Raw genomic sequence first — 57,671 nt, 5'->3', positions numbered from 1 at the left:
GTGGTGACGCGCCGCGCGACGAGACGGCGGCGACCGGGCCGCTCAGCGTCTATGGCCGCACCAAGCTGGAGGGAGAGCAGCTGATCGCAGCATCCGGCGCTACTCACCTCATCCTGCGCACCAGCTGGGTCTATGCCGCGCGCGGCGGCAACTTCGCGAAGACCATGCTGAAGCTGGCGAAGGAGCGCGAACGGCTCACCGTGATCGCCGACCAGTTCGGCGCGCCGACCGGCGCCGAACTGCTGGCCGACGTCAGCGCGCACGCTGCGCGCATGCTGCGCGCCCGGCCCGAACTGAGCGGGCTCTACCACTGCGTCGCCGCCGGCGAAACGTCTTGGTACGGCTACGCCACACACGTGATCGAGCGCGCGCGCGCGGCGGGTCACGCGATCAAGGTCGCACCGGATGCCATCCTGCCCATCCCGACCACCGATTACCCCACACCGGCCACGCGTCCGCTCAATTCGCGGCTCGATACCCGTCGCCTGCGCGAGGTCTTCGGTCTCGTGCTGCCGCCCTGGCAGCAGGGCGTGGACCGGATGCTGGCCGAAATCCTCTGAACAGAATCAGGAGCACCCACATGACACGCAAGGGCATCGTACTGGCCGGTGGATCCGGCACGCGCCTGCACCCGGTGACGATCGCGGTATCGAAGCAGCTGATGCCGGTCTACGACAAGCCGATGATCTACTACCCGCTGTCGACGCTGATGCTGGCGGGCATACGCGACGTACTGGTGATTTCGACGCCGCAGGACACGCCGCGCTTCCAGTCCCTGCTGGGCGACGGTTCGGCCTGGGGCATGAAGATCGAATACGCGGTGCAGCCCAGCCCGGACGGTTTGGCGCAGGCCTTCATCATCGGCGATGACTTCATCGGCGGCGGGCCGTCGGCGCTCGTGCTCGGCGACAACCTTTTCTACGGCCACGAATTCGCGCATGACCTGAAGTCGGCCAGCGCACGGGAGGCAGGGGCTACGGTATTCGCCTACGGCGTCACCGACCCGGAGCGCTACGGCGTGGTCGAGTTCGACGGCAACGGACGCGCGATCAGTCTGGAAGAGAAGCCGGCCAAGCCGCGCAGCCGCTACGCGGTAACCGGGCTGTACTTCTACGACGGTCAGGCGAGCACGATTGCCCGTGGCTTGAAGCCCTCGGCGCGTGGCGAACTCGAAATCACCGACCTGAATCGCGTGTATCTGGAGCGCGGCGAACTGGAAGTGCAGGTGATGGGCCGCGGTCACGCCTGGCTGGACACCGGCACGCACGACTCGCTGATCGAGGCGGCGCAGTTCATCCAGACACTGGAGAAGCGTCAGGGCCTGAAGATATCGTGCCCGGAAGAGATCGCCTGGCGCCAGGGCTGGATCGATTCCGAGCAGCTGAAGAAGATCGCCACCCCGCTGGCCAAGAGCGGTTACGGCCAGTACCTGCTGCGCATCATTGACGAACAGGTGTTCTGATGAAGGTGATCGAAACAGGCATCGAAGGGTTGCTCGTGCTCGAACCGAAAGTGTTCGGCGACGCCCGCGGCTTCTTCATGGAAAGCTTCAACGCGCGCACCTTCGCCGAAGTGACCGGGCTGAAGCTGGACTTCGTGCAGGACAATCACTCGCGCAGCGGACGCGGCGTGCTGCGCGGACTGCACTACCAGATGCGGCAACCGCAGGGCAAGCTGGTGCGCGTGTCGCAGGGGAGCGTGTTCGACGTCGCGGTTGACCTGCGCCGGTCATCGCCCACCTTCGGCCGCTGGTACGGCGTGGAACTGAGTGGCGAGAACCACCGCCAGTTCTGGGTGCCGGCCGGTTTCGCGCATGGTTTCTACGTGCTGAGCGAGTCGGCGGACTTCCTGTACAAGACAACCGACTACTACGCGCCGGAACACGAGCGCAGCCTCGCGTGGAACGACCAGACGGTCGGTGTGCAGTGGCCGCTGGCGGGCGAGCCGTTGCTGTCGGCCAAGGATGTCGCGGGCAAGCCGCTCGGTGAGTGCGAGGTGTTCGAAACGCTCTGAGACGAGACCGGCGTCGCGCCCGCGCTGTCGGGTTCGATGCTGTCTGCGGGATGGACGTTATTTAATGCGCCGGGTAATGCCCCGTTAACTCCCGGGATCGCGCTTAGTGGGACCCTCTTCCTCGTTCTCCACACGGGAGGGTTCCCATGACTGACCTCAAGAGCAGGCTGGCGCATGTCGCGCTTGCAGCCGGACTTGCTGCTTCCGCATGGAGCGCGGGTGCGGCAGTCGAAGACGACCGGCTGCTGGCGTCCCAGTGCCTGGGCTGCCATGCGGCGGATGCGTCCGGCAAGGGCGGTTTCGACCGCTTGAACGGCGAGACCGCCGCCGAAATCGCAGAAGAGCTGGCCGAAATGCGCGATTCGAGCAAGGAGCTCGACATCATGCACATGCAGGCGCGTGGCTATACCGATGATCAGATTCGACGAATTGCGGGCTGGTTCGCCGCTTATGCGCCTGGCTCAGGCACATCTCCCCGCTCGGAGGACAGCGACGACAGCGATACCCGGCAAAAGAGCAAGAGCTCGAAGAGCGTGCGCGTAAAGACGGTGTCCGCGACGAAGCCGCTGGCCAGAAGATCCGTCACGACGAAGCTTGTGACGAAGAAGCCGACCGTGCGGAAATCGAGTTGAGGGGCGCTGACATGAAATTCGAGACGATGTTCGAACAGCCGCTGAATCGACGCGGCTTCCTGGGTGCGCTGGGCAGCGCCGCGGTACTGGCGTCGGCGGGCCTGCCGAGGCCTGCTCGCGCGGCTGCAGCACGCATCGTGGTGGTGGGCGGCGGATTCGGCGGTGCGACGGCGGCGAAGTACATCGCGCTGTGGGGCGGCGCCGGTGTGTCGGTGACGTTGGTCGAGCCGAATGCACGGCATGTCTCGTGCATTCTGAGCAATCTGGTACTGAACGACCGGGTCAAGCTGGCTGGTCTGGGTTTCGGCTACGACCTCCTGAAACAGCGCTACGGCATCGAGGTCGTGGCAGATCGCGCGATGGCCGCTGATGCGGTGGCAGGCAAGCTGGATCTTGCGAGCGGGATTGCACTGGACTTCGACCGGCTGGTCATCGCGCCCGGCATCGGCTTCGATCCGGTGCCAGGTCTGGATACGCCGGAACAGAAAAGTCTTGTGCCGCACGCGTGGGTGGCGGGGCCACAGACCCAGGCGCTGCGCGACCAGTTGAATGCGCTGCGCGACGGCGGCACGGTGGTGATGAGCATTCCGAAAGCGCCGTACCGCTGTCCGCCCGGGCCCTACGAGCGTGCCTGCGTGATCGCCGATTTCCTGAAGCGCCGCAAGCCCAGATCGAAGCTGGTCGTGCTGGACGCAAATGCAGATATTCAGGCCGAGCCGATCATGTTCCACCGGGCTTTCGCCACGCTGTACCCAGGGCGGCTCGAATATGTACCGAACGCTGAAGTCAGGCGCGTGAGTTTCGAAGCGGGGCGAAAGCTGGCCTGGATCAGTGATGGCATCGGTGGCGAGACCTCGTGGGCTGCAGACGTGCTGAACGTCATTCCGCGCAATACGGCGGCCCGGCTTGCGCACGATACAGGGGTGGTGAACCTGAATGGCCGCTGGGCCGGCGTGGATCCGCTGACCTACGAGTCGACCGCGGTGCCGCGCATACATGTGATCGGCGATGCCCAGGGTACCGGCATGCCGAAGGCCGGACACATTGCCAACTCGGAAGCGAAGATCTGCGCCGACGCCGTTGTGCGAATGATCAACGGCTGGCCTGTGGATGACGCTGTCCGCATGCAGAGCGTGGTGGCGAATTCCGCCTGTTTCAGCCCGATCACCTACGACACTGCGTCGTGGTTGAATGCCGTGTTTGCCTACGATCCGGCAACACGCCTGATGAAGCGGGTCGATGCGTCTTTCGGTGAGGCACCGGCGCGCAGCAAGGAGAACTACGAACAGATGATGAAGTGGGCTGCCCGCCTGTTTGACGACACCTTCGCCTGAGCCGCCGGGCATCGCATTGCGCCGCACAGGCTGCGCGTCTGCTGCGCGGATCGAATGACGACCGGCCCCGAGACGCCCTTGCCGCCTCGTGACGAGATGGCAAGGGCGTCTTCAGTTGACCGGTGATCCGGCGTGCGTTCGAGGTCAGGCTTCGTCGCGTTGTTCAGCAGCGGCCGCCTTGGCCGCCTTGTCCTCGGCCAGCATCTGCGCCCTTGTCTCCGGCGTTTCCAGGCTCACACGTCCGATCAGCCCGTCGCGGTAGTCCTGCAGCAGCGTGAACGCGGCCTTTTCCAGATCCGGTGCACCGCCCTTGATGCGGTAGCCGCGGCGCGCGGCGATGTGTTCGATCACTGCCACGCCGTCCATGTCCGGCGTGCAGCCGTAGCGGGCGGTCAGCATCTGCGGGTAACGCGCCTGCAGCAGGTTGCCGAGGAAGGTGGCGACCTCCTCGTCGATGATGGCGTTGCGGCCGATGGCGTGGCTGGCGGCCAGCATCAGGCCGTCGCTCTCGTGCTCGATCTTCGGCCACATCAGGCCAGGCGTGTCATACAGCGTGAGCCGCGGATTCAGGTGGATGCGCTGGATGCTCTTGGTGATCGCCGGTTCGTCGCCTGTGGCGGCCACCTTCTTCTTCACCAGCGCATTCATCAGCGTCGATTTGCCGACGTTCGGAATGCCCATGATGATGACGCGCAGCGGCTTCAGATTGTCGTCGCGGTGCGGCGCGAGCGACTGCGCCAGCGACTGGATGCGGCCGGCGTCGCCCGGCTTGCGCGCCGAAATGGCGACCGCCTTGGTGTTCGGCTGGCTGTTGAAGAACTTGAGCCAGGCCGCGGTCACGTCGGGGTCGGCCAGGTCCGCCTTGTTCAGCAGCTTCAGGCAGGGCCGGTTCCGGTGCGTGCGGATGGCGTGGATCAGCGGATTGCTGCTTGCCTCCGGCAGGCGCGCGTCGAGCACCTCGACCACGACGTCGATCGATTTCATCGCGTCGGTCGCATGCTTGCGCGCGGCGGTCATGTGACCGGGGAACCACTGGATGGACATGTGAGGCGGGCGGGACAGCGGGAAAGGTCGTCATTCTACCGGTCGACGCGGTGCCTCGCCCTGAAACACCGGGACGCCTGATGCGGTCGAAGCGGACACTTCACAGGAGACCGCCATGCTCGTCCGCCTCATCTACGCCAGCAAGGTCCGCGACGGCCTCGCACCCGGCGACATCGACCACATCCTTGCCCGCTCGCAGGCGAACAACGCGCGCGTCGGCGTCACCGGGGCACTGTGCTACACCGGCGGCGTGTTCCTGCAGTGTCTGGAAGGCGGGCGGCGGGAGGTGAACGAGGTCTATCACCGCATCGTCGGGGACACGCGTCATCGCGATCCGGCCATTCTCGGCTTCACCGAGGTCACGGCGCGCGACTTCGCCGACTGGGCCATGGGATACGTCGGCTACACGGCCGATAATCGCGCGCTGTTCCTGAAGTACTGCCCACGTCCCGAATTCGACCCTTACACGATGAGCACGGCCTCGGTCGAGGCGCTGCTGCACGAACTGCTCGGCGTGGCGCGCTGGAAGACGGCGCGCACGGAACGCCCGAGCCCCTGAGTCGCGCCAACTGCCGACAGAACAGGTTCAACGCTTGCGGCGACCGATCCCGTCCGGCGTTGGCCTGTCAGCGGATCCGGCGGCGACACATCCGCCCGACCACCGCGAGGCCGGCCAACATCGACAGCCAGGTCGAGGGTTCGGGCACAGGCGCCGCCATCAGGTTGGCGGCTGCCATCTGCGCGCCGATGTAACGGCCGACTTCGCCGGCACCGACCGGATCCGCTTCGTCGAAGGGCTGCGCCTCATTGTCCTCCGGATTGTAGGCACCCAGATACTCGTAGAACTCGTAGCGACGGATGACCGACTTCTTGTCGTCGAAATCAGCGGCAAGGGGCTTTTCGAGCAGCAGTTCGTCACCCTCGCCGTTGTCCTTGTCTGCCGGCTTGGCCTGGAACAGCACCCACTCGATTTCGGTTTCCGATTGTTCGCGCGGCACGACCGCGTTGTCGCTCAGCAGTTCTTCAAGTTCGACTTCGCGCTCGATCTCGGTCGTATAGACCTTGACCCACTGCGCCACGCCGTATTGTTCGCGGTCCTCCGCAGGTTCCGGTGCGATCACCGCCTGTACGACCGGCGGAGCTGCCGGCAGGCCGGGGTCGGCGGGGGCGGGATCGACGACCTGCCATGCCGGCGCGGCGATCAGGACGTTGCTGCCGACCGCGCTGATCTGGCCGGTGGCCGCGTCGCCCTTGAGCCAGCGGTACTGGGTACTGGTCGCGTTCTTGTTCAGACCGAGACCGAAGTGCTCGCAACCGCTGCCGGCGTAACCGGCACCGCCACCTGACCAGCAGCTGTGACCGTCGGTCGGCGAGAAACTGCTCGGCACCGGTGTTGCGGCCAGGAACAGCCCGCGGGCGCTGTCGTAGGCGGCGAGGTAGCGGACGAAGATGCCATCGGCGAAGCTGTCGATGCGCGGACTGCCGTAGCGGTTGTAATCGCCGCCGAAGGTGTAGCTGACGTCCGCCGCCGACACGCCGTGCAATTCGATCTCGAAGCCGTGCGTTTCAGAACCGGTGTCGTTATAAACGTCGAAATTGCTCAGGCTGCCGTACAAGGTCGGGCTGGCCAGTGTGGCGCCGGTGCCTCCGGCCAGAAGCGCGGCGACGATCCAGCGCGCGGTGTTCGATGATGTTCTGTGCATGGCGCTCTCCTCGTACCGAAGTGTGGGGGCAGCGCTTTCCGCGGACTGGTGAGCCATCCGGGCAGGCGCTGCGCCTGTCGCGGAGCGAGTCAGCAACGAGCGACGCGCGCTGTCCGGCCGGACAATGCGCGTCGTCGTCCGGTGACGCGACCACGATCTGCCGCCATCGTCCTGCACGAACAATAACCATGCATTAAGTAGGGGTTAGCGCTCTACCGGACTCCATCCGGCCCGCCGACGCCGGGGTTCGCCGGATCGCCAAGCCTTCGGGTCGGCAGCGGGCGCCGTGCGCCGGGGCGCTCAGGCGCTGAGGCGCTCAGGCGCTCAGGCGTATTCGACCGAACCATCCGATCGCGGGTCCGCCGCGCCTTCGGCCCGACCATCCGGATAACGCACGATCAGCCCGGCGTGTCCGGCGCTGTCGTCGAAATCGCTCAGCGATTCGATCGCGTGGCCGCGCGCGGCCAGCTGCTCGAACACCTCGGGGGCGAAGCGCGACTCGAGCTTCAGCGTTTCGCTGGCCGAACCCCAAGTGCGGCCAAGCAGCCAGCGCGGTGCCGACACGGCGTCCTGAACGCTGTCGCCGAAGACGAGATGGCGGGTGAACACGGTGGCCTGGAACTGCGGCTGACCGTCGCCACCCATGCTGCCGTACACAACAGTGCGCCCGTCCTTCAGTTGCGCCATCGGCGGATTCAGCGTGTGGAAGGGCTTGCGGCAGGGGTCGAGCGCATTCAGCGCGCCCGCCTGCAGCGAAAAGCTGACGCCGCGGTTCTGCCACAGCACGCCGGTGTCGCCGGCCACGACGCCGCTGCCGAACTCGTGATAGATGCTCTGGATGAAACTTACCGCACGGCCTTCGCCATCGACGACGCCGAGCCAGACGGTATCGCCGGGCGCGGTGTTGACGCGGCCGCCGGCGCGCTCGGGGTCGATGCTGTCGGCAAGTGTGTCGAGGCATTCCGATGACAGCAGCGATTGCGCGTCGACACGCATGCGCGCCGGATCGGTCAGATAGCGGTCGCGGATGCGGAAGGCCTGACGGGTCGCCTCGACCACGCTGTGGATGTAGTCCACCGACTGTCCGTGCAGCCCCTTCAGACCGAGTCGGTCGAGTTGCCCCAGTATCAGCAGCGACAGCAGGCCCTGGGTCGGTGGCGGCATGTTGTAGATGCGACCCAGGCTGTGCTCCAGTTCCAGCGGCGTGCGCCATTGCGCGCGGTGGGCCGCGAAGTCGGACAACCGCAGCGGACTGCCAGCACGCTCCAGTGCCGACGCCATGCGCCGGGCCAGTTCGCCGGTATAGAAATCGGACAGACCTTCGCGCGCAAGCTGAGACAGCGTGTCGGCCAGCCGCAGCTGGTAGAGCGTGCTGCCGGCCGCGGGCAACTCGCCGTCGGGCATGAAGTTCAGCGCGAAACCGGGCTGCGGGCCGACCTCGGGTTCCTTCACGCGCAGACTGCGTGCCAGGTTCTCGGTCACCGTGACGCCGTTGCGCGCGTGATGTTCGGCGTCCCGCAGCAGGCGCGACAGCGGCAGTCGGCCACCGGCTTCGGCCGCTGCCTGCAGCGCAAGCTGCCAGCCGGAAACGGTGCCGGCCACGGTCAGTGCGGCCAGCGGGCCGCGGTTCGGGATGCGATCGCGCACGTCCTGGTCGGCGTACCAGGCGCGGCTCGCGAGTGCGGCAGAGGCGCCGCAGGCGTCGATCGCGCGCGGTGCCTCGCCCGGTTCGGCGATCAGCCAGAAGCCGTCGCCGCCGAGCGCGTTCATGTGCGGGTAGACGACGGCGATGGTGGCCGCTGCAGCGATCATTGCCTCGATGGCGTTGCCACCTTCGCGCATGACGTCGCGCGCAGATTCTGCGGCGAGGTGGTGGGGGGCGACGGCGATGCCGCCCGTGCTTGAAGTCATGTTTGGCTCCTGTTTCGGGTGGGCGCGAAGAAACGCCGTGCGCCGCTATGGTGCATCAGTCGCGTCCGCCGTGCATCTGCGGCGCGTCAAAAGGGCATAACGCCCGGGCGCAAGGGGCAGAATGGCGCGGCACGCATCTTGCGTCGCTTGGCCGAACTTGCTGCCCACCTCCGACAACGACGTCCGACATGGCCGATCAGAAAACTTTGCGTGCCCGGCTGACTGCCGCCTGGCTGCGCCTGAAGAATCCCATCCTGCGCCGGCGTCATTACGCCTATCTGAAGGTCTGGCTCGGGCGCCTCGTGCTGTGGGGCGGCGCGGTCGGCGTCGGTCTGCTGGCGGTCGGCTTTGCGCAGCTTTCGGACCACGCGGTGCACCTGTTCCGTGACACCGCGGCGAGCCACCCGTGGTGGCCCTTTCTGCTGACGCCGCTGGGCGGCGCGCTGTGCGTATGGATCACGCGCCGCTGGTTCGCCGGTGCAGAGGGCAGCGGCATTCCGCAGACCATCGCCGAAATGTCCCGACCGGAAACGGCTGGCTGGCGACCGCTGCTGACGCTGCGCATCATCGTCGGCAAGGTGTTCATCGGCGTGGCGGCGGTCGGCAGCGGCTTCTCGCTTGGCCGCGAAGGCCCGACGGTGCAGGTCGGTGCTTCGCTGATGAATGTGCTGCATCGCTGGCTGCCCGGCGCGCTGCACATTCCGCGCACGCACATGCTGGTGGCCGGCGGTGCGGCCGGCATCGCCGCCGCCTTCAACACGCCGCTGGCCGGCATCGCCTTCGCGATCGAGGAGCTGACGCGCAGCGTCGAGGCACGCATGAGCGGCCTCATCATCACCGCCATCGTGCTGGCCGGCATCGTGTCGCAGACCTTTCTCGGCAAGGCCAGCTATTTCGGGCAGATCGCCATCGCCGGCAGCGACCGCGACATGGCACTGGCCGTCGCGGTGACCGCGCTGGTGTGCGGCGTGGCCGGCGGGCTGTTCTCGCGCATGCTCATCATCGGATCGACGTCGTGGCGCGGTCCGCTGGCCGATCTGCGCGCCCGGCGCCCGGTCGTGTTCGCCGCCGCCTGTGGCCTGCTGGTGGCGGCGCTCGGATTCGTCAGTGGCGGCGTCAGCTTCGGCAGCGGCTACGCCGAAACGCGCGCGCTGCTCGAGGGTGACACGCAGCTCGCGTGGTACTACGGCCCGGTCAAGTTCATCGCCACGCTGATCGCCTACCTGAGCGGTCTGCCGGGCGGCATCTTCGCGCCCAGTCTGGCCATAGGCGCAGGCATCGGGCACGACCTGGCACCGCTGCTCGGCCAGCAGGAGGCGCAGGGCCTGCTGCTGGTGCTGTGCATGGCCGGCTTTCTCGCCGCCGTGACACAGGCGCCGATCACCTCCTTCATCATCGTCATGGAAATGGTCGACGGCTATTCGGTCATCATCGGCCTGATGGCGGTGTCGCTGCTGTCCGCCGGGGTGTCGCGCTTCTTCAGTCAGCCGCTCTATCACACGGTGGCGCGGCACATGATTGCCCGCAATGCCGCGCCTCCCGGTTGATCAGCCGCGTGGGAAGGACATCCAGACGTGGCGACGGTAGTCGTACATCTGGCAGTCGTTCAGCACGGTCAGGAATTCCTTCAGCGTCAGCTTCACCTTCTTCACGTTGCCGCTGAAGGTCTGTTCCAGTGAAGCCTGGGTCTTCACCAGCCGGTAGAGCGGAATCTTCTTGTCGACGTGGTGGGCGGTGTGCTGGAACACGCGGGCGAAGGAGAAATCCAGCCAGGCCGGCACTTCGGTATGGATGGACCCTTCGACCTGGGCGCGGAAGTAGTTCCACTCGTCGCGGTTGTCGTACCAGCGGATGGTCGGGTAGGTGTGGTTCTGGATGGTCACGAAGGTCATCACGTAGTTCCACACCAGGAAGGGCAGCCCGACGCACAGTACGAGGTTCCACGCGAACCCGGCCGCGTCTGCGGCAAACAGGTAGGCCATGAAAACCTCGAAGGCGAGGAAGCCGAACACCGCGACGAAATCGGCCAGCGCGACGGCCGGCGGAATCTCCTTGCCGTTTTCCGAGCGACGCAGGATGAGCACCTTCCACCAGATGTCGAACAGGTAGTAGCAGCCGAAGCCCCAGATGCTGCGGTAGAAGCGATGCACGCGCCTCTGCCACGGTGACAGCGCGGCGAACTCGTCCGGCGACATCGGCGGATAGACCGGGTCCATGCCCTTCAGATTGGTCCAGCCGTGGTGCATCTTGTTGTGCTCGATCTTCCACGTGCATACCGGATGCAGCGAAGGCATGAAGGCCAGCGTCGCGTACAGGCGGTCGAAGAAGGGCCGGTTGGTCAGCGAGCCGTGCGCGGCGTCGTGGCCGATCACGAACATGATGCCGATGGCCTGGCCGCTCATGACGCCGAACAGCGCCTTGAGGGCCAGATTGTCCATCGACAGCGACAGCGTCCACAGCCCGGCGAAGAGGCTGGCCACGGTCAGGAAGAGCAGGCTGCCCAGCGGCAGGCTGTAGGCGTAGGCGATGTCGGGCAGCGTGGAACGGACATCGAGCGGGGTCGGGCAGCGTTCGGTCACGGGAGGGCTCCTGAGATGGGTTGAAGGCATCAGGCGGCGACCGCGCCAGCGTCGGCCGGCTGGGTCTGCATGTCGAGGCGCAGCGTGCTGAGGCCGCGGAAACCGAAGTTCGCCAGCCATTCGGGCCGGGTGTCGACGGCGGCGATGTGCGGGCAGCGGGCGAGCAGCGCGTCGAAGGCGATCTCGGCTTCGAGCAGCGCGAGACGTGTGCCGATGCACACGTGCGGGCCGTGACCGAAGGCGAAATGGGCGGTGTCGGCGCGGCCGATGTCGAAGCGGTCTGCGTCGGCATGACGCGTCTCGTCGCGGTTGCCGGAGGCGATCAGCGGCACCACCATCTGCCCGCGCCGGATCTGCGCCCCGGCGTACTCGAAGTCCTCGGCGGCGATGCGGGTGAGGTACTGCACCGGGCTGTCGTAGCGCAGCATTTCACGCACCGCGTTCGGAATGCGCGAGCGGTCGTCGCGCAGCGCCTGCATCTGGTCGGGGTGGCGCAGCAGCGCGAGCATGCCGTTGCCGAGCAGGTTGCGCGTCGTTTCGTGGCCGCCGAACATCAGCATCGAACACTGCGAAGCCACCTGTTCGCCGTTCAGCGCTTCCTCGTCCTCCTCGATGCGGATGAGCAGGCTGATCAGATCGTCACCGGGCGCGTGCCGCCGCTGCTCGACCACCGCCTCGAAGTAGCGCGTCATCGCCAGCAGGCTGTCACGCCCGCGGTAGGCGACTTCGAGCGAACTGGCCGGGTTGCCGAAGAAGCGGGCGATGGCGTCGGACCACTCGATGAATTCGGCCTGGTCGCGGGCATCGACGCCCATCAGTTCGCAGATGACCAGCGCCGGAAAGGGGTGGGCGAAGCTGCCCATGTAGTCGACCGTGCCGTGCGCGGGCAGGCGATCGATCAGCATGTGCGCGGTACGCGTGATCGCGTCACGCCACACGTCCATCACCTGCGGTGTGAAGCCCTTGTTCATCAGCTTGCGCAGCAGCGTGTGCTCCGGTGCGTCCTGGAACAGCAGCCACATGCCGAACACGCGGTTGAACTCCGCGAACGCCGGCTGCACCGGCTCCGGCAGCAGCGCGCTGTAGCAGTGACTGCGCTGCGCGCTGAGCCGGGCGTCCCGCAGCACCGGGGCAATGTCGGCGTGGCGGGGCAGCAGCCAGGCGCCGCCGAGGAAGTCGCCATTCCAGTGCGCGGAGCCGGCTTCGCGCAGCGCACGGTAGGTCGGGTAGGGGTTCTCGATGAAGTTCTGGTCGAACATGGTCGGCATCTCCGGCAGGCCGATCGCGGTCCGCGGCTGCGGATGCATATCGGAAGTGAAAGGGGGGCGACGAAGGGAGGGCGGTGCCGGCCGCGAGGCCGGGTGCCCGTCGGTACATTCCTTGCGGTGCTTCCGGTGGTCAGGACCTCATCGCTGTCCGGATGCGACGGCGGCGAAGCAGGAGCAGCACACCGCCGGCGGCCAGCATGGTTGCGGCGGACGGTTCAGGGACCGGCGCGGCCGCAACGCCGGCAAGTTCGCCGGCCAGCATCGAGTACGCGGCGGTGGTGAGGTGGATCGAGTCCCAGAAGAAGTACTCGTCCGGCGTTCCGCAGGCGGCGAAGGCGCTGCCGTTGAAGTCGAAACAGGCGGACGCTGCGTTGGTCAGTCCACCCGGTGCATTGCCGGCGAGTACGGCGGCTATCGTGTCCTCGTACCAGTCCTGCGCGTCGAAGCGCATCAGGTTCAGCGCCGGCCGGCTGCTGTCCAGCGTGTCCAGCAGGCTGTCGAGCCGGATGTTCATGGTGTCGACGCCCTCGTGCAGCAGGGCGCGCAGATCGGGATCGGCGGCAAAGGCGCTCGCCCAGAAAGGCTCGTGTTCGAGCGCGATGCTGTTGAGCACGAGGATGTTGCGGGCGCCGGCCTCGACCAGCGCATCCACGTTTGCAGCGATGTCCTGCGCCGCCGTCAGGCCCGCCTGCTGGAGGGCTGCTCGGCGCGTTTCGTCGCCGAGGGATGCGGGCAGGGCCTGACCGAGGCCCCAGAAGTCGTTGTGTCCGCCCCAGACGAAGTACAGCGCGTCCGGATCGGCGCTGCCGGTAAGCGCGAGGTGAGTGTCGACCTGATCGCGCAGCCCGGTGGCTCCGAAGGCGGTGTTGACGAAGGGCAGCACGTTGCCGTGGCCGCTGAGCGCCCCGGTCCATGCGTAGTTGGTCAGGCCGATGCCCAGCGTGCCAGCGAGGTGCTCGACCGCCGACAGGCCGTTGGTGGGGCGCCCCTGGAAGAAGCCGTCGGCGTAGCCGGGGATCGCGAACGGCGGCCACCAGGCAAGCACGTCCTCGACCGGCCGCGTGGCCAGCGCACCGACCAGGTTGCCGGTATCCGAGAAGCTGTCTCCGAACGCATACATCGCCGAGTACGGCGACGCCGCCCAGACGGAGGACGTCCCCCCGGCCATCGCGGCCGTGATGACCAGCCGGCACATGAACCTTCTCATCAGATATGTCCTTCCATGGGTGAGGATCGATCGTTCGCCGGCGGCGCAGATGACCGGATTTCTGTGTGTGCGCCGCACAAATGACGATGTCCGTCCGGTCGCGGCTGCAGCGTCAGCAATACGCATGCCAGAGGCATTGGCAGGGCAGTTCGGGGAGAGTTGGATGGAGAGGACGGTGCCGGTGCCGGGCGGGCGGACACCGCCCTGATCAGCGCTTCGGCGCGCCGGATCGAAGCGGGGAAAGGCTGCGGGAAGCGATCGCGAGCAATGGGCGAGGGACCGCGATTCGTGACCGCGCTCGCGTGAATCATTCGCCTACGAATGTCAATGCGATATCAAATAAGAATTTATTGGACGATGGTCTTAGGCTAAAAGTAGTACATGTGTCGCAATGCTGGACAGATTGTGTCCAACTGCAAACTGCGATGCGGCAGTCATTTTGTACCGTGTCCGTCGTGAATCACCTGTCATGACATCTTGTTTCACTTCGACTGGTCGTTATGAGATTTCCTTGCGCAGCCGATGTTTCGGGTCCGCAAATCCGGCCCGACGGAGAGGCGGTCGGACAGCACTTCCGTGCGTCATTTCACATGTTGCAGCGAAGCAGAAAAACCCTGGCACGGTAATGGCTATTGAGCACCCCGGCGCCGTGCCTTCCGCACGGACGAAAGTCATGAACCGGGGCGGTCATCGGCGTGGAACTGCAGAACGAAACTTTGCTGGCGTGGGTCATCGAGCGCTTCGCCGATGTCATGGGGCACGATGCGGCGCGCATCGAGGCGCACAGCGCGCTCGAGGACATCGGGCTCGAGTCGATGGCGGTTGTGGCCATGGGACGTCTGCTCGAAGCGCACTTTCCGCTATTGCCCCGTACCTTCCTGTACGACTGCCGGACCGTGGGCGATGTACATCAGTACCTGCTGTCGAACTTTCCCGACGAAGCGGCGCGGCTGTCCGCCTCGCTGCGGCCCGTTTCCCCGCGCGAAGAGGCGCACGCTTCGGCGAGGCCGCACTTCAGCGACGAGTGGGAGGTGCTCGATGACGACCTGACGGACGCTGGCGGCGTAAACGCGGACGATGCGATCGCCATCGTCGGCATCGCCGGCCGCTACCCCGGGGCGCCCGATCTCGAATCGTTCGCCGCATTGCTTGACGCCGGTGTCGATGCCGTCGGCGAAGTGCCGGCCGAGCGCTGGTCGGCCGACGGGTTGTTCAGCGGCGATCCGGTCGCGCGTGCGCAATGGGCCAGCACGTCGAAGTGGGGCGGCTTCCTGCGCGACGTCGATGCCTTCGATTCGGCCTTCTTCGGCGTGTCTGCAGTCGACGCCGACGTGATGGATCCGCAGGAGCGCCTGTTCATCGAGTGCGCGTGGCACGCGCTGGAACACGCGGCGCTCGGCCCCGAACGGTTGCCGCGTGCGCAGCCTGGCGGCGCGGCACGCGTCGGCGTGTTCGCCGGTATCACCACGCTGTCCTATCCCCTGCTCGGCGAGGTGCACTGGCGCAGCGGCGGCGGTCAGGTGCCGACGGCGATGCCGTGGTCGGTGGCCAACCGGCTGTCGTGGCTGCTCGATTTCGACGGACCCAGCATTGCGCTCGACACTGCCTGCTCGTCGTCGCTGACCGCTCTGCATCTCGCCTGCGAAAGCCTGCGCCGCGATGAATGCGCGGTGGCGCTGGCGGGCGGCGTCAATCTTTACCTGCATCCGTCCAAGTATGTGCAGCTGAGTCAGCAGCGCATGCTGTCGCCGACCGGTCGCTGTCACGCCTTTGGCGACGCGGCGGACGGCTTCGTGCCGGGCGAGGGCGTGGGCGTCGTCGTGCTGCGTCGACTGACCGATGCACGCGCGGCCGGTGACCGCATCCTCGGTGTGATCCGCGCCACCGGCGTCGCGCACGGCGGTCGCACGACCGGCTACACGGTGCCCAGTTCGCGCAGCCAGGGCGTGCTCATCCGCGACACGCTTGCGCGCGCCGGCCTCGGCGCTTCCCGCATCGGCTACGTCGAGGCGCACGGCACCGGCACCGGTCTGGGCGACCCGGTCGAGGTCGAGGGCCTGCTTGCGGGCTGGGCGGCCGACCGGCCGCGGAGCTGCGCACTCGGTTCGGTCAAGGCGAACATCGGACACCTCGAAGCGGCCGCCGGCATTGCCGGGCTGACCCGGCTGCTGTTGCAGTTCCGCTCGCACCGCCTGTTCGCTTCGCTGCATTCGGAGCGCATCAATCCGGCCATCGATCTGGCCCGTACACCCTTCCGCATTCCCCAGCGTACGGAGCCGTGGCCCGACGACGGTCAGGCGCGCTGCGCCGCCCTCAGCTCTTTCGGCGCCGGCGGCGCCAACGCGCACGTAATCGTCGAGGAATGGCGCGAGGTGCCCGCGGACATCGCTGCCGGCACTATCGCCACGGTATTTCCGTTCTCGGCCAGCGATGAAGAGCAGCTGGACGCCGTCATCGCGCGCTTCCGCGACTGGCTCGCGCAGCATGTGGCAGAACTCGATACGCCGGACGGACGAGCGCGCATCGCCGCGACGCTGCAGCTGGGGCGCACGCCGCTGCGTGCGCGGGCGCTGGTCGTCGCCGGCTCGCTGGCCGATCTGCTGCAGGCGCTGTCGGCTGACCGCGTGCAGCGCGGGGCGACCGACGGCCGGAAGGCGGCCGCCACCGAGGGCGCCGATCCGCTCGCGCTGGCGACAGGCTGGCTCGCCGGCGCGTCGGTACGGTGGTCCACGCTGTGGCCTGAATCGGGGAAGACCCTGCCGCAGTCGGTCGATCTGCCCGCCTATCCCTTCCGTCGCACCCGCCACTGGATAGGTGGCGCACAGACGCCGGCACCGGTGCGCTTCGACGGTGTGCCGGCCGCGGCAGCAAGGGACGGCGTACTGCACATCACCCCGGACGACTGGCGCGCGCGCAATCACGTGGTCGACGGGCAGGCGGTCTTTCCCGCCGCCGGCTACCTGCAGCTGCTCGCTGCGCGCCTGCCCGGCGACGGGGCGATCGAGTTTCGTGACCTGATGTGGGGACGCGCGCTGGTGCTCGCCACGTCGGCTGACGTGACGGTGGATGTCGATGCTGCCGGCCGTTGCTCGGTGCGCAGCGGAACGGCCGACGACGGTCCGGCCCATCTGCGGGGCGCCTTGCATGCTCTGGCGGCCGGCGTGGTGTCGACGGCCGCCGTCGCGCGTCCGACCGGACCCTTCGACCGCGATGCGTTCTACGCGGGCTTCGAGCGCATGGGTCTGTGCTACGGCCCCGAATTCCGGCCGGTGCGCGCGCTTGAGCGCGCAGGCGATCACGCCGTCGCTGAACTGTCCGTTCCGCCGCGCGACGACGTCGGCCGCATCAATCCGGCGCTGCTCGACGGCGTGTTCCAGTGCGCGGTCGCGCTGGCACCGGCGGCGGTGCTGGCGGCCGGCCGTGCCTTCGTGCCCTTCTCAATGCGCCGCCTCACGCTGCACGCGCCGTTGCGCGAGCACGCCGTCGTGCGCGTCGACTATCGCGGCACGCCGGCACCCGGCCTGCACGCCTATGACTTCCGGGTCTGCGCGCACGATGGCGCGCCGCTTGCCGACATCGAAGGCTTCTGCTTCCGCGCCTGGGACGGTGTGCGCGCTGCGCCGCTGCACCTGCTGCAGCGACACTGGGTCGTGGCCGACGGCCGATCGCCTGCCGGTCTGGCCGCCTCGCCCATGCTGCTCGCAGGCGCTGCCGGAGTCGGGCTGGGCGGACTCGCCGCCCGGCTGCGTCGTCTGTATCCCGCGCAACCGCTGTGGAGCGTCGAGACGGCATCGCGCTTCCGCTTCCACGACGGGCACTGCGTGGATATGGACGCGGCCGACGCCGCCCATCGGCGCACCCTGCTCGAACTGCTGCAGCACGGTGACGCCTTCCCGGCCACCGTAGTCTGGATGAGCGGCAACGCGCGCGGCTCCACGGAAGCCGACGCGCGGCGCTTCGTCGCGCTGGCGCAGTTGCTGGTCGGCGCGCTCGGCGCACGCGCACTGCGGCTGGTCTATGTGGGCACGCCGTCGTCCGACGACGGGCGCTGCTTCCACGCCGCGATGGGCGGGCTGTTGAAAAGCCTGCACCTGGAAGCGCCCCGGATATCGGCCGCCCTGCTCGAACTGGATGCAGCCACCGCCGATGATCCGGTGCGCCGCGCCGACGCCGTCGCTGCCGCCTTGGCCCGCCCACTGTCGCCCGGTCGCGTGCCGCGCCTGCGCGTGCGTGACGGCTGCATCGAGGAAGAGCGCTTCGCCTGGCTGGACGCGCCGCAGGACAGCTGGTTGCCCACGCGTGGCGCGACCTATCTGATCACCGGCGGCATGGGTGCACTCGGTCGCACCTTCGCGCGCTGGCTGGCTGGCTGCGGCGTGCATGTCGCGCTGGTCGGGCGCAGTCCGCTCGACGATGAGGGGGCACGTGCAGTCGCTTCGCTCGGCGGCGAGGGCGCGTCTGTCGTCTACGTACAGGGCGACGTGACCGACGCCGCATCGCTGGCTGGTGTGCTGCAGCAGGTACGGGCGACGCTGGGTCCGGTGCGCGGCGTCATCCACGCGGCCGGCGTGCTGCGCGACGCCTTCTTCGTCAAGCACGGGGACGACGACTGGCAGGCCGTGCTGGCACCCAAGATCACCGCAGCCCGCCTGCTCGACGAGGCCACGCGTGACGATGCGCTCGAAGCCTTCGTGCTGTTCTCGTCGCTCGCTGGCGCGCACGGCAATGTAGGCCAGAGCGTCTATGCCTATGCCAATGCCTGGCTCGACGATTTCGCCGGACTGCGGGCGCAGGCGGTAGCCACGGGCCGCCGCCGTGGCCGCACGCTGGCGCTGGCCTGGCCGCTCTGGCGCAGTGAAAACGGCATGCAGGCGCCACCGCCGGTCATGCAGTGGATGGCCGAGCGCGGCCTTGAACTGCTCGACGCGGAGCAGGGCGTACAGGCGTTGCGCAGCGCGATGGCGAGCGGGGCGGCTGGCGTGGTCGTCTGCAGCGGCCGGCGCGAAGGCGTGGCCCGACTGCTGGAGGTCGGGCCAGCCGCGGTCGAGCGGCAGGCGCCTGCAACCGCGCCTGTGCGCGCAGTCGCGGCGGCCGATACGACGGGGGCACTGTGCAATCGGCTCGGCGACATGCTGGCCCGCGCCTGCGGCATTGCGCGCGCCCGCATCACGCCAGCGACCCCGCTGCAGTCGCTCGGACTGGATTCCATCATGGTGATGGACCTGAACGGCGAACTGGACAAACACTTCTCGTCGCTGCCGAAGACGCTGCTGTACGAAGCCGACACCGTGCAGGAACTCGCTGCGCGCATCGTGTCGGCCGAGCCGGAGGCTGCGGCCCGCTTCGCAGGCGTCGAGGCGGCGAACGCGCCTGCGATGCCCGCTGCCGAAGCGGCCGCGCCGGCCGTTCAGCCGGCGCCCGATCCGGTCGCCCCCGGCCCCGTTGCAAGCGCGGACGACGATACGCGTGGCCTGGCCATCGCCATCGTCGGCCTCGCCGGCCGCTACCCGCGCGCCGAGAACCCGGACGTCTTCTGGGACAACCTGTTGCAGGGCATGGACTGCGTCGCCGAGCTTTCGCAGCGCTGGCCGGACGACCCGTCCTTCGCCCGGCGCGAGGGCGAGGCGGCGAAGACAGGCGCGTACGCGCGCTGGGCCGCGCTGATCGATCAGCACGACTGTTTCGATCCGCTGTTCTTCGGCATCGCGCCGCGCGACGCCGAACGGATGGACCCGCAGGAGCGGCTGTTCCTCGAAGCGTCCTGGCTGGCCATCGAGAACGCCGGCTACACGCCGCAGACCCTGCAGTCGCCGCCGTCGCGCGACGGCGCACGGGCACGCGTCGGCGTGCTGGCCGGCGTCATGTACGGCGAGTACCAGTATTACGGCGCCGGCGGTTCGGCCACGCTGACCAACTCGTCCTACGCGGCCATCGCCAACCGGGTGTCCTACACGCTGGGTTTCAACGGCGCCTCATTCGCGCTGGACAGCATGTGCTCGTCCTCGCTGACCGCGCTGCACACCGCCTGCCTGCTGCTGCGCGCCGGCGAATGCGACGCGGTGCTGGCGGGCGGCGTCAACGTGTCGGCACACCCCTATCGCTACCGCATGCTGAGCGAACTGCAGTTCGCCGCCAGCGACGGCCGCTGCCGCAGCTTCGGCGCTGGCGGCGACGGCTATGTGCCGGGCGAGGGCGTCGGCGTCGTGGTGCTCAAGCGGCTGGCCGACGCGGTCCGCGACGGCGACCACATCCACGGCGTCATCCGCGGTTCGGCCCTCGGTCACGGCGGGCGCACTTCGGGCTTCACCGTGCCGACACCGGTCGGGCAGAGCGAAGTGATCGCCGACGCCTTCGCCAGCGCCGGTGTGCCGGCATCGCGGCTGGGCTATATCGAGGCGCACGGCACCGGCACCGGTCTGGGCGACCCGATCGAACTGCGCGGTTTGGCGATGGCGCTCGAAAGTGCGCTGGGCGACCAGGTGGTGCCCATAGGCTCGGTGAAGTCGCAGATCGGCCACCTTGAATCGGCCGCCGGCATCGCCGCCCTGACCAAGGTGCTGCTGCAGATGCGGCACGGCCGGCTGGTGCCGTCGATACACAGCGAGCCGGCGAATCCCAATATCGATTTTTCGAAGCTGCCTTTCCGCGTGCAGGCCGAAGCGGCCGACTGGCCGGCGCCGCGCGACGCGGCAGGACGCCCGCAGCCGCGGCTGGCGGCCGTCAGTTCCTTCGGCGCCGGCGGCTCCAACGCGCACCTGGTGGTCGAGGAATGGCCGGGCATGCCGGGCGCCGACTCGCCCGGTCCGCACATCGTCGTGCTGTCGGCGCGCACGCCGGACACGCTGCGCGCGATGACGCAGTCGCTGGCACGCCATGTCGAGCGCGCGCTGGAACGCGGCGAGGCGCTGTCGCTGGCCGATCTGGCGGCGACGCTCCGTGTCGCGCGCATCGCCCAGCCCAACCGGCTCGCCGTGATCGCCGATGACCTGAGGACGCTGGCGGCGCAGCTGCGCGCCAGTCTGGAAGGCGAGTTCTGGCAGCTCGACGCCTCCACGCTGCCGGCCGGCGTGTTCAAGGGCGTGGCCGACGCCGAGGATGCGGCCGCAGAGGCCGGCAGCGAGCCGGACGCGCTGGCGCGTGCCTGGGTCAGTGGCGCCTTCGACGACTGGAGCGCACAGCCGGTGCCGCCGCTGCGTCGACGCGTGCCGCTGCCCGGTACTGCCTTCCAGCGCCGGCGCTTCTGGGCGCAGCCGGTCGCGGCCGCCCCGGCCCCGCAGATCGCCCAGCCCGTCGCGGCCTATGTCGCGACAGCCGCTGTAGCGCCCGCGCCCGACATCGCGCAGCCGCTGTCGCCGCGCGACATCCTCGAACGCGTCAGGACAGGCCGCATGGCGCCTGACGAAGCCAAGCGCCTGCTCGCCGGCATGCGTGCCACCGCAGACCAGTGAGCGCCGACCACCACGCGCAGACAACAGGGACAGACATGACGGACTTTGATCGGACGGTGGGCATCATCGGCGGCGGCGCATCGGGCATCGGTGTCGCCAAGGCGCTGACCGAGGCGGGGCTCGATTACGAAGTGCTGGAAGCCAGTGGCGGCCTGGGTGGCAACTGGCAGCCGGACGGGCCGGCGTCGAAGATGTACGCGTCGGTGCACCTGATCAGCTCGCGTCGCAACACGCAGTTCTCCGACCTGCCGATGCCCGACAGCTATCCGCACTATCCGCGGCACAGTCAGATGTACGCCTACCTGATGTCGGTGGCGGCGCGCTACACGGTCGAGGCGCACACGCGCTTCCATACCCGGGTCGTCCGCGCGCGGCCGGACGGCGGGGGCTGGCGCTGCGAGCTGGCCGACGGCAGCGTGCGCCGCTATGCCCACCTGGTGGTGGCCAACGGCCTGCTGCGCATTCCGCTGGTGCCGAAGTTCGAGGGCCATTTCGACGGCGAAAGCGTGCATTCCGGCGACTACCGCTCGGCCGACCAGTTCCGCGGCAAGCGCGTGCTCGTGGTGGGCGGCGGCAATTCGGGCTGCGACATCGCGGTGGACGCCGCACTCAATGCCGACGCCGCTTTCCATTCGACCCGACGCGGCTATCACTACATGCCGAAGTTCGTCGATGGCAAGCCGACGCAGGAATGGCTGATGGACATCGCGCCGAAGTTCACTGATGCCCAGGCCTACTGGGACCATGTCGGCGCAGTGTTCAAGCTGGCCGGTTTCGACGGCACCGATTTCGGCCTGCCGGCGCCGGACCACCGCATCGACGCGGCGCACCCGATCATGAATTCGCAGGTGCTCTACCACATCGGTCACGGCGATCTGGCGCCCAAGCCGGACATCCGCCGCATCGACGGCCGCACCGTCGAATTCACCGACGGCAGCCGCGAACAGATCGACCTCATCCTGTGGGCAACCGGCTTCCGCACCGACCTGTCCTTCTTCGACCCGGCAGATTTCGACGCGCGCGTCGATCTGGACCGGCTATTCCTGCGCATGGTGCCGCAGCGTCACGACAACCTGCTGTTCGTCGGTTATCTCAATACGCCGTCCGGCCTGGGCAACGTGCTCAACATCACCGCGCGCTTCGTCGCCGCCTGCCTGTCGGCGCGCATTGCCGGCAGCGAAAACTTCCGCCGGCTGCAGCAGATGAAGCAGCAGCCCGAGCGGCTCGATCTCGGCCAGGGCCGCTTCATGAACACCGACCGCCACCGCTACGAGGTCGATCTGTGGAAGTACATCCGCGCGGTCAATTTCGTCACCGGAAAGCTGCTCGACGGCGCAACTCAAGCCGCGCCGGCCGAGGCGCTGACCGCATGAGCACCGTTTTCACCACGCATACCGGGGATTCCGCATGGACATGAGCATTGCCGACGAACTGTCGCCGGAAGAGGCGCTGGCACTGATCGAAGGGCTGGAGATGGACGCGGCACCGTCGGTCGCACCGACCGTCGCTCCGCCGCGACCGCCCGCATCACCGGCCACCCGCCCAGCCCTGGAGGTGGCACTGGAACAGGATCTGGGCGCGCTTGTGATGGACGTGCTCAAGCTCGATGCCGCCGATTTCTCGCCGACGCGCTCGCTGATGGACTACGGCATGGATTCGATCTCGTCTACCGAGATCGGCAACCGGTTCACTGCGCGCTTCGGCATCGTCATTCCGCCCACCGTGTTCTTCGAGTTCCAGGATCTGCGCGGTCTTACCCGTTATCTGCTGAAGAATCACAGCACCGACGTGAAGCGTGTTCTGGGTGAACTCGAAGGTTCGGTCGCCGTCGCACCCGCTGCTCTCCGCGCACCCGAATCTGTCCGGACGACGCCGGTCCCGGCTTCGCGCCCGTCGCCCGTTGTCGTGGCGCAGGCCGTGCAGACGGTGGCCGTAACGGCCGATGCGCCGCTGTCGATCGAGGCACTGTGGGCGGAGCAGGGCGCGGCCACTGCGCCGCCGCCCGTCGTCCCGCCTGCAGCCGTTGCGGCACCCCTACCCGCAGCAGTCGCCCGGCGGCAGGACATCGCCGCCCCGGAAGTCGGCGTCCGTCAGCCCTCGCGCGAACATCTCGATGCACAGCAGGCCTTTGTTGACCAGGCGCGTTCGGTCAGCGTGCAAGGGCGCTCCGGCCGCATCATCGAGGCAGCGGTGTACGGCCAGGGGCGGCCAGTGCTGCTGCTCGGCGGCCTCGTCATGCATACCTCGGTCATGTGGCGGCTGCAGCTGCGCGAACTGGGTGCGCATTACCGGCTGATCGCCTATCACATGCCGGGCTGCGGCCGCACCGACTTCTACAGTCCGCTGACACTGTCGTCGATGGCGGACGACGTGGCCGAACTGCTGGACGGACTGGGCATCACCGATGCGCTGCCGGTCATCGGCTATTCCTTCGGCGGCGTGCTGGCACAGCGCTTCTGCGTTGCCCACCCGCAGCGCGTGTCGGCGCTGGTGGCGACGGTCACCTCGCCGTTCGCGCAGGGCGCGAACGACTTCGCGACGCTGATGCGCGAGCTGCAGATGAGCGAGCGCTTCATGGAGCTGAACCGCGGCTGGAACATTCCGTCGCTGCCGGCCTATCAGGCCGTCGTCGGCGCCTTCGACCACCGTGAGGCGCTGTCTGCGCTGCGCTGCCCGGCGCTGGTGATCAGCGGGCGCGACGACCGCTACATGCAGCCGGCCTATGGTCGCGCGCTGGCCGACGCGCTGCCGGGCGCGCGCTACGTCTGCTTCCCGGGTGCCGGTCACCTGCTGGGCTTCACCCACTTCGAGGCCTACAACCGTCTGCTGCTGCGCTTCCTCGATGAAGTGGCGCCGCTGCGCGACGACGCCGCTCGCGGGCTCGCGCGTTCGCCGGTCAGCGCTTTCGTGCCGGCCGACGGCACCACGCTGCAGGTGCTGGAAGACTATGTGCGCCGTGGCGATCAGGGGCATTGCGCCATCCTGTCGCCGCAGTCGGCGCAGCTTGCGCTGCTGCTCAACCGCATACAGTCACGGAACAAGACCGGAGACGAGGACTACCGCTGCCTGTTCCTGACCGCGCAGCACGAGGCGCTCGACGCCGCGCTGCGCCTGGCCCGGCATCGCGCCCGCAACCGCGACGCCGACAGCAGCGGCGAACTGCTGCTGATCGATGCGGGAGAAGGCTGGCGCCGCTACTTCGATCCGCTGGACGCAGGTCCGGACGATGCACTGGTTCCGGGCGTGCTGTTCGTATCCACCGTGCTCGAGGCGATCGAGCGGCTGGAAGGCGGCGCCTCGCCGGTGGCGGCCGTACTGGTGTGCGATGCCTTCACGCCGGCCGAGGACGCCGACCGCCTGATCGCCGCCTGCGCCGCGCGCGAGGTGCTCAGCGTGCTGGTGGACAACAACGACCCGGACGCGACGGCCGCCGACTGGATCGCGCCGGCCTGCCGCGAACGCGCGGACATGATCGTGCTCGGCGAATCGATGGCGGGCAGTCAGGTGCCGGTCGCCGCCTGCATGGTACGCGCGCCGGTACACCAGACCTGGAGCATGACGCCCAGCGAAAGCTATGTGCGCAACGTCATGACCAGTTTCGGTTTTCCGCTGGCGGTGGCGCGCGAAGCGCTGCTGGCGCGTTTCGCCGACCTGATCGACGGCGACACGCACAGGTTGATGCGGCGCATCGACGCCGATGTCGACGCCTGCTTCGATGCCCACCTGCGCTGGGGCAATTCCGGCTACGCCCGGGTGGCGCGCCTGCACGGTTTCGACGCCCGCTTCGAGGCGGCACGCGGCATGAAGTCACTGCTGCGCGACCGCGACGGTACCGCGCGCACGGTGCTGGACTGCTTCGTGAACGTCGGCACCAGCCCGCGCGGCCTGAACCCGCTGGATGTCATTCCCGACGTGGCGCGTGCGCACGACGCGAACACCGATTACTGGAGCGAACTGGCTGCGCTGCTGAGCGAGCGCACCGGCCTGCCGCACGCCTTCCCGGCGTCGAGCAATGTCACGGCGGTGGAAGTCGCGCTGACGCTGGCGGCACTCGCCGCACCGGCGAAGCGCCGCATGCTCTTCTTCTCCGGCGGCCTGGGCTTCTCGATGCTCAGCGCGGTGGCGTCGCACGACGCGGTGTTCGACATCTTCCGCAAGCCCTTCGAGCCGCTGTACCGGCACAGCGTGTTCATCGACGCGCATGCGCCGGACGCCGCGCAGAAGCTCGAAGCCGAACTGCTGTCCGGCGACATCGGCCTGGTGTGGTTCGAAACCATACAGGTGGACGCCAACGCCACGCGCCCGCTGCCGCAGCAGCTGGTCGAACTGATCGTGCGTCACCGCGATGCCGGCGGCTATCTGGTCGGTGTGGACGAAACCCAGACCAATCTGATGACCGGCCGTCTGCTGCACAGCGCGGCTCAGGTGCCGTCGCCCGACCTGGTCGCGCTGGGCACCGCGCTGTGCGATTCGCTGGTGCCGACCGGCGTCGTGCTGTGCAGCGACGCGGTGCGGCAACGTGCGCAGCAGCGCTCGCCGGCGCGCCTGCAGGAACTGGCCGGCCGTCAGCGCTGCCCGCTGTCGGCACACATATCGCTGCACGCGCTGCGCAAGGTGTTCGAGCAGGGACTGGACGAACGTGCGCGCCTCGCCGGTGCATCGTTCCGCGCCGAGCTGACCGCCCTGCAGCGCGAGGTGCCGATGATTACCGCTGTGCGCGGCGAAGGCCTGCTGCTCACCATCGATCTCGACCTCACGGGCGCCGATCCCTTCCTGCAGCGCAGCTTCGGCTACCTGCTGTGGGGCGCCATGCTGCGTGACCCGGTGCAGGGCGTGGCGGTCGCGGTCTGCCCCATCCACAACAACAGCCTGCGTTTCCTGCCGCCGCTGGACATCGCCGACGACGAGGTGAAGCTCATCGTCGACAGCCTGCGCCGCCATCTGTCGGGCGGCATCGCGCCCGTGGTGCTCGACTGCGCGGCGCATTCGGCGCGCATCGGCGAAGCGCGCACCGCCGAATTCCTGAAGTCCCTCGTCCCCACCGAAAACAAGGAGGTCCGTCGCATGAGTGCTCCCCGTTCACTGTCCGCGCCGCCGGTCGCACGCGAATTCACCCGCGCCTTCGTCGAACGCATTCCGGGCGGCGCACGCATGCTCGAACGCTTGCGCGGCAAGGGCCGCTCGCCGCGCCAGCTGCCGCGCGTGTGCGTGGTCGGTGCCGGCGTCGGCGGCATTTCGATGGGCAAGGCACTGACCGAATACGGCATTCCGTTCGACTGCTTCGACGGTCGTGACCGCATTGGTGGCATCTGGGCCTTCGATCCCGACCGGAAGTTCACCTCGGTGTGGCACGCGATGAACCAGAACACGCCGCGCGGCCTGTACCAGTACACCGATTTTCCGATGCCTGACGACTACCCGGATTTCCCGTCGCACCAGCAGGTGCACGCCTATCTCGAAAGCTATGTCGACCATTTCGGCTTCCGCGACCGGATACAGCTGAATACCCAGGTCAAGCGCGCCGAGCGCTTCGGCGACAAGGGCTGGCGCGTCACGCTGGACAGCGGCGAGGTGCGCCACTACGACGCGCTCATCGTTGCCAACGGTCACCACAACGAGCCGAACTTCCCGGATTACTACTACCGCGACGTGTTCGACGGCGAGTCCATCCATTCGCAGCACTACCGCTACCGCGAGGACTACCGCGACAAGGACGTGCTGGTGGTGGGCGTGGGCAACAGCGGTTCGCAGGTGGCGGTGGACATCAGCCACGCGGCGAAGTCGACCTGCATTTCGCTGCGCCGCGGCGTCTATGTGCTGCCCCACTACCTGCTGGGCCTGCGCATGGACCGCGCGATGGCCTTCCTGAACGACTGGTGGTTCAAGAAGATCCTGCCTTACCCGCTGTTCAACCTGGTGCACACCGGGCTGTACAAGGCCCTGATCCAGCGTCACTCCAGCATGGGCATGCCGAAGCCGGACCACCTGATGATGTCCAGCCTGCCGACGCTGTCCGAGAACTTCGCCAACCGCATCGGCGACGGCAAGCTGAAGATCGTGCCCGAGGTGAAGCACATCAAGGGCCGCAAGGTGTTCTTCGCCGACGGCAGCGTGCGCGAGTTCGATGCCATCGTCTATTCGACCGGCTTCAAGACCACCTTCCCCTTCCTCGACAAGCAGTTCCTGAATGCCGACGACAACAAGGTGCCGATGTTCAAGCGCATCTTCGTGCCCGGCGTGGACAACCTCGCCTTCATCGGCCTGTTCCAGGCGGTCACCTGGGGCTTCCTCGACATGATGGAAGCGCAGTCGAAACTGGTGGCCGAACACTTCGCCGGCTTCTACCGCCAGCCCGACGTCGCCGCGCAGAAGCGCGACATCGAGCGCGAACAGAAGATCATCCGTCGCGAGTACCTGGCGACGCTGCGCAACAACTACGAAATGCACGGCCCGACCTATATGCACGAGCTGGCGAAGGAGCACGCTCGCGGCCGCACCCGCGCGCGGAAGGCTGGACTGCCGATGCCTTGCGCGGCCAGCGGCGTGCCGGTGACCGATGAAGGCGTGCTGCAGGACGCGCCGGCGCTGGCCGGAGCGACCGTGTGATGGACAGGGCCGCCGCCATCGCCATCGTCGGCATCGCGGCGCGTCTGCCGGGCGCGCCGGATGTCGCCGGCTTCTGTCAGACCCTGCTCGGCGATGAGACCGCCATCGGCGAGGTGCCTCCGTCGCGCTGGGACTGGCGCGCGCACTACGCGCCGCCGGGCGGGGCGGCGAACACCGCCTACTCGAACGTGGGCGGCTTCATCGACGACGCCGACTGCTTCGACCTGCGCCACTTCGGCATCGCGCCGCGCGAGGCGGAGGCGATGGACCCGATGCAGCGGCTTTTCCTGCAGTCCGCATGGACCGCGCTGGAGGATGCCGGCATCGCGCCGCGCAGTCTGTCGGGCCGGCGCGTAGGCGTGTTCGCCGGCGTCGGCAATGCGGAGTACACCGCGCTGATGCGTGCCTCCCGCTGCGACAACGACGCCTACCGCGCGACCGGCATGGCATTGACGCTGGTCGCCAACCGGCTGTCCTATGTGCTGAACCTGCGCGGCCCCAGCCAGGTGGTTGATACCGCCTGCTCGGGCTCGCTGGTGGCGGTGCATCGCGCCGTCGAACAGCTGCGCCTCGGTCAGTGCGAACTGGCGCTGGCCGGTGGCGTGAGCCTGATGCTGAGCCCGGAACTGCACGTCGCCTTCAGCCAGGCCGGCATGCTGAGCACGTCGGGCCGCTGCCGTCCTTTCGACGCCGAGGCCGACGGCTATGTGCGCGGCGAGGGCGTCGGTGTTGTGGTGCTGAAGCGGCTGGACGACGCGCTGCGCGATGGCGACTTCATCCACGCCTGTGTCCTCGCCTCGGCCGAGAATCACGGCGGTCGCGCGCACAGTCTGACTGCGCCCAGCTTCAAGGGGCAGGCCGAGGTGGTCGCGGCCGCCTGGCAGGCGGCCGGGCCGGCAGTGCGCCATCTGTCCCATGTCGAAACCCACGGCACCGGCACGCCGCTCGGTGACCCGATAGAGATCGCCGGGCTGAACGAGGCACTGCGCCAGTGCCGCGCGGCCGATCCGGACAGCACACCGGCCGGCGACATCCGCCTCGGTGCGCTGAAGGCGCGCATCGGTCACCTCGAAGCCGCGGCTGGCATCGCCGGTCTGATCAAGACGGTACTCGCGCTGCGACACGGGCTGATTCCCGGTCATCCGGCTTTCGGCCAGGCCAATCCACAACTCGAACTGAGCGGTTCGCCGCTGCGCATCGCAGACGGGCCGCAAGCCTGGGGCGAGGGGCCGCGGGTGGCCGGCGTCAGCTCCTTCGGCTTCGGCGGTGTCAATGCCCACGTCGTGCTGCAGGCGCAGCCGGCACCGGTGTGGACCGACGCCGACGCGCAGGCCGAGGTCGTGCTGCTGTCGGCACGCGACGCCGATACGCTGCGCGCGCGCGCGTCGCAGCTGTTCGACTACCTGTATCCGGACGTGCAGCCGCGCGTGCTGCTCGCGCTGCAGCAGGCCAGCGGCGCACTCGACTTCGACGCGCAGTGGCCGGCACTCGGCGTCGATGCGGACACGATGGAGCGCGCCGCGCAGTCGGCCGCGCAGCGGCTGGGCATCGACGCCGCCGGACTCGATCTGCGCGATTGCTTGAGCTGGGGCGAGATCGCCGCGGCGCTCAGCGAGGCGCTGCCCGCCGCAGCGCCGTCCGACCGCCTGCACGCCCGCGCCAGCCTGCCGCGGGCCGCGCTGGCGCCGACGCTGCGTGCGCTGGCCAGCTCGCTGTTTGTCGGCCGCGATCTGCAATCGCATCGGCTTGCCATCGCGGCGCAGGACTTCGGTGGGCTCGCGCTGCAACTGGCCGCGTGGCTGTGCGACGCACCGGCCCCTTTGGCCGTCACCGCGCAGAGCGCGAAGGACAGCGACGGCGAGCGGCCGCTGCCCGACTGGCGGAGCGCATCAGGGCTGGCCGACTGGCTGCGTGCGGAACTTGCATTCCCTGCGTTGAGCGAACAGCTGTCCGCGCGCTACGCCGCCGATCGCGTGATGCGTGTACCGCTGCCTACACTGCCTTTCCGTCGCGATCGCGTGTGGTTCAAGGCGGCGGCACCGGTTGCGCCACAGCCCGCCGCCGATATGTCGCCCGCCGTTGTGCCGCAAGCCCATTTGCCGCCCCCCCTTGTGCCGCACGACATCGACGCACTGCTCGACCCGTGGACCGGCTTCCTCGGCCGCAGGCCTGCCTGCCTGCCGACTCTGCTGCCGTGGCCGGGCCATGTGGCGACGGGCGGCGGCGTCAGTTTCATCGACGTCGCCTGGGCGGCTGCGTCGCCGCACCACCGGCGCGTAATGCCCACCCTTGCGGACGGCGGCCTGCGCTACCGTGCGCTGGCGGACGAGGGCGCCCGGACGCTGCTGCGCGTCGAGCGCATCGTCACCGGCGAGGGGCCCGAGGCGACGGCGGGTGTTCCGCCTGCCTTCGCGATTGACGTCGCCCTGCCGTCGTCGCACGACCCGCGCGCGCTGTGGATGCACTGGACGGTCGCCGTCGTCCGGGCCTTGCAGGCCATGTTCCGCGACGCCACCACGGCGCCGCTGCTGCCCTACCGCGCGCTGCGGGTGAGCTGGGCCGAAGTGCCGACAGTCGGACCGCAGCGACTGCTGCTGACTGCGGACGCCGACAGCGGACGTGTCGGCGTGCGCGGCGAGATCGACGGGCGCACGCTGCTGCAGATCGACGGCCTGGAGCTGCGTGAGGCGCGCTGGCTGGCGCAGGCAGCGCCGGCGGAAGCGGAGGTGCTGTCATGAGGGCCGTCGTCTTTCCGGGCCAGGGTGCGCAGCGCAAGGGCATGGGCGTCGAACTGTTCGAGCGCTACCCGCGCCTGGTCGAACAGGCCGACGCCGTGCTCGGCTACAGCCTGCACGATCTGTGCACCGACGGTGCGGACCGCCTGATCGACACCCGCTACACGCAACCGGCGCTGTTCGTCACCGGCTATCTCGGCTATCTGGATCACGAGCACCGGCACGGCGCGCCGGCCATGCTGGCCGGCCACAGCATCGGCGAGTTCGTCGCGCTGGCGGCGGCCGGAGCACTCGACTTCATCGACGCGCTGCGCCTGGTCGACCGCCGCGCCCGCATCATGGCCGCCATCCGCGACGGTGCGATGGCGGCGGTGATCGGGCCGGGGCGCGATGAGGTGGACGGGTTGATCGCGCGTCTGGGTGTCGATGGACTGGAGATCGCCAACGAGAACAGTCCCACGCAGACCATCGTCGCCGGCCTGTCGGGCGAGATCGACGCCTTCGTCGAGCGCTGCCGCGAGGCGGGTACGCGGGCGGTGCGCCTGCGCGTCAGCGGCGCCTTCCATTCGCGCCACATGCGGCCGGCCGCCGCCGAGTTCGCGCAGGCGCTGCGCGAGACGCCTTTCCAGCCCCCGCGCATTCCGGTGATCGCCAACGTGACGGCACGGCCGCACGACGCGCAGATCGCCGAGGTGATGGCCGCCCATCTTTACAGCCCGGTGCGCTGGATGCAGTCGGTGCACACCATGCTCGACGCTGGCGTCAGCGAATTCGTCGAGATCGGCCCGGCGCCGGTGCTCGGCCCGATGATCGACGAGATCCGCGCCAGCTGGCGCCCGCCGTCACGGGCCGCGGCAGGCTGGCCCGAGGTCGCGGCGCCGCCTCCCGCCGGTGAGCACGCCGCGCTGGTCGCCGCGTTGCACGCGCTGTACGGCAGTGCGTCGCCGGCCGCGGCCGACTGGGCCGCGTTGTGGCCGCGCGGGGAGGACGTCGCCGGCTGGCCGCCGCTTGAATTGGCGGCCACACCGCGCGCGCTGCGCCGGCAGATTCGACGTGCCCTCGAAACCCTGATTCCGGCCGCGGCGTCAGCGCAGCGTGCCGACCCGTCTTTACACCTGCACGGACGACATCCATGAGCACCGAACACGATATCGCGGACTTCATCACCACTTTCATCGCCGACCGCACCGGCGTACCGGCGCAGGACATCGAGCCGGAGGAGAACCTCGGCAGCTACGGACTGGGTTCGATGCAGGCGGTCGATCTGGTCGGCTCGCTGGAAGACCGCTACGGCGTGTCGCTGCCGCCGGCGCTGGTGTTCCAGTACCCGACCGTGCGCGAACTGTCGGTCGCCGTCGCGCAGCGCGCCGCAGCCCCGGCCGGAGCCTGAACATGTACGCGCGCATAGAAACCGATGATCTTGCGGCCGGGCTGTACGACGAGGTGTCCACGCTGTCGGTCACCGACATCCTGCGCTTGCGGGCGGAACGCCATCCGCAGCGGGTACTGTTCCGCTTCCTCGACGAACACGGCCGCGAGGAGGACCTGCTCACCTACGGCGACGCCTGGCGGCGTAGCACGGCGATCGCAGCCGTGCTGGCGGCGCACGGCGGGCCGGGCGACCGCGTTGCGCTGTTCTATCCGGCCGGGCTGGACTTCATCGTCGCCTTCTTCGGCTGCCTGCTGGCGGGGCGCGTTGCCGTGCCGCTCAACCTGCCGAGCCGGCGGCGCGTCGATCGCTGCCTGCGCATCCTGCGCGACTGCGGCTGCCGGCGCGCGCTCACCGTGTCCTCGCTGGAGGCGGGGCTGCGCGACATCCTGTCGGTCGACGCCGATCTGCCACTGGCCTGGCTCGCCACCGACGCGCTGCGCAACGAAGCCGCCGCGGCCGGCATCGTGCCGCCACCGGCCGACGAGCGCATCGCCTTCCTGCAGTACACCTCCGGCTCGACCTCGCACCCCAAGGGCGTCATGGTGAGCCAGGGCAACATCACCACCAACCTGCGCATGATGCGCACGGCCTGGGAGCTGGATCACACGTCGAACACCGTGTTCTGGCAGCCGCACCACCACGACATGGGCCTCATCCTTGGCCAGCTGCTGCCGGTCATGCTGGGCAACGAAACGGTGCTGATGGGGCCGAACACCTTCGTGCGTCAGCCCCTGATCTGGCTCGATGCGATCTCGCGCTACCGTGCGGTGCTGGCGGGCGGCCCGAACTTCGCCTACGAGCTGGCGGCGCAGCGCTGGCAGCCCGGCCGGCTCGAAGGCTGCGACCTGTCGAGCTGGCGCATCGCGCTGAATGGCGCCGACGTCGTACGCGCCGCAACGCTGGAGCGCTTCGCCGCCACCTTTGGCCCGTTCGGCTACCGGCCCACCACCATGCTGCCGTGCTATGGCCTGGCCGAGGCGACGCTGTTCGTGTCCGGCGGGCCGGTGGGCGAAATGCCGCGTGTGCGCAGCATCGACGCGCACGCGGCCGAGACCGAGGGCCGCGTGCGTGAGGATCTGGGTGCCAGCGGACGCACCGTCGTCGGCTGCGGCCTGCCGTCGGACGAAATCGAGGTCGCCATCGTCGATCCGGCGAATGGCGCGCGGCGCGGCTGCGATCGCCTGGGCGAGGTATGGGTGTCGGGCGACACCAATGCGCTGGGCTACTGGCAGCTGCCGGAGCAGAGCGCGGCCACCTTCGGTGCCGAGATCGCCGGCGAGCCGGGGCGCCGCTACATGCGCACCGGCGACATCGGCTTCATCGGTGCCGACGACGGCCAGATCTATCTGTGCGGGCGGATGAAGGACCTGCTCATCGTCGATGGCCGCAACCTGCATCCGGAAGACGTTGAATACACCATCGTCGAATCGCACCCGCTGATCAAGCCGCAGAGCTGCGCCGTGTTCGAGGACGACCGCGGTGAGCAGCGCCGGCTGGTCGCGGTGATCGAAGCCGACCGCGAACTGAAGCGCGCACTGCCTGAGATCGCCAAGGCGCTGCGCATGCAGGTGCGGCGCGCGGTGTCGGAAGAGCACGGCGTGGCCATCGCCGACATCGTGTTCATCGCGCCCGCGACCTTGCGCAAGACCACCAGCGGCAAGGTGCAGCGCAGCCTGATGAAGCAGCTGCACCAGCAGGCCGCGCTCGACGTGATCGACGTGACGGTGGCGCTCGATGCCGCCTGAGTCCGCCGCCGGGCAGCTGGTGCGCATCTGCGACGCCGGCGCCGGTGCGCCGGTGGTGCTGGCCGTGCCTTACGCCGGCGGCAGCGCACAGTCCTTCTTCGCCTGGAAGCCGCTGCTCGACGGGCAGCTCACGCTGCTGGCGCTCGAGCTGCCGGGGCGCGGTCGCTGCTACGGCCGGTCGATGCCGCCTTCGCTGCTGGCGCTGGCCGACGGGCTGGCGCAGACGCTGGCGGCCGACGGCGTGCAGCCCGACCTGCTGTTCGGTCACAGCCTGGGTGCGCTGATCGCCTTCGAGCTGCTGCGCGCGCTGCGCCGGCGCGGCCGCGCGCTGCCGGCGGCGGCGCTGATGTCGGGGCGCATCGCGCCTTCGCACCCGCGCACGTTCGGCCTGCCGCGCTTCGGACGCGAGGATCTGGTCGAGTACCTGCGCGACCTCGGCGGCACGCCGGACAGCGTGCTGAACAACGACGCGGTGATCGACATGATGCTGCCGGTGCTGCAGCAGGACCTCGAACTGATCGCCGGCTACGACTACGCAAGAGCGGCGCCGCTCGACATCGACCTCACCGTTGCCGGCGGTTTCGACGACGGCCGCGTGCCGCTGTCCGGTCTGCTTGGCTGGCGGGAGGAGTGCGCCGGGCGCTTTGCGCTGCACATGCATCCGGGCGGTCATTTCTTCGTTGAAACCGAGCGCGCCGCGGTGGCTGCACTGTTGTGCGAACTGGCAGCGCGCGGACCTCGCGCCAAGGCGGCCTGACGGTGCACAGGCTTCCCTCGGGCACCGTGCGGGTGTTTGTATCGCCGATGGCAGCCTACGATGCCGTCAGTCTGCGCCAGCTCGAACGCACGGTGCTGGTGCCCGAGGAACAGCGCCGTTCGCGCGCCATCCTGCGCCCGCCCAGTCGCGAGGCCTTCATTGCAGCGCACGCGCTGAAGCGTCTCGTGATGCGCGCACTGCTCGGGCATGCCCCCAGTTTCGCCTGTGAGGCGGGCGGCAAGCCGGTGCTTGCGGGCCATGCGCTGCATTTCAACATCAGCCACTGCGACAGCCACGTCGCGCTGGCGCTGCACAGCAGCGCGCCGGTCGGTGTAGACGTGGAGTCGGTGCCGATGCGGGTGTCGATGCCGCAGGTCATGCAGGCTGCGCTGACGGCGAGCGAACGCTCGCGCGTGATGGCGGAGAGCGACCCCGAGCGCTCCTTCCTGATCCACTGGACGGCCAAGGAGGCCTACGTGAAGGCAACCGGCGAAGGCCTGGCGCGCGGCTTCGACACGCTCACGCTGGGTGCTGGCGCAGGACCGCTTCATCTGCTCGGTGAACGGGTCGCCGCGCACAGTCTGCACTGCCGCTCAGCCCGCGAGCACGTGCTGTCGGTCTGCGCCCTGGGCGGAAAGGGAGACGTGGTGCAGGAGGTGCGGATCGAGTCTGTCATCTGTTCGCTGCGCGGTGTCGAGGTCCTGCGCTCGCGGTAGCGCGGCCGCCAGTCAAAAAAGGATAGGAATGATTCGCACTCCTGTTTGATCGGACTGTGGGATACTTTTGCGCACCCGAATCCGGTCGCTCCAATGACAGATCCCTCCAGCTCTGCCGTCCTGACATCGACGCTGCGCGCCGTGCTGCGCCCGGTGGTGCGCTTGATGCTGGCGCGCGGGGTCACCTTGCCGCTGGCGGTCGAGTTGCTGAAGCGCGTCTATGTGCAGGTTGCGATCGAGAATGCCGGGCGTGACGGACCGGTCACCGACAGCCGGGTGAGCCTGCAGACCGGCGTGCATCGCAAGGACGTCAAGCGGCTGCGCAGTCTGCCCAGCGCGCACGCCGATCTGCCGCGCAATGTGTCGCTGGGTGCGCAACTGATCAGCCGCTGGGTGGGGCAGGCGCCGTGGCGTGATGCGACCGGTGGCGCGCGGCCATTGCCGCGGCTGGCCAGCGCGGGCGGCGATGAGTCTTTCGAGGCGCTGGTTGCGTCGGTGAGCAAGGACATCCGTGCGCGACCCGTGCTGGACGAGTGGCTGCGACTGGGTATTGCCCACCTGAATACGCGCGACGAGGTCGTGCTGAATACCGGCGCTTTCGCGCCGCAGGACGGCGCCGACGAACAGCTCGCGCGTTTCGCGCTGCACGTCGGTGACCACGCGATGGCGGCAGTCGACAATCTGCTCGGTCAGGGCGATTCGTGGTTCGAGCGCGGCGCGCACTATCGCGGGCTGTCGGCGGCGGCGGCGTCGGCGCTGCATGCACGGGCTTCGGAACTGGGTGCAAAGGCCCTGCAATCGCTGGAGCGCGACGCAGGCGCCGGCGCCCGGTCAGCCGACGATGCAGGTCGGCGACTCACGGTCGGCGTCTACGTCTACGCGGAGCACGACAGGCAGCGCTGAGCCTGACGTTTCATTACGCAGTCAGCACGCCCAGATGTTCGACCTGTCCCGCCAATGCGGCGCCGAGCAGTGCGTGCTGGTCGGCGTCCAGATGCACGCCGTCGTGCGGGCTGGTGCTGATCACACGCCCGGCGTCGAAGAAGGCGCAGCCCAGTTCTGCGCACACCGTCCGCAGCGCATCGGCCAGACCGACGCATTTCGTATCCCCGCCAACGAATTTCTGCGCGATCGGGCCTTTCGGCGAACCGATAGGCGGTGGCGCGACGACCAGAACCGGAGGCACCGGCATTCCGGGTTCGATCGGTGTTTCGCGGATCGCGCGCACCAGCGTTGCCGTGCCCTGGGCCGAGTGCCAGGCGGTGTGTGGATGCATGGACTGGAAGTCGTTGGTGCCCAGCATCAGCACCACCAGCGACAGCGGTGAGTGGATTTCGATGCGCTGCGCCAGTCCCGTCAGTCCGTTGCGGCCCGGCTTGAACGGATCGTCCCACACGGTGCGGCGGCCGTTCAGGCAGTCCTCGATCACGCGCACCCGGCGCCGGTCGCCGTTGAGCGCGTTTTCCATCACACCCGGCCAGCGGCGATCGAAGTCCAGCCGCTGCCGCGTGGTCGGCACGATGCCCCAGGACAGCGAATCGGCATAGACGAGTATCTGCTGCATCAATGCCTCCATCAAAAAATTAAATGAATGCGCGGGCAGTGTGACACGTCGCCGATGCTGCGATGCGCAAATGCCGGTCGCGTGCGCCGCGCCTGCGCCATCTCGCGGGCGATCGGTCCTGCCGCGGCGCCGGAGGCGTGATCCCGCATGTTCATGGAATGGCGGGTTCGGGGCAGGGGAGCAGGGTCTGACAATGTTCCATGTCACTGATTCGGTGGCAGTTCCGGGCGCTCAAGGCGATAGGGAGGACGCCGTAAAGTCGGTCGTTGCCTGCACTGGAGGAGAACCGGCGGGCAGCGACTTCCGCCCATCACCGCTGGAGAGATAACGATGACAACGCGCTCGACGAACTTGCCCGACAGCCTGGCCGAGCAGGCCGCCCCACCGGCGCAGCGCGTGGACCTGCGCCGGTCGAATCATCTGCGCATGGGCAGTTTCGGCTTCTGTGCGCTGTTCTTCGCGCTGTTCGGGCTGGCCGCCGCCTTCGAGCTGGTGAACCCGCGAGCCGCCGCGCTGCTCGCCTGTGCCGCCGGCGCGATGATCGCCTTCGCCGATGCGCTCTATATCCGTCAGATGGACCACACGATCGCGCTGATGGCCGACGCGCTGGCCGACAGCGGACGCGATGTGAACGATCTGTCGAGCGAATTCGTGCTGCCGGAAAGTTCGCCGGTGAAGGCGATCAGCAAGCTCATCGCCGAGCGCGACGGACGCGTGCGCGACATGGTGTTCCGCGTGCGCCGTGGCACCTTGGGAGCAGCCTGCCATACCGCCCATCTGACGCGCTCGCTGCGCGATACCGCGGGTCTCGCGCAGTCGCAGCGGGCGCTGGCCGAGCAGGTATTCGCCGCCAGCGAAACCTCGCGCAGCGCGGTCGATAGCGCACGTCAGCACGCCAATGATCTGGACGAGGCGACCACGCGCCACCTGCAGGCGGCGCGCGTGTCGCTGGAGGAACTGCAGTCAGCGGCCGCCCGCGTCGACGAGTTCGAGGCGCGCGTGCAGGCCTTCAACCGTACGGTGCAGCAGCTGCAGAACCAGTCGGCGGAAATCAGCCAGGTGGTGCAGATCATCAGCAGCATTTCCGACCAGACCAATCTGCTGGCGCTGAACGCGTCGATCGAGGCGTCGCGTGCCGGCGAGAACGGCCGCAGCTTCGCCGTCGTCGCCGACGAGGTGCGTTCGCTGGCCGAGCAGGTCAAGGCGGCGACCGAAGGCGTGAGCCAGAACATCGACCGGATGAATCGCCTGGTCGCCGGCACGCGCAGCGAAACCGACGACATCCGCGACCACATCCTGGCGACCGGCGAGGCGGTGCGCCGCGCCTCCGGTCGTTTCGGCAGCATGGTCGGCGAGTACGAGGTGATGGGTGAGCGTATCGCGCGCACCGGCGACGCGATACGCAGCCTGAGCGACACCAACGACCGCATCCATACGCTGGTCAGCGACATCCACACCGGCTGTGACCAGGTGGCGAGCCTGATGCTCGACGGCGAACAGAACCTGACCAAGGTGAGCCGCTCGACCGAACGCATCCAGGATCTGGCCGCCTCGTTCCGCGTCGGCTCCGACCAGCTCGAATCCATCGTCGGCGCGCTCGGCCGTTACCGCGACCAGTGCAGCGCCGCGGTCGCCGGTGCGGCGACCGTGCTGGTCGACGACGACGGCGAGGAGGTCGCGCCGCGCGCCGGTCGCGTTGCCGCGCTGCCCGAGGTCACGCGTGCGCTTGGCGCACTGCGCGGCGAGGTGAGCGCCGTGCGCTACGCGCTGGTGACCAATCCGTCGGGGCAGGTGCTGGGCAGTGCCGGCAGCTGTCCGGCGCCGGCCGACATCGCCCGGCGGGCGGCAAAGAGCGAGCGCGCACTGCTGATGCAGCCCTTCGCGGCCGACGACGGCACGCTGTATTTCGACATTGCCCTGCCTATCCGTCGCGGCAACCGCAACTGGGGCACGCTGCGCGCCGGCGTGCCGGCCGAACTGATGCTGGCCGCGTAAGCGGCCACGACCACCGAGATCGGGAGAACAGCATGCTTTCGCACGAACAGATGCGGCAGGTGGAGCAGGGCGGCCGCACGCAGCACGCGGTCTATGTCTATGAAGCGCCGGTGCGGCTGTGGCACTGGATCACCGTGCTGGCGATGACGGTGCTGATGGCGACCGGCTACTTCATCGGCACGCCCTTCCTGATGCTGCCGGGCGACGACGCAGGCATGTATCTGATGGGCTATGTGCGCTTCGCCCACTTCGCCGCCGGCTACGTCCTCGCCATCGGCTTTGCCGGTCGCATCTACTGGGCGCTGGTCGGTAACGAGCACGCGCGGCAGATCTTCATGCCGCCGCTGTTCAAGCTCGCGTGGTGGAGCGAGGTCATGTTCGAACTGCGCTGGTATTTCTTCCTCGAGGACAGACCGAAGAAGTACGTCGGCCACAACCCGCTGGCCGCAGTGATGATGTTCTTCCTGTTCGTGCTCGGTACGCTGTTCATGATCTTCACCGGCTTCGCGCTGTACAGCGAAGGCGCCGGCCACGGTCACTGGAGCGGCGTCATGTTCGGCTGGGTGCTGTGGCTGATCGGCGACAGCCAGACGGTGCACAGCCTGCACCGGCTCGGCCTGTGGCTGCTGCTCAGCTTCATCGTCGTCCATGTGTATGCCGCGCTGCGCGAGGACATCATGAGCCGGCAGAGCATCATCTCGACGATGATCAGCGGCTGGCGTTCGTTCCGCGATTGACCGGCGCTGCGCGTCGGCGGCGGTGCAGCGCGACGCACGCCAGCACCGCGAGGCCGGCCGCCAGCATCTGCAGCGCCGACGGTTCGGGCACCTGAGCGACGACGACGTTGAACACGACGTCGTCCACCGTCGCCTCGCCCTGCGCCGGATCGCCCGACAGCTGGCCGCCCGCAGCGATGACGATGCGGTGCATGCCGGCGAGCGACAGTGTCAGCGTCTCGAACAGCGAGTCACCCGGGCAGGCGAAGGCGGCGACGCAGCCGGACAGAACGTGGGCGATCTCATTGCCGTCGAGGTCGTAAGCCGTGAGGCCGTTACCGGGAATGTCGACGTCGCCCAGCGTGACGCTGAAGAAGTCGGTCACCGCCGGACGGAACATGTCGGCCGGATCGACGAAGGTGAGCGTGATTCCGCGGAAGCCGCCGCCGTTCAGACTGTTGAGGCCGCTCGCCGCGCAGCAGCCGGCGAAGACGGTCGCCGCGCCGTAATCCGAGCCGATCAGTACACCGCGATCGGCGTACTGCGTGCTGACCACGGTGTCGCGCGGCAGATCTTCGAAATCCAGCGTCACGCTTTCCGAACGGGCCAGACCGCTGCACAGCAGCAGCGCAATCATCAACAGGGCTTTCATTCGAATCTCCGTCCGGTGGCCGTGCCGCAGACGGGTGCAAGAAGCGAGCCGCATTTGCAGGCGGCTGATTAAAATGAAAAATTCTGTGTCGGATTACGCCGCCGGCCAGACGCTGTCAATTCCTTCGACATGCGTCCGCCGGCTGCACGCAGGATCAGGCGCCGTCCGGCCGTACGTTCGGAACACTGCCGTCCGATCGCCCCTTGAGGTAGGCGTACAGGTCATCGAACTTGTCGGCGAGATAGGGGTGACCCGGCATGCCACGCTCCAGCCGGCCATCGATGACTGCGTGCCGTACTTCGTCCTTCGAAAGTCTCTTCAGAGATTCGATCAGCGACGGGCCGACCATGCCCTCCTGCGCTGGGCCATGACAGCGCTCACAGGCGGCCGAGCGCCAGGTCTTCCAGCCCTTCACGATATCGCCGCCGGCGACCGCCGTGCCGTCCGCCGGCGCGGCGCTCGATGCCGGCGCAGGGGCGGGCTGACCGGACGGAATGGGACGTGCGTTCTCCGTGGTGTCGGGCGGGGTCTTGCCGTTCGGCGTGGTCGGCGCGTTCTGCATCGTATCGGCCGGGGACGGCGGCGTCGCGCCCGGGCCCGGCGCATCGGGCAGCGGTGACGCGGCGGGAGGCGAGGGCAGAGCCGGGGCGGCGGTATCCGCCGCGGGTGCGACGGCATCGGCCGACGGCGCGGTGACGGGTTTCGGCGGGTCCTGCGGCTTGTCACAGGCGGCGAGCAGCAGGGCAAGGCTTGCGACGGCGAGATGCGTGGTTTTCATGACGATCCTCCAGTCTGTTGTGGGCGGGAATCGGTTGCTGTCGACGATGTTAGGCCGGATGTGACCGGATGGTGCGCGTTGTAGTCCTGTGCCGACGGTGCGCATGCTTCGTGGCATGCTGCGCCTTCCACAAGAACAGCCGGAGGAGACGCATCCGTGAGCAGACTGTACGACCCGCAGCACCGCAGCTTCCAGGACGAGTTCGGCACCCGCGCGATGGCCGACCGCATCGAGGAACTGGCCTGCCGCACCGAATTCGACGACGACAGCCGGGGCTTCATCGAGGCCATGGACATGTTCTTCCTGTCCACCGTCGATGCGCGTGGCCGACCCACGGTGTCGTACAAGGGTGGCGACCCCGGCTTCGTGCGCGTGGTCGACGAGAAGACGCTGGTGTTCCCCAGCTACGACGGCAACGGCATGTTCTATTCGGTCGGCAACATCGCGCAGAACGCCGAAGTCGGCCTGCTCTTCATCTCCTTCGAGAAGCCGCACCGCATCCGCGTGCAGGGCAGGGCGACCGTGTCGCGCGACGACCCGATGATGGCCTTCTACAACGAAGCCGATTTCATCGTCCGCGTCGAGCTGTCCGAGCTCTGGCAGAACTGCCCGCGCTACATCCACCGCTATCAGCGCGTCGACCGTTCGCGTTACGTGCCGCGTGCCGACTGCGAAACGCCGCTTGCCGAATGGAAGCGCATCGACCTCGTGCAGGACGTGCTGCCTCCGGCCGACGCGGCACGTGCCCAGGCGGCCGGAACGGTTGCGATCGAAGAGTGGATGGAAAAAGTGAAGACCGGCCACCCCGAGGCCTGATCACGCACCGACACGCGCCTGCGTCCGCTCGCAGGCGCACTCAAGCGGCCGCAACCGTCTGACCCGAACACGTGGCAACTTGCGTGTCGCCGCGGGATTGCGGTCGTCCGGCGGTCCCGGCAGATGTGTCCTCCGGCCCGGGTGGCGACAGTCGCTGGCGAGCCGCGCACGCCGCGCGACCTGTCTCGCGGGTCCCGGGTACACCCTCAGGGCGCCTCGCCCTCTTTCCGTTCGACGAATTCCCGGGTGTTTTGGGAGGGGTGCCTGAATCGACCGGGAGTTCCTCACCGCATTGCCGGGGAATCCAAACGACCTCAATTGTGTAATTGAGTGCCGATAGTCCTCGCTCACATACTCGCGCCACGTTTCCGGGGGGTATCCGGAATCGTTCATATATTTGTCATCCAATTATTCCCAAGGCATCGTGATTGCGGTTCTGGACGGCCGTATGTCGTGTCGTGGAAGAAGGGAGGGCAAACAAACAAAGAGCCGAGATTGAGGAGAGGAAATGATCAAGCCATGCGTTGGGGGCGTTTGCAGTCTGTCCGTTCTGTGCCTGATGGGAGCGGTCGGAAATGCATCGGCCGAGGTGATAACGCTACCGTCCGTCAAGGTGGAAGCCGAATCTCTTACCCACGAAACCTATCTGAAGAATGAGTCCACCACCGCCAGTCGTGCCGATCTGACGATCAAGGAGACGCCATTCTCGATCACGGTTTTTCCTAAACGGATCATTGAGGAACAAGGGGCCAGAGATCTTTCGGATGTGCTGAGGAATTCGGCCTCACTCAATCAGGAGAGCAATAACGCCGGCCGGCAACCCGCGTTCCGTTCGCGCGGTTTCCTGCTTAACGATTCATATGGCTATCTGTGGGACGGGCAGCCGCTGTTCGGCCTGCACTCGCCGTCGATCGAACTGATCGAACAGGTGGAATTCTTTCGCGGTCCCGCCTCGTTGCAGTACGGGCGTGCCGAGCCGGGTGGTCTGGTCAACCTGCTGCGCAAACGTCCGACCGACGAGCGGTTCGCGACGCTGCGCCTGAATACCGGGACACACGGCTACAGTCATCAGCATCTCGATGCAGGCGGACGCTTCGGCGAGGACCGCCGTTTCGGCTATCGCGTGAATGTCGCCAGCGAGAATAGCGACAATTATCGCGACGGCATCTACACCGATCGCCTTGTTGGCGGCGCATCATTCGACTGGAAGATTTCTGATTTCGCGAAGCTGACGCTGTTCGCGGATTACGCGAAAATCGATGTGCCCTACGATACCGGGCATGTCATCTACAACGGTCGCCCGGCCGATATTCCCTGGAAGCGCAATCTGGATCTGCGCAACGGTCACCATGATTCGGAGAATCAGACCTTTGGCTACGACCTGAATGTCATTCTGTCGCCGAACTGGAAAATCCGAAACCAGTACACCTATCAGGACTACTACATCGACCGTCTGGAGTCGTCAAAAGCCAACCTGAACCAGAACAATGGCAATTACACATTGCGTCAACGCCGTCAGACCACCGATGCCTACAGCCACAATTTCAGTTTCGACCTGATTGGCGATAACCGGCTGTTCGGCATGCGTCACCGCACGGTGCTCGGCGTGCAGCTGACCGAACTTGACCGCACCCTGTTCGCGAGCAACCAGATCAGTTACGCCAGCAACATTTTCAATCCGGCGACGATCAATATCCTGCCGGTCACGCTCAATACCGCTCCCACGCTCAACGATACGAGCTACGGCGGCATCTATGCCGAGGATTTCATCGGACTGACCGACCAGATCGACTTCATGGTCGGTGTGCGCGCCGACAAGTTCCGTGAGACGACGATCAATCTGTCGGCTGCGACGCCGGTTCGCGAAACGGTCACGGAAAGCGCCGTGACACCACGCTTCGGTCTGGTGTATCGACCGATAGAGCCGCTGTCGCTCTACGTGAGCAGGAGTCGCGGCTTCAAGCCCAACGGGCTGGCGTCGCAGGGGACCAACGCGGGCGAGATACTGGCTCCGGAGCGTTCCGATCAGATCGAAGGGGGCTTCAAGCTGTCGTCGCGCGACAACCGCTTGCAGTTCAATGCCGCGGCTTACGAGATCAAGCGGGAGAACGTGGCCTTCTACGATGCGGGCGACAACTTCACCCGGCTGATTCCGGGTCAGCGCCATCAGGGCCTGGAGTTCGAACTGATCGGCGAGCTGATGCCCCGCTGGCGCGTGTTCGCGTCGTATGCGGTGATCGATGCCGACGTGATCGGCGGCGCCAACGATGGGCGCAAGCCGCAGACGGTGCCGGCCAAGTCGGCACGGCTGTGGACCTCGTACGACTTTGCGGGCGCACTGTCCGGGGTGTCGGTATTCGGCGGTGTGTTCGCTCAGGAAAGCACTTTCGCCGACGCGGCCAACACGGCCGAGTTGCCCGGCTACGCACGCGTCGATGTGGGGGCCACGCTGCGACACCGCGTCGGCGAACGGTCAGTGCTGTGGCGCCTGAACATCGACAATCTGTTCGACCGCCGCTACTACTTCGGCAACAACCTGCTGTCGATCACGCCTGCGCAGCCGCTGACCGCGCGCATCGGTCTGGAGATTCCGCTGTGATCGCGGGCACCCTGCGTCCGCTGCTTGCCGCGTTGGGAATCCTTGCGGCGGCCTCGGCCTCCGCCGCCGGTCCGCTGCCGCTGATCGATATCGAACTGGTCGCCGACGGCAGCACGGTGTTTGCGGGAGAGGGCGGCGTATTCACCGAGTTTCCGTTTGCGCCATCGATGGACGGTGACGCCATCGTGTTCGTGGGTCGCCGTGCCGATGGACGCATCGGCATCCATCGCAGTGTCCGCGGCCGGATGAGCACCGTGGTCGACAGCTCGACCGCGATTCCCGCGGGTCAGGGGCGATTTACCGGCTTTGGCGGCGCCCCGGTCGCCGTCGGCGGCGTGACCGCCTTCAGCGGGCTGGGGGCTGACGGCCAGCAGGGCATCTATCTGGCGGAAGCGGGGCAGGTCCGCCGCATCGCCGATCTGACGACAGTGATGCCGGGCTCTGACCTGCGTTTCGCCTATCTGAAGCGCCCGGCCTTCGACGGTCAGCAGCTTGTCTTCATGGGGCGTGCTTCGGACAAGGGGCGTGCCGATGCCGAAAGTCCCTATCAGGGCAGCTATCGCTACGATCTGCGGTCTCATCGCCTGGATGCCGTCGCGAGTTGGTTGCAATCCGTTCCGGGCGGCGATCAACGCTTCGGCCGCATGGACGACACCTCGACCGCGGGAGGGCGATCGCTGATCACCGCCTACTCGACCGATGGCCGCCCCGGCATATGGAGCGGGGAGGGAGAGCGGCTGGTCGCGCTGCTGGATACCGGCAGTGCGGTACCCGGGCGCGCCGGCGAGACCTTTCTCGGCTTCAACGACGCAGCGTTCGAGCGCTCGTTCGAGACGGGGAACTTCGCCTTCCGTCTGGCAGTGGACGGCAAGGCGCAAAGCGGTGTCTATGCCCGGGTCGACGGTCAGCTGCAAAAGGTGATCGACATCGACGCCGAGTTCTCCGGCGGCGCCGAGAACTTCAGCGGCTTCCGTGCACCGGCCATGCACGGCGATCGTGTGTTCTTCATCGGCGAGAGCCCGAGCGGTCGCCAGGCTATCTACGCATGGCGCAAGGGCAAGCGCTTTCCGGTGATCTCGCGCGACATCGAACTCGGCGGCCGCAAACCCAAGACATTCAAACTCAACCAGGAAGCGGCTGGACCGGAGGGCGTCGCTTTTCACGTCACCTTCGAGGACGGTTCGACCGCAATCTACTATGCGCGCCTGCGAGAGAAGCCGGGCCGCGTCGTACTACTCGACTCGCTTCACGGCCGCAGCGGAGGTCAGGTGCAGGGCGGGCAGTTCGTGGAGGGTGGAGGGTGGACGGTGCTCAACGATCACGATCGCATCGTCTGGAAGCTGCCGCCAATGCCGCCCAACGGCATGCTGGAGGTCGATGTCCGCAACTTCGACCCGCGCAGTCAGCTGACGGCGGACAAGAACATATTCCTTGGGCTTTGGGGCACGCTGTTCCAGAACCACGAAAGGATGGGTCTGCCCGATACGGACAACTGGGAGTTCCGCGTCGGGACCGCACACCCGCAGTTCAAGGTCGAGTACCACGCACGCGGCTTCGGCAAGGCCGCTGAATGGGTGCCGTTCGATGGCCCGTTCGATCCTTCCCACACCTACCGCATCCGTGTCGAGTGGCAGGATGGTCGCGTGCGGACCTCGGTTGACGAGCGGGTGCTGTACTTCGAGGGTTTCACGCATGAAGCGGTCGATCGCTTCAATTACCTGCACCTCGGCACCTCGTCCCATTTCGCCGGCAAGGCCACCCGCGGCCCGGTCTATTCGAACGTCAGATTGATCGCCTTCGACGACTGAGGTCCCGGCGGACGGCATTGCCGTCCGTGCGCGTCATGCCTACAGGCGGAAACGCCCGGTCAGCTCATTCAGACTGCCGGCCAGCGCCTGCAGGTGGGTGACCGAACTGGCGAGCGTATTCACCGCCGACTGGTTCTGTCCGGACATGCTGGCAATGTGCTCGACGTTGCCAGCGATATCGCTGGCGGCGCGGCTCTGCTGTTCCAGCGCCTGGTTGATGGCGCGCACCTCGTCGGCGGCAACCGTTACGGCGCGGTGCGCGACGGTGATGACGCCGGCGGCCGAATCGCTCGACGACTCGGCGACACCGACGGCGTTGCGCCCCTGCGTCAGCGCATCCGACAGGCCGGCGGCACGCTCCGACAGCGAGCGGGTGATGGTGTCGATCGCGGCGGCCGAGGTTCCTGATTTCTCGGCCAGCTTGCGCACCTCGTCGGCCACCACGGCGAAGCCACGACCCTGTTCGCCAGCGCGTGCCGCCTCGATCGCTGCGTTCAGCGCGAGCAGATTGGTCTGGTCGGCGATCTCGCGCACTTCGCGCGTCATTTCGGTGATCTGGCGGGCGTTCTCGACAAAGGCGTCGGCAGCGCCCGACACCTCGTTCATCACGCTTGCGGTGCGGCCGATCGAGCCGCGCAGTTCGGTCAGATGGGTCTGCGCCCGGGTCGACTGATCGAGCGACTCGTCGGCCTGCCGTGCCGCATTGCCGGCGTTGTCCGCCACCATGCGGATGGCGGCGGTCACGTCCTCGATCGACGACGCGGTCGAACTGGCCGCCTGGGTCTGCGCGCTCGACGCGGCGGCAACCCGCTGCGATTCGCTGCCGACCACACCTGAAGCCTCGACCAGCGACTGTGCCGACTGCTTGAGCTGCAGCACCAGCGCGCCCAGATCCCTGCGGATGCGCTCGGCGCTCTGCGCGATCGCGCCCAGTTCGTCGCGTGTCGTGCAGGCGACCGGCTGATGGAAGTCGCCGCTGGCCAGCCGTTCGAGATCGGACGACAGCGTCTTCGCCGGGCCGATGATGGTGCGCTGCAGTGCCCACAGGAAGAGGCCGAAAGCGACGACGACGACGACCGCGAAGGCGGCGCCGGTCAGCATGAGCTTGTTCAGTGTGGCGGCGCGGATCGCCAGCGCCTCGGCGCGCGTGATGTCGCCGGTCAGCGTGTCGATGGCCGACCACTCGACGCCGAGGCCGACCACTGCGGCGACCAGCAGCGCCGCGGTGCCGCCGCCGCAGATGACCAGAAGCTTGTTGCGGATGCTGCGAGAGATGAAGTCCATGAGCGTTCCCGGCGGAAAATTGGTGTGCGGATCAACCCCCGGTTTAACGACCTGTTTCGCGCAAACTTGTGTCGATCGGACGGCGTTTCTGCGGACATTTGACCTATATCAGTCCGGCGTGCCGTGCCGGCGCCGGCCGTCCGGGCGAACCGGCGGCTGTACATGCGGTCTGTCCCGCGTCGCGGCGCGTTCCAGTCGCCGCAGTCTGGGGAGTCATTCATGTATTGGCGCATCTTGCTCATGCTGGCCGCCGCCACAGCCACGCCCTTGAGGGCCGAGGACAGGCCGGCGCAGGCCGGAGATTTCATCGAGGTGTTTCAGGGCCTGTTCGGCGAGCACAGGGGCGAGCGCAAGGGCCACGCCAAGGGTGTCTGTGCGGTCGGCAGCTTCACCGGCAGCGCCGAAGCCGCCCGGATGTTCAGTGCGCCGCTGTTCTCGGGTACGCGCTGGCCGGCGCAGATCCGCTTCTCGATGGCCGGCGGCGACCCGGCGGTCGCCGACAACGCACGTTCGCCACGCGGGCTGGCCGCGCAGTTCGAGCTCGGCGACGGCCGCGTGCACAACATCGCCACGCTGAGCACACCGGTGTTCGGCGCGGCCACGCCGGAGAGTTTCCTCGGCCTGCTGCGTGCCTCGCTGCCCGGCCCGGACGGCCGGCCCGATCCCGACAGAGTGGCTGCTTACCGCGCGGCACATCCGGACACGCTGCCGCAGTTCCGCTGGCTGCAGCAGAACCCGCCTCCGTGGAGCTACGCCAGCGCGCAGTACTTCGGACTGCATACCTTCCATTTCGCGACGGCAGAGGGCGAGCGCGCGGTGCGCTGGCGTCTTCAGCCGCGCGACGGCGTGCGCGGCCTCACCGATGACGAGCGCGGCGGCGCCCCGCGCGACTTCCTCGCCGCCCGGCTGGGCGAGCGGGTGGCTCGCGGTCCGGTCCTGTTCGACTGGATCGTCACGCTCGGTCAATCGGGCGACAGCGAGTCCGACCCCTCACTTGCCTGGCCGGAGGGGCGCACCGAACTGGTGGCGGGCACGCTGTCGGTTACGGCTGTCGGGGGCGACGCGTGCACCGGTCTCAACTTCGACCCGAACGTGCTGAGCGAAGGCATTCGTCCCGGCGATGATCCGATCCTGAAAATGCGCTCGCCGGCTTACGCCATCTCCTTCGGCAAGCGTCTCGGCGGGCGCTGAACCGGCAGCTGCAGCACGTTCATTCAGTCAACAGGCGAGGTTCGCAGCGCACCTCGGTCAGCACCGAGTTGGCGATGAAGCACTGCTCGTGCGCCGCGTGGTGCAGCGCCGTCAGCTCGGCAGCCGTCGGTGCGCCCTCTCCGCCGAAGTGCACCGACGGCCGCAGCGTCACCCGCGCGATATACATCCTGCCGTCGGCGTTGCGCGCAAGTTCGCCCTCGGCCGCGTCCTCGTAACGATCCACGACCAGCCGTTTGAGCGCCGCCAGTTGCAGGAAGGTGAGCATGTGGCAGGCCGCCAGCGCGGCGACGAACGCCTCTTCCGGATCGACCGCGTCCGCCGCGGAATAAGGCAGCGGCACCACATGCGGCGACGACGAGCCGGCCACTTCGACGCCGCCGTCGAAGCGGATCAGGTGACGGCGACTGTAGCGCTTGTCGATGAAGGGCTGGTCCCCGCGGGACCAGACGATTTCGGCGGTGTGAAGTGACATGGCGGCGGTAGTCAGAAGCCGCAAAACTGTTCTTCGCAGGGAATGCCGTCGCCGTCGCCGTCCATCTTGGGATCAGGACAGTTCTGCAAGAAGTATCGCGCCTCCGCGCAGGACGTCATCTGGCTGCAGTGCTGACGGCCGTCACAGCGAAAGCTCTCGCTCGAGAGACGAACGGGAGTTGCGTCGACCACCTTCGCATTACGCGAAGGAAATCGTTGCGCGTACTCGTGGTAGATCACCCAGCCGAAACCTGCGATGAATGCGATCGAAGTGAGCGTGCCGAGCAGCCCCGATCCGCTTCGTGTGGACTGTCGGGGGCTGTCGCGTCGTGTCGCCGTCACACGAACCGGGCGCTCGACCACCGTTGCCCGCTTGCGTCCGCGTTCGTCGGTCGCAATGTCGAACAGCAAGGTTTCACCGACAGCCGGTCGTCGTCCATCGCGCGGAAAAGCGGAAACATGCACGAAGACCGGGTCGCCGCCGGAACGCGGTTCGATGAAGCCGAAGCCCCGGTCGTCCTGCCACTTCGTCAGTTTGCCTTCGATGCGATTCATGGCGGCTCTCGGGAGGGGCAATTGCAGATGAACGCATCATTATGAGCGTGGCCCACAGTGCCGGGAAGTGGCGTCCTGCCCGCTTGAGCGATACCGGGTCGACAAGACGGCCGCATGATCTCACTGCCAGCGGCAGCCGCGCTCGTAGATCAGCGGCTCGTCCACCAGCACCCCTTCGGCGACCGTGTCGTGCTGCATTGCGTCGATCAGCACCGGACGTCGCGGCGCACCGTCCATCCGTAGCAGGTAGCGGCCGCTGGCGGCCAGGTCGGCGTGCATCAGGTAGCACTTCAGGTGCTGCGGAAGGAAGGGGAAACCATAGGGCACGTCACTGAGCCACAGCACGCGCTCGCCGGGATGCAGCACATAGCTGAAGGCGCGGGCGCGGCTGGACACCTGCACGCCCGGCAGCGGCTTCTCGTCGACCGCGCGCAGCAGCACGGGGTGGTCGGTATCGATGTCCAGGCGCACTGCGCCGGTGTCCGCCAGTTCGGCACCGTCGACCGGCACGATACCGCGGGTCAGTGCGACGCAACCGTGCAGTGCGACGGTCAGTGTCAGCAGAACGAAGCGGTGGAATCGCATCGCCGGGTGTGCTCAGCCGCCGCGCTGACCAAGCAGCCGCAGCGTCTGGCCGTCCGGCCGCCCATCGTAGAAAGCCGCCAGCGCAGCGCGGAAGCAGAGCTGGTCCGGCGCCACCTCGGCGAACAGGGTCAGGCAGGAGCGGAACTTCAGCGCGTCGACCTCGCCGAGGATGTCTTCCGGGCGCCGCCCGGCGTGGGCGAGGACGGCGTCGACGCATTCGACCAGTCGTACGCCCAGCAGCGGGTGCGCGATGTAGGCGGCCGCTTCGCTGCGGTCGGCGATGCCGTACTCGCGCGCCATCTGGCTGCGTCCGAGGTCGCGCAGCTACGGCAGCACGTACCAGATCCAGTGCGTGCGCTTGCGGCCGTCACGCAGTTCCTGCAACGCCTGCGTGTAGTCGCGCGCCTGGGCCTGGACGTAGCGGTCGAGTGGATCGGCTGCGGGCGGATTCATGTGCGCGATTGTGCGCCGACGAGGCCCTGGACAGTCGTTACCTTGCTGCGGCGCTCGCGCGGAAAACGGATGCTCTGGGGATCGAGGAAATCGAGCACGTCCACCAGCGCGTTCTGCAACGCGACCAGCCGTGGGCGGGCTGCGGCCGGATCGGCGCTCAGTGCGCGCACGTCCTTACGCAGATTCTCGACCAAGGGGTCGTGGCCGACAGCCAGCCGGTCGAGGAAAGTGGCGTAGCCGACGCACGATGGCCCGCGGGCGTCCTCGACAATCATGCGTTCGCCTATCGCCCGCTGCTCGCCAGCGAAGACGCGGAACAGGCGCGAATGGCGGTCGGTCTGGAAGGTGCCGGTAAGGTCGTCCTGGATCTTCGCCAGACGTCGGGTTGCTTCGTCCTGCCCGAGATCGATGTACTGGATGTCGCGGCGGACGATTTCGGTCCAGGCGAAGTACTGGGCGATCAGGAATGCGGTGTTGTCGATGACGTAGGCGCGCTCACGTTCGTCGCCGCGTTCAAGATGCACTGCCAGAAGGTTCTGCTGCAGGATGTTGTACAGCCTGCTTTGCAGATCGTAGGCCGCTCGCGCAAGCGGCTCGCGGTAGCGGGCGGTTGCACGTTCGGCATCGAAGCGGCGTTGTTCGGTGACACGCAGGCCTTCGAGATCTGCCGCCAGCCGGGTGGTCCTGACCTGGCCCCACAGTGCAATCGCGGCGGACGCCAGCGCGACCGCGGCCGAGATCAGGGCGAGGACCAGTTCGATCTGCATGCGTCCGCTTCCTCCGGTCGATACTTGCGAGTGCAGCGGGGCTCCGTTGCCGGCGCGCAGTGGGCCCCCTACCGCCTGATCGTCCGGCGACGCAGAGCGACAGCGATCAGGGACAAGCCGCCCGCGAGCAGCACGGCGGCAGAAGGCTCCGGTACGGCACTGACCCAGGCTATCGGTTGTGCAGAAGCGAGCGTGACGCCATCCGGCAAGGTCATGCGCAGGCTGATGGTCGAGGTCGCGTCGATCGTGGCGAGCGAGTCGTCGTCGACGGTGACCGATCCGGAGAACTCAAACTCGAAGTCCGCCCGGCCGCCGGGGGCGATGGTCAGCTCGCCGAAGGACATGCCGTAGTCGATGCCGCCGATCTCGTTGGCGCGTACGTCGAGCAGTGCATTGCCGGTCGTACTGGCGCCGGGCAGCAGGGTGCCGCCAGCACCCAAGGGCGATTCGAGGTAGGTCTGACTGAACAGGCTCTGTCCGCCGCTGCCGGTTGTTCCGCTGACCCGGAAGAAACCGCCCACCATGCGTTGCACACCGGAAATGCCGCTGCCCAACGAATGCGAAAGCAGCGCGTCGACATCGACCGCTATCGACCGCGCGGCGAAGGTGATCGGCACATCCCCCGGATTGGCGACGCTGAAGAAGAAGCCGACCGACGCCTGCCCTCCACGGACGCCGCCGCCCGCCGGTCCGGTCGTGTAGAGCTGGCCGACACCGCTGCCGAGGTCGAACTGCGCCGCCGATACGCCGACGTCCGCCTGCGCCGACCAGGCGTCGCGATCGTCGATGGCGGCCGCAGCGCCGAGGCTGGAATCGAAGGCGTAGGCGCCGGCCTCGGTGAACGACAGGTTCAGCAGCGGCGCCGCGGCCCGAACGGGTGTGGCGATCAGCAGGCTGGTGACAGCCAGTGCAGCGAGCCAGCGGGGGCGGACGGGCATGATCGGTCTCCTGTTGTGCGGGCCGGCATCGCATCGTCGATGGCGGGCGCAGCGCGATGACTGAAACCTAGTTATGTACCGCCGATCATGTCAAGGAAATGAACCGTTCGAGGCCCGATGTCGTTGCGCGGTCGTCAGCGCTTCGCCGCGCGCGCCTGCCGCTGTGTCCGTCGAGGTAGAGCCAGGGCACGCCCAGCCCGCCATTGCCGTGGTCGTCACCGGGTGCGAAGAAACCGACGCCGTACAGACCGTAGCCGTCGGCATAGAAGATTTCGCCGGACGGCGCCGTCCAGCCGCGGCGGGTGGCTTCGGCACGGGCCAGTCCGAGCACCGTTGCGAGGTCCAGCGTCGGCTCGATCGGCTGGTCGGGCGGCTGTGCGTCATGCTGTCGAAGGGATTGGGGCTCAGTGTCGGCAGCAGGCCGGTCGAGCCGTCGCCCGCGTGACTCCAGAAAATCCCTAGCGGGCGGAGGGTGATTTGCACTGGAGCGACCGTGCCCGGCGGCCCTACGCTGCAGGCCTGATCTTCCCGGATGTGCCCTCATGTTCCGTATCGCCCCTGTTGCGCTGGCATTCGCCGGCGCGTTGTTCAGTGCGGTCTCGATCGCCGCCTCGCCCTGGGCTGGCGATCTGGCCCCGATTGCCGCCGCCGACTGGAACCGCGCCCGCGCTGCGCACCTGCTCGAACGGGCGGGCTTCGGCGGTACGCCGGAAGAGATCGACGCCCTTGCCCGCATGACCCCGGCCCAGGCGGTGCGTCGCATGGTCCATTTCGAGGGCGCGCCGGCCGTGGCACTGCCGCCGTTCGAGCATTCGGGGGTGTTCGAGGCGGGGCTGGACCCGTTTCCCGCCAGCCGTCCGGCCACCACCGACCTCGCGCGCGACAGCGGCGAGGCGCTTGGCGTAACGGTCAAGGCGGGCGGCAACCGGCGCATGCAGCCGGTGGTGAACAAGTTCTTCTACTGGCTGCGCGCGAGCAAGCTCGAAACCGACCGCGTCGCCTACTGGTGGGCGAACCGCATGCTCACGTCGCCGCGCCCGCTGCAGGAGAGGATGGCGCTGTTCTGGCACGGTCACTTCGCCACCAACGAAGACAAAGTGCGTGACTACCGCAAGATGCTGAACCAGCTGGAACTGTTCCAGAACCAGGGCCTGGGCAGTTTCCGCACGCTGATGATCGGCGTCGCGCAGGACCCGGCCATGCTCTCCTTCCTCGACGCCGCGGTGAATGTGAAGGGCGCGCCGAACGAGAACTTCGCGCGGGAGATCATGGAGCTGTTCACGATGGGCGTCGGCCACTACAGCGAACACGACATCCGTGAAGCGGCGCGTGCCTTCACCGGCTGGAACTACCAGGGTGTCGCCTTCCACGTCGACGCGGCGAAGCACGACGGCGGCGCGAAGGAGGTGCTGGGCCGGCGCGGCAACTACGACGGCGTGCAGGTGATCGACATCATCCTCGACCAGCCGGTCACGCCGCGGTATCTCGCCAGCAAGCTGTACCGCCACTTCGTACGCGAGGATGTCGACCCGGCGCTGGCCGAGGAACTGGGCCGGCGGCTGAAGGCGGTCGATTACGACATCGCCGCCTTCCTCGAAATGCTGTTCATGTCGCGCGATTTCCACGCGCCCGAATCGGTGGCGACGCGCATCAAGGGGCCGGTCGAGCTGGTGGTGTCCACCTACCGCAAGCTGGGCCTGACCGAAGTGCCGGGCGTGCCCGATTTCAATCAGACCACTGCCGCGCTGGGCCAGCGTCTGATGCACCCGCCTACGGTGGCTGGCTGGGCTCAGGGCCGCAGCTGGATCACGCCGGGTCTGCTGCTGGAGCGCGGCAATTTCGCGCTCGACGTCGCGCTGCCCGACATCAACTACATCCCGGGCGACCGCTACCCCGGCGCACAGGCCGGCTACGAAATCCGCGACATCCACGAGCGCGTGCGCAGCGGCCTCGACCTGAGCACGGCCACCAAGCCCGGCGGCGCGGATGGCGGTGTCGACATGATGGCGATGTCGAGCATGAACGGCGATCGCAACGAGGACTTCAACACGCGTTACGGCAGCTACCGCGGCTGGCAGATGGCGGTCGAGCGCGTGAAACCGATTCCGCGCACGGTGGCCCGGCTGGATCTCGCCGGCATGGTGCTGAAGGCAGGCTGTCGCACGCCGGAAGAGGTCGTCACCTACATGGAAGGTCGCTTCCTGTCGGTGCCGCTCGACGGCGCCACGCGCAACAAGCTTGCGGCCTTCCTCGAAAAGGAACTGGGTACGCGCGACCTGCCGGCTGCGGCCAGTTACGCCGAAGATCCGCTGCGCCTGCTGCTGCACGTGCTGCTGAGCCGTCCGGAATATCAACTGGGTTGAGGCGAGGGCAGGGCGGACGCAGGGACTTCCCGGCGTCAACTTGCCGTTCCTCTGGAGAAAGCACATGAACATCGATCAGAAACGCCGCCGCATCCTGAAGGCCTCCGCCGGGCTCATGATCCCCGGCGTATGCGGCACCATCGCGCGTGCGGCTGCTGCCGCCGAAGCGCAGGACCGCATCCTCGTCGTCTTCGAAATGTCCGGCGGCAACGACGGCCTGAACACCGTCGTGCCCTACGCCGACGACCGCTACTACCGGCTGCGGCCCAACATCGGCATCCGCCCGGACAAGCTGCGCAAGCTCGACGAGCACTTCGGCCTGAACCCCGGCATGGCCGGCTTCGAGCGGCTGTGGAAGGACGGCCAGCTGGCCATCGTGCACGGCTGTGGCTACGACAACCCGTCGTTCTCGCACTTCACGTCGATGGCCTACCTGCACACCGCCGCACCGAACAGCGGCGACGACTACGGCTGGGTCGGCCGGCTGGCCGACACCATGTCGCCCACGCCGCAACCGAACTACCTGCTCAACATCGACGCCACGCAGTCGCTCGCGGTGCGCAGCCGCATCCACACGCCGGTGGTGTTCGACGAGCCGGAGCGTTTCATGCGCAGCGCGGTGCACCCGACGCGCGCACTGCTCGACGACGTGAGCGTGGCGAGCACGGACAACCCGTCACGCCGCTTTCTCGAACAGGTGGCGGTCAGTGCGCGCGAATCGTCGCTGGCGGTGCGCGAGGCGTGGTCGAACTACAAGACCAACCAGGATTACGGCATCGCCCCGCTGGGTCTGCCCAAGGTGGCCGCCTGCATCGCCGCCGGTCTGCCGACGCGCCTCTATTACGTCGGCTACCGCAACAACGCCTTCGACACCCACGTACAGCAGGCTGACCTGCACCAGCGCCTGCTCACCTACACCTCGGACGCGATCAGCGGCTTCCTGCGCGACATGGAACGCCTGGGGCAGGCTGACCGCGTGAGCCTGCTCATCTTTTCCGAGTTCGGCCGCCGGGTGCCGGAGAACACCAGCCTGGGCACCGACCACGGCACCGCCAACGTCATGTTCTTCGCCGGCAAACAGGTGAAGGGCGGCCACTACGGCACGCCGTCCGACCTCGGTGCATTGGACGCCGGCGACAACCTCGTCCACACCACCGACTTCCGCTCGGTCTACGCCAGCGCCATCGACGGCTGGCTGAAGCTGGGCGCGGCGGACAAGGTGCTGAAGGGGCGTTTCGCGCCGGTGCCGGCCTTCGGCTGAGCCCGCCCGGTCTTCCGGTGCGCTGCTTTCAGCGCTGCCGCTCGGTAGTGCTTCGCCGCCGGGTCGCCCACAGGCCGGCCGCGCCGGCGCTTGCCAGCAACGCGGCAGTCGATGGCTCGGGTACCTCGTTGGGCGGCCGGAAGTCGAAGGTCGCCGAGAAGGCGAGGTCCTGGCCAGCCGTGAATCGCCATTGACCGGAGAGCAGCTCGTCGAGATCGCTTTCGGCATCCCAAGGAATGTTGTAAGCGCCGCCGCCCAGATCCGTATTCGCGGTCGCGAGGCGCAGGCGCGAATCGTCCGGGATGCGCAGTTCGAAGTTGGTGGCGAACAGGAACATCATGTAGGTGCTGCCCGCCGTCACTTCGGCGTCGATGTCGAAGGTGTAGGTGTCGAAGTCCATGCCTGCCGTCAGCGGCACCGTCACCGGCGCGCTCGAATAGAGCAGCGGGCCGACGACATAGCGCGTGAACGGGTTGTACTGCACCAGATGTGCGGTGAATTCCACCGGGACGGCATTGGTGTTGCTGCCCTTCAGCGCGTCACTGAGCAGGAAGGTGAAGTCGAGCAGGCGGTTGCTGCCGGTCGGTGCCACCAGGAACTGCCCCCAGCCGGAGAAGCCGGACGAACCGAAGTCGCCGATGCTGCTGCTGCCGTCCCACGACGACAGCGTGCTCACGACGATGGGCGCAGCCAGCGCCGGCGTGCCGCCCGCGACGCCGAGCAGCAATGACGCGATCAGAACGATTCTCTTCATGTGGTGATCTCCCGGTCAGAACGGTCCGCGACCCGCTGTTGCCCGCAGGCGCAGCGCAGTCTGGCCGGAGGCGGCGCCCACGATCACGCGGACGCGGCTTCCGGAGTGCGGCGCTCATTCTGTTCGGTTGGCTCGCCTCAACGCAATACGCATATGCGCGTAGTGCGCGCCGGAGGTGGCGGTGAGCTGGCTGGGCGTTCAGCGTGCGTCCGGTTCGCTCCGGTTCGACGTCATGTAGGCGATCAGCGCCATGCGCATCGCCTCTTCGACCGACATGTCGACCTTGGTCACCCAGGCGCGCGGCACGAACACGGTGTAGCCGCCGATCATATAGCCCATGGGCAGGTACACCGCGACCTGGTCCTCCAGTTCCGACAGCCCTGCAGGCAGTCCGTCCATCGATTGCCGCGTCACCAAGCCGACGATGCCCATCTCGTTGCCGGGCATGCGCAGCAGCACCACTTGCTGCGCCGATTCGCCGTTATGCGGCGCGAAGTAGTCGGCGAAGTTCTTCAGCGACGAATAGATGCTCTTGACCACCGGCAGATTGGTGAAAGGCAGTTCCACCAGCGACAGCAGGCGCCCGGTCTCCGGTCGCGACACCAGCATGCCCAGGCCCACGATGAGCACGGCGCTCAGCGCGATGCCCAGGCCGGGCAGATAGAAGTCACCGGTGATCGGCCGCACCATCATCATCGCCAGACTTTCGGTCCAGGTGACGAACAGCACCAGCACATAGATGGTCAGCGCCAGCGGCAGGAAAGTGATCAGGCCGCGGAAGAAATACTGGTAGAGGCGATGCTTGTTCATTGCAGGTGATTCGGGATGGAGGCGTGCGGAGCATACCGTGTGCCGCAGGCGCATGCCGGTCCGGCCGCGGATCGGGCGCAATCCCTGTAGATACTGTTATCCGAGTCAAGCACCGTGAGCGGTTGGGTCAAAAGGTTTGCCGGATCGGAGAACGCCAAAG

Annotated in this window: 43 protein-coding genes and 1 pseudogene (1 of these 44 running past the window's edge); 25 read left to right on the top strand and 19 right to left on the bottom strand. The window is 67.7% G+C overall.

All coding sequences use genetic code 11. The features are described 5' to 3' along the window. From rfbD to WJU27_RS07800, 5 genes are all read left to right on the top strand, one after another. A protein-coding gene (gene rfbD / locus WJU27_RS07820) for a dTDP-4-dehydrorhamnose reductase (RefSeq protein ID WP_341421704.1) crosses the window boundary here: on the top strand, positions 1–560 show its 3' portion. Its footprint begins 334 nt before the window's first position; only the last 560 of its 894 coding nucleotides appear in the window; the start codon falls outside the window, past its left edge; it ends in the stop codon at positions 558–560. A gap of 20 nt (positions 561–580) precedes the next feature. Beyond that, positions 581–1,462: a glucose-1-phosphate thymidylyltransferase RfbA gene (rfbA, locus tag WJU27_RS07815; protein ID WP_341421703.1), complete on the top strand. Its 882-nt coding sequence runs from the start codon at positions 581–583 to the stop codon at positions 1,460–1,462. Beyond that, a complete protein-coding gene (rfbC, locus tag WJU27_RS07810) occupies positions 1,462–2,013 on the top strand; it encodes a dTDP-4-dehydrorhamnose 3,5-epimerase (protein ID WP_341421702.1) in 552 nt (183 codons plus the stop codon). Before rfbA ends, rfbC begins: the two co-directional genes overlap by 1 nt. A gap of 146 nt (positions 2,014–2,159) precedes the next feature. Beyond that, complete coding sequence (locus tag WJU27_RS07805; RefSeq protein ID WP_341421701.1) at positions 2,160–2,645, top strand: c-type cytochrome; 486 nt, start codon at positions 2,160–2,162, stop codon at positions 2,643–2,645. Positions 2,646–2,782: 137 nt separating this feature from the next. After that, positions 2,783–3,979: an FAD/NAD(P)-binding oxidoreductase gene (locus WJU27_RS07800; RefSeq protein ID WP_341421700.1), complete on the top strand. Its 1,197-nt coding sequence runs from the start codon at positions 2,783–2,785 to the stop codon at positions 3,977–3,979. A 144-nt stretch (positions 3,980–4,123) separates the two neighbouring features. Here WJU27_RS07800 and ylqF read toward each other — a convergent pair whose 3' ends face one another. Continuing rightward, complete coding sequence (gene ylqF / locus WJU27_RS07795; protein WP_020164189.1) at positions 4,124–5,023, bottom strand: ribosome biogenesis GTPase YlqF; 900 nt, start codon at positions 5,021–5,023, stop codon at positions 4,124–4,126. A 115-nt stretch (positions 5,024–5,138) separates the two neighbouring features. Here ylqF and WJU27_RS07790 point away from each other — a divergent pair, with 115 nt between their 5' ends. After that, positions 5,139–5,582 carry a BLUF domain-containing protein gene (locus tag WJU27_RS07790; protein ID WP_296810515.1) on the top strand — a complete coding sequence of 148 codons (444 nt, stop codon included), beginning with the start codon at positions 5,139–5,141 and terminating at the stop codon, positions 5,580–5,582. Between the two features lie 67 nt (positions 5,583–5,649). Here WJU27_RS07790 and WJU27_RS07785 read toward each other — a convergent pair whose 3' ends face one another. Both WJU27_RS07785 and WJU27_RS07780 read right to left on the bottom strand, forming a co-directional pair. After that, positions 5,650–6,726 (bottom strand): PEP-CTERM sorting domain-containing protein, encoded by a 1,077-nt coding sequence (locus tag WJU27_RS07785; RefSeq protein ID WP_020164191.1) that lies wholly within the window; start codon positions 6,724–6,726, stop codon positions 5,650–5,652. 324 nt (positions 6,727–7,050) lie between these two features. Next, positions 7,051–8,637, bottom strand: a complete 1,587-nt coding sequence (locus WJU27_RS07780) for a gamma-glutamyltransferase family protein (protein WP_341421699.1) — start codon at positions 8,635–8,637, stop codon at positions 7,051–7,053. 188 nt (positions 8,638–8,825) lie between these two features. Between WJU27_RS07780 and WJU27_RS07775 the strand changes: the two genes are divergently transcribed. Further along, on the top strand, positions 8,826–10,184 hold the full coding sequence (locus WJU27_RS07775; RefSeq protein WP_341421698.1) for a chloride channel protein: 1,359 nt from the start codon (positions 8,826–8,828) through the stop codon (positions 10,182–10,184). On the opposite strand, the gene WJU27_RS07770 is transcribed toward WJU27_RS07775, so the two are convergent. The 3 genes from WJU27_RS07770 to WJU27_RS07760 form a co-directional block, all read right to left on the bottom strand. After that, complete coding sequence (locus WJU27_RS07770) at positions 10,185–11,216, bottom strand: fatty acid desaturase (protein ID WP_341421697.1); 1,032 nt, start codon at positions 11,214–11,216, stop codon at positions 10,185–10,187. It abuts the gene before it with no gap. A 29-nt stretch (positions 11,217–11,245) separates the two neighbouring features. Continuing rightward, positions 11,246–12,475 carry a cytochrome P450 gene (locus tag WJU27_RS07765; protein WP_341421696.1) on the bottom strand — a complete coding sequence of 410 codons (1,230 nt, stop codon included), beginning with the start codon at positions 12,473–12,475 and terminating at the stop codon, positions 11,246–11,248. A gap of 139 nt (positions 12,476–12,614) precedes the next feature. Then, positions 12,615–13,691: an SGNH/GDSL hydrolase family protein gene (locus tag WJU27_RS07760; protein ID WP_341421695.1), complete on the bottom strand. Its 1,077-nt coding sequence runs from the start codon at positions 13,689–13,691 to the stop codon at positions 12,615–12,617. A 752-nt stretch (positions 13,692–14,443) separates the two neighbouring features. On the opposite strand from WJU27_RS07760, the gene WJU27_RS07755 reads away from it, so the two are divergent. The 10 genes from WJU27_RS07755 (at position 14,444) to WJU27_RS07710 (ending at position 36,033) form a co-directional block, all read left to right on the top strand. Beyond that, positions 14,444–21,139 carry an SDR family NAD(P)-dependent oxidoreductase gene (locus WJU27_RS07755; protein WP_445928429.1) on the top strand — a complete coding sequence of 2,232 codons (6,696 nt, stop codon included), beginning with the start codon at positions 14,444–14,446 and terminating at the stop codon, positions 21,137–21,139. 35 nt (positions 21,140–21,174) lie between these two features. After that, a complete protein-coding gene (locus tag WJU27_RS07750) occupies positions 21,175–22,512 on the top strand; it encodes a flavin-containing monooxygenase (protein ID WP_341421693.1) in 1,338 nt (445 codons plus the stop codon). A 34-nt stretch (positions 22,513–22,546) separates the two neighbouring features. Beyond that, on the top strand, positions 22,547–27,745 hold the full coding sequence (locus WJU27_RS07745) for an alpha/beta fold hydrolase (RefSeq protein WP_341421692.1): 5,199 nt from the start codon (positions 22,547–22,549) through the stop codon (positions 27,743–27,745). Then, positions 27,745–30,483 (top strand): beta-ketoacyl [acyl carrier protein] synthase domain-containing protein, encoded by a 2,739-nt coding sequence (locus WJU27_RS07740; protein WP_341421691.1) that lies wholly within the window; start codon positions 27,745–27,747, stop codon positions 30,481–30,483. Before WJU27_RS07745 ends, WJU27_RS07740 begins: the two co-directional genes overlap by 1 nt. After that, entirely contained in the window at positions 30,480–31,616 is a 1,137-nt protein-coding gene (locus tag WJU27_RS07735) for an ACP S-malonyltransferase (RefSeq protein ID WP_341421690.1), read from the top strand. The genes WJU27_RS07740 and WJU27_RS07735 overlap by 4 nt, the downstream gene beginning before the upstream one ends. Further along, positions 31,613–31,870, top strand: coding sequence for an acyl carrier protein (locus tag WJU27_RS07730; RefSeq protein WP_020164201.1), 258 nt, complete (start codon positions 31,613–31,615; stop codon positions 31,868–31,870). Before WJU27_RS07735 ends, WJU27_RS07730 begins: the two co-directional genes overlap by 4 nt. A 2-nt stretch (positions 31,871–31,872) precedes the next feature. Further along, complete coding sequence (locus WJU27_RS07725) at positions 31,873–33,657, top strand: fatty acyl-AMP ligase (RefSeq protein ID WP_341421689.1); 1,785 nt, start codon at positions 31,873–31,875, stop codon at positions 33,655–33,657. Then, positions 33,647–34,414, top strand: coding sequence for a thioesterase II family protein (locus WJU27_RS07720; protein WP_341421688.1), 768 nt, complete (start codon positions 33,647–33,649; stop codon positions 34,412–34,414). The genes WJU27_RS07725 and WJU27_RS07720 overlap by 11 nt, the downstream gene beginning before the upstream one ends. A 47-nt stretch (positions 34,415–34,461) precedes the next feature. Next, a complete protein-coding gene (locus WJU27_RS07715; protein WP_341421687.1) occupies positions 34,462–35,130 on the top strand; it encodes a 4'-phosphopantetheinyl transferase family protein in 669 nt (222 codons plus the stop codon). Positions 35,131–35,223: 93 nt separating this feature from the next. After that, the gene (locus tag WJU27_RS07710; protein ID WP_020164205.1) at positions 35,224–36,033 is read left to right on the top strand and encodes a DUF6502 family protein; all 810 of its coding nucleotides are present in this window, start codon (positions 35,224–35,226) and stop codon (positions 36,031–36,033) included. A gap of 13 nt (positions 36,034–36,046) precedes the next feature. Here WJU27_RS07710 and WJU27_RS07705 read toward each other — a convergent pair whose 3' ends face one another. Beyond that, entirely contained in the window at positions 36,047–36,694 is a 648-nt protein-coding gene (locus WJU27_RS07705) for an SGNH/GDSL hydrolase family protein (protein WP_341421686.1), read from the bottom strand. 330 nt (positions 36,695–37,024) lie between these two features. On the opposite strand from WJU27_RS07705, the gene WJU27_RS07700 reads away from it, so the two are divergent. Both WJU27_RS07700 and cybH read left to right on the top strand, forming a co-directional pair. Continuing rightward, complete coding sequence (locus tag WJU27_RS07700) at positions 37,025–38,689, top strand: methyl-accepting chemotaxis protein (RefSeq protein ID WP_020164207.1); 1,665 nt, start codon at positions 37,025–37,027, stop codon at positions 38,687–38,689. A 32-nt stretch (positions 38,690–38,721) separates the two neighbouring features. Continuing rightward, complete coding sequence (gene cybH, locus WJU27_RS07695) at positions 38,722–39,426, top strand: Ni/Fe-hydrogenase, b-type cytochrome subunit (RefSeq protein ID WP_341421685.1); 705 nt, start codon at positions 38,722–38,724, stop codon at positions 39,424–39,426. Here cybH and WJU27_RS07690 read toward each other — a convergent pair. Together WJU27_RS07690 and WJU27_RS07685 are read right to left on the bottom strand one after the other, a co-directional pair. Then, positions 39,398–40,057 (bottom strand): PEP-CTERM sorting domain-containing protein, encoded by a 660-nt coding sequence (locus tag WJU27_RS07690; protein WP_341421684.1) that lies wholly within the window; start codon positions 40,055–40,057, stop codon positions 39,398–39,400. The genes cybH and WJU27_RS07690 overlap by 29 nt on opposite strands. A 154-nt stretch (positions 40,058–40,211) precedes the next feature. Next, on the bottom strand, positions 40,212–40,835 hold the full coding sequence (locus WJU27_RS07685; protein ID WP_341421683.1) for a c-type cytochrome: 624 nt from the start codon (positions 40,833–40,835) through the stop codon (positions 40,212–40,214). 156 nt (positions 40,836–40,991) lie between these two features. On the opposite strand from WJU27_RS07685, the gene WJU27_RS07680 reads away from it, so the two are divergent. From WJU27_RS07680 to WJU27_RS07670, 3 genes are all read left to right on the top strand, one after another. Further along, entirely contained in the window at positions 40,992–41,651 is a 660-nt protein-coding gene (locus WJU27_RS07680; protein ID WP_341421682.1) for a pyridoxamine 5'-phosphate oxidase family protein, read from the top strand. A 508-nt stretch (positions 41,652–42,159) separates the two neighbouring features. After that, on the top strand, positions 42,160–44,250 hold the full coding sequence (locus WJU27_RS07675; RefSeq protein WP_341421681.1) for a TonB-dependent siderophore receptor: 2,091 nt from the start codon (positions 42,160–42,162) through the stop codon (positions 44,248–44,250). Then, positions 44,133–46,058, top strand: a complete 1,926-nt coding sequence (locus WJU27_RS07670) for a DUF7453 family protein (RefSeq protein WP_341421680.1) — start codon at positions 44,133–44,135, stop codon at positions 46,056–46,058. Before WJU27_RS07675 ends, WJU27_RS07670 begins: the two co-directional genes overlap by 118 nt. A gap of 39 nt (positions 46,059–46,097) precedes the next feature. Here WJU27_RS07670 and WJU27_RS07665 read toward each other — a convergent pair whose 3' ends face one another. Then, positions 46,098–47,342, bottom strand: a complete 1,245-nt coding sequence (locus WJU27_RS07665) for a methyl-accepting chemotaxis protein (RefSeq protein WP_341421679.1) — start codon at positions 47,340–47,342, stop codon at positions 46,098–46,100. 219 nt (positions 47,343–47,561) lie between these two features. On the opposite strand from WJU27_RS07665, the gene WJU27_RS07660 reads away from it, so the two are divergent. Continuing rightward, a complete protein-coding gene (locus WJU27_RS07660; protein ID WP_341421678.1) occupies positions 47,562–48,533 on the top strand; it encodes a catalase family peroxidase in 972 nt (323 codons plus the stop codon). A gap of 19 nt (positions 48,534–48,552) precedes the next feature. Here WJU27_RS07660 and WJU27_RS07655 read toward each other — a convergent pair whose 3' ends face one another. From WJU27_RS07655 to WJU27_RS07625, 7 genes and pseudogenes are all read right to left on the bottom strand, one after another. After that, a complete protein-coding gene (locus WJU27_RS07655; protein ID WP_341421677.1) occupies positions 48,553–49,026 on the bottom strand; it encodes an OsmC family protein in 474 nt (157 codons plus the stop codon). Positions 49,027–49,037: 11 nt separating this feature from the next. Beyond that, positions 49,038–49,580 (bottom strand): excalibur calcium-binding domain-containing protein, encoded by a 543-nt coding sequence (locus WJU27_RS07650; protein ID WP_341421676.1) that lies wholly within the window; start codon positions 49,578–49,580, stop codon positions 49,038–49,040. A gap of 120 nt (positions 49,581–49,700) precedes the next feature. Further along, the gene (locus tag WJU27_RS07645; RefSeq protein ID WP_341421675.1) at positions 49,701–50,165 is read right to left on the bottom strand and encodes a hypothetical protein; all 465 of its coding nucleotides are present in this window, start codon (positions 50,163–50,165) and stop codon (positions 49,701–49,703) included. 12 nt (positions 50,166–50,177) lie between these two features. After that, positions 50,178–50,618: pseudogene (locus tag WJU27_RS07640) on the bottom strand (DUF1810 domain-containing protein). Next, positions 50,615–51,385, bottom strand: coding sequence for a hypothetical protein (locus WJU27_RS07635; protein ID WP_341421674.1), 771 nt, complete (start codon positions 51,383–51,385; stop codon positions 50,615–50,617). Before WJU27_RS07635 ends, WJU27_RS07640 begins: the two are co-directional and overlap by 4 nt. 68 nt (positions 51,386–51,453) lie before the next feature. After that, positions 51,454–52,323 (bottom strand): PEP-CTERM sorting domain-containing protein, encoded by an 870-nt coding sequence (locus WJU27_RS07630; RefSeq protein WP_341421673.1) that lies wholly within the window; start codon positions 52,321–52,323, stop codon positions 51,454–51,456. 85 nt (positions 52,324–52,408) lie between these two features. Continuing rightward, positions 52,409–52,654, bottom strand: a complete 246-nt coding sequence (locus WJU27_RS07625; RefSeq protein WP_341421672.1) for a hypothetical protein — start codon at positions 52,652–52,654, stop codon at positions 52,409–52,411. A 211-nt stretch (positions 52,655–52,865) separates the two neighbouring features. On the opposite strand from WJU27_RS07625, the gene WJU27_RS07620 reads away from it, so the two are divergent. After that, a complete protein-coding gene (locus tag WJU27_RS07620) occupies positions 52,866–54,686 on the top strand; it encodes a DUF1800 domain-containing protein (RefSeq protein ID WP_341421671.1) in 1,821 nt (606 codons plus the stop codon). Positions 54,687–54,750: 64 nt separating this feature from the next. Beyond that, positions 54,751–55,947: a DUF1501 domain-containing protein gene (locus tag WJU27_RS07615; protein ID WP_341421670.1), complete on the top strand. Its 1,197-nt coding sequence runs from the start codon at positions 54,751–54,753 to the stop codon at positions 55,945–55,947. A 28-nt stretch (positions 55,948–55,975) separates the two neighbouring features. On the opposite strand, the gene WJU27_RS07610 is transcribed toward WJU27_RS07615, so the two are convergent. Together WJU27_RS07610 and WJU27_RS07605 are read right to left on the bottom strand one after the other, a co-directional pair. Beyond that, positions 55,976–56,701 (bottom strand): PEP-CTERM sorting domain-containing protein, encoded by a 726-nt coding sequence (locus WJU27_RS07610; protein WP_341421669.1) that lies wholly within the window; start codon positions 56,699–56,701, stop codon positions 55,976–55,978. 198 nt (positions 56,702–56,899) lie between these two features. Then, positions 56,900–57,511: a DUF502 domain-containing protein gene (locus tag WJU27_RS07605; RefSeq protein ID WP_341421668.1), complete on the bottom strand. Its 612-nt coding sequence runs from the start codon at positions 57,509–57,511 to the stop codon at positions 56,900–56,902. Positions 57,512–57,671: the final 160 nt, after the last annotated feature.

This window comes from Methyloversatilis sp. NSM2 (genome assembly GCF_038066675.1).
Lineage (GTDB): Bacteria > Pseudomonadota > Gammaproteobacteria > Burkholderiales > Rhodocyclaceae > Methyloversatilis > Methyloversatilis discipulorum_A.
Note: the sequence above shows the minus strand (reverse complement) of the source record. Positions and strands in the feature narration are given on the sequence as shown.

Coding starts and splice junctions, on each gene's coding strand:
- WJU27_RS07765 (WP_341421696.1), bottom strand. CDS start 12,475: ATGTTCGACCAGAACTTCATCGAGAACCCCTACCCGACCTACCGTGCG.
- WJU27_RS07700 (WP_020164207.1), top strand. CDS start 37,025: ATGACAACGCGCTCGACGAACTTGCCCGACAGCCTGGCCGAGCAGGCC.
- WJU27_RS07755 (WP_445928429.1), top strand. CDS start 14,444: ATGGGGCACGATGCGGCGCGCATCGAGGCGCACAGCGCGCTCGAGGAC.
- WJU27_RS07610 (WP_341421669.1), bottom strand. CDS start 56,701: ATGAAGAGAATCGTTCTGATCGCGTCATTGCTGCTCGGCGTCGCGGGC.
- WJU27_RS07685 (WP_341421683.1), bottom strand. CDS start 40,835: ATGAAAACCACGCATCTCGCCGTCGCAAGCCTTGCCCTGCTGCTCGCC.
- WJU27_RS07785 (WP_020164191.1), bottom strand. CDS start 6,726: ATGCACAGAACATCATCGAACACCGCGCGCTGGATCGTCGCCGCGCTT.
- WJU27_RS07775 (WP_341421698.1), top strand. CDS start 8,826: ATGGCCGATCAGAAAACTTTGCGTGCCCGGCTGACTGCCGCCTGGCTG.
- WJU27_RS07635 (WP_341421674.1), bottom strand. CDS start 51,385: ATGCAGATCGAACTGGTCCTCGCCCTGATCTCGGCCGCGGTCGCGCTG.
- rfbA (WP_341421703.1), top strand. CDS start 581: ATGACACGCAAGGGCATCGTACTGGCCGGTGGATCCGGCACGCGCCTG.
- WJU27_RS07620 (WP_341421671.1), top strand. CDS start 52,866: ATGTTCCGTATCGCCCCTGTTGCGCTGGCATTCGCCGGCGCGTTGTTC.
- WJU27_RS07715 (WP_341421687.1), top strand. CDS start 34,462: ATGGCAGCCTACGATGCCGTCAGTCTGCGCCAGCTCGAACGCACGGTG.
- WJU27_RS07655 (WP_341421677.1), bottom strand. CDS start 49,026: ATGTCACTTCACACCGCCGAAATCGTCTGGTCCCGCGGGGACCAGCCC.
- WJU27_RS07750 (WP_341421693.1), top strand. CDS start 21,175: ATGACGGACTTTGATCGGACGGTGGGCATCATCGGCGGCGGCGCATCG.
- WJU27_RS07690 (WP_341421684.1), bottom strand. CDS start 40,057: ATGAAAGCCCTGTTGATGATTGCGCTGCTGCTGTGCAGCGGTCTGGCC.
- WJU27_RS07725 (WP_341421689.1), top strand. CDS start 31,873: ATGTACGCGCGCATAGAAACCGATGATCTTGCGGCCGGGCTGTACGAC.
- WJU27_RS07710 (WP_020164205.1), top strand. CDS start 35,224: ATGACAGATCCCTCCAGCTCTGCCGTCCTGACATCGACGCTGCGCGCC.
- ylqF (WP_020164189.1), bottom strand. CDS start 5,023: ATGTCCATCCAGTGGTTCCCCGGTCACATGACCGCCGCGCGCAAGCAT.
- WJU27_RS07780 (WP_341421699.1), bottom strand. CDS start 8,637: ATGACTTCAAGCACGGGCGGCATCGCCGTCGCCCCCCACCACCTCGCC.
- WJU27_RS07730 (WP_020164201.1), top strand. CDS start 31,613: ATGAGCACCGAACACGATATCGCGGACTTCATCACCACTTTCATCGCC.
- WJU27_RS07630 (WP_341421673.1), bottom strand. CDS start 52,323: ATGCCCGTCCGCCCCCGCTGGCTCGCTGCACTGGCTGTCACCAGCCTG.
- WJU27_RS07645 (WP_341421675.1), bottom strand. CDS start 50,165: ATGCGATTCCACCGCTTCGTTCTGCTGACACTGACCGTCGCACTGCAC.
- WJU27_RS07660 (WP_341421678.1), top strand. CDS start 47,562: ATGTATTGGCGCATCTTGCTCATGCTGGCCGCCGCCACAGCCACGCCC.
- WJU27_RS07665 (WP_341421679.1), bottom strand. CDS start 47,342: ATGGACTTCATCTCTCGCAGCATCCGCAACAAGCTTCTGGTCATCTGC.
- WJU27_RS07740 (WP_341421691.1), top strand. CDS start 27,745: ATGGACAGGGCCGCCGCCATCGCCATCGTCGGCATCGCGGCGCGTCTG.
- WJU27_RS07705 (WP_341421686.1), bottom strand. CDS start 36,694: ATGCAGCAGATACTCGTCTATGCCGATTCGCTGTCCTGGGGCATCGTG.
- WJU27_RS07760 (WP_341421695.1), bottom strand. CDS start 13,691: ATGAGAAGGTTCATGTGCCGGCTGGTCATCACGGCCGCGATGGCCGGG.
- WJU27_RS07805 (WP_341421701.1), top strand. CDS start 2,160: ATGACTGACCTCAAGAGCAGGCTGGCGCATGTCGCGCTTGCAGCCGGA.
- WJU27_RS07605 (WP_341421668.1), bottom strand. CDS start 57,511: ATGAACAAGCATCGCCTCTACCAGTATTTCTTCCGCGGCCTGATCACT.
- WJU27_RS07720 (WP_341421688.1), top strand. CDS start 33,647: ATGCCGCCTGAGTCCGCCGCCGGGCAGCTGGTGCGCATCTGCGACGCC.
- rfbC (WP_341421702.1), top strand. CDS start 1,462: ATGAAGGTGATCGAAACAGGCATCGAAGGGTTGCTCGTGCTCGAACCG.
- WJU27_RS07790 (WP_296810515.1), top strand. CDS start 5,139: ATGCTCGTCCGCCTCATCTACGCCAGCAAGGTCCGCGACGGCCTCGCA.
- cybH (WP_341421685.1), top strand. CDS start 38,722: ATGCTTTCGCACGAACAGATGCGGCAGGTGGAGCAGGGCGGCCGCACG.
- WJU27_RS07650 (WP_341421676.1), bottom strand. CDS start 49,580: ATGAATCGCATCGAAGGCAAACTGACGAAGTGGCAGGACGACCGGGGC.
- WJU27_RS07735 (WP_341421690.1), top strand. CDS start 30,480: ATGAGGGCCGTCGTCTTTCCGGGCCAGGGTGCGCAGCGCAAGGGCATG.
- WJU27_RS07615 (WP_341421670.1), top strand. CDS start 54,751: ATGAACATCGATCAGAAACGCCGCCGCATCCTGAAGGCCTCCGCCGGG.
- WJU27_RS07675 (WP_341421681.1), top strand. CDS start 42,160: ATGATCAAGCCATGCGTTGGGGGCGTTTGCAGTCTGTCCGTTCTGTGC.
- WJU27_RS07745 (WP_341421692.1), top strand. CDS start 22,547: ATGGACATGAGCATTGCCGACGAACTGTCGCCGGAAGAGGCGCTGGCA.